Source organism: Isoptericola sp. NPDC060185, from assembly GCF_042728595.1.
Lineage (GTDB): Bacteria > Actinomycetota > Actinomycetes > Actinomycetales > Cellulomonadaceae > Isoptericola.
Genome location: NZ_JBHWYY010000031.1, coordinates 1 through 47,171 on the forward strand (window position 1 = coordinate 1; position 47,171 = coordinate 47,171).

Below are 47,171 nucleotides of genomic sequence, written 5' to 3' on the forward strand. Positions count from 1 at the left end.
ATTCGTGACCGAATCGGGGCCGAACGCCCGCTCACAGCACCCGGCTGGGTGGGTGGTTCGCTCAGCCGATGAGGTGCTGGAGCGCGAGCTGGTGCAGGCGCACCAGGCCGTAGTCGCGCTCGGCGACGGCGTCGACGTCCAGGTCCTCGTAGGCCGAGCGGTCGGCGAGGAACGCGTCGAACGACTCGCCCGCGCCGAGGGTCGGCTCGTTCAGCTCGAAGATGCCGGCGTGCTCGAACGCCTTCTGCACCTCGGGGTCCTCGCGGTAGGCCTTCGCCTTGGCCGCGAGCATGTCGTAGGTCGCCATGTTCGCCTTCGCCGACTCCCACACGCCGTCGAGGTACTCGGTGCGGCTGGGCTTGTAGTCGAAGTGGCGCGGGCCCTCGTAGCGCGGGCCGCCGTTGGGGAAGCCGTTCTCGAGCAGGTCCACCGTGAAGAACGCGCTCAGCAGGTCGCCGTGGCCGAAGACGAGGTCCTGGTCGTAGCGGGGCCCGTGCTGGCCGTTGAGGTCGATGTGGAACAGCTTGCCCGCGTACAGAGCCAGCGCGAGGCCGTGCGTGTAGTTGAGGCCCGCCATCTGCTCGTGGCCCGTCTCCGGGTTGAGGCCCACGATGTCGCCGTGCTCGAGCGTGTCGATGAGGGCGATCGCGTGGCCGATGGTCGGCACGAAGATGTCGCCGCGGGGCTCGTTGGGCTTGGGCTCCAGCGCGATGCGCAGGTCGTAGCCCTTCTCCTTGATGTAGGCGGCGACGGTGTCGATGCCCTCCGCGTAGCGGGCGTGCGCGGAGTGCAGGTCCTTGGAGTTGTCGTACTCCGTGCCCTCGCGACCGCCCCACATGACGAACGTCGAGGCGCCCATCTCGGCGGCCAGGTCGACGTTGGTGAGCACCTTGCGCAGGCCGTAGCGGCGCACCGCGCGGTTGTTCGAGGTGAACGCGCCGTCCTTGAAGATCGGGTGCGTGAAGGTGTTGGTGGTGACCATCTCGCAGACGAGGCCGGTCTCCTGGGACGCCTTCTTCACGGCGTCGATGTGCTTCTGGCGCTCCGCGCCCTCGCCGCCGAACGGGAAGACGTCGTTGTCGTGGAACGTGAAGCCCCAGGCGCCGAGGTCGGCCAGCTTGCGGATCGACTCCGCGGGGTCCAGGTCGGGGCGGGTGGCGGTGCCGAACGGGTCGGCGGCCGGCCAGCCCACGGTCCACAGGCCGAACGAGTACTTGATGTCGCTCACGGGGTTCTCCTCGTCGAGTCGTGTGTCGATGGTGGCCGGAACGTCGTGCCGGGCCTTCCGCCGCGTCCGTGCGGCGTTTTGTTGTACGGCTGAACTATTGCGCGTCGCTGGGCTAGAGTCAACACGTGCCAGCCACTTCGACGACGACGCCCGAGCGGGTCCCTCGCGTGCCCGACGGCGCCGCCGCCTCGCGCCAGCACACCCTGCGGGAGCGAAACCTCCGCCTCGTCGCCGGGGCCGTCTTCGGCGCCGACCGGCCGCCGTCGCGCGCCGACGTCGCCGCCGCCACCGGACTCACGCGGGCCACCGTCTCGACCCTCGTCGACCGGCTCGTGGCCGGCGGCCTGCTTGCCGAGCTGCCGCCCGTCGTCGCGCAGCGGGCCGGTCGTCCCGCCGTCCCGCTCGTGCCCGCCGGCCGCACCGTCGTCGGGCTCGGGCTCGAGGTGAACGTCGACTACCTCGGCGTCCGCGCGCTCGACCTCGTGGGCGACGTCGTGGCCGAGCGTGTCGTCACCGGCTCCCTGCACGACTCCGACCCGCGCGACGTGCTGGCGCGCCTGCGCGGGCTCGCCGTCGACGTCGTCACCGAGGTCGAGGCCGGCGGCATGCGCGTCGCCGGCGCGCGCCTCGCGCTGCCCGGCCTCGTCGACGTGCGCGGGGCGCGGCTGGAGGTGGCGCCCAACCTGGGCTGGTCGTCCGTCGAGCCCGTCCCCGAGCTGGACCTGCGTACCGGCAGCGGGGAGCCGCTCGACGTCGAGGTGGCCAACGAGGCCAAGCTCGCCGCCCTCGCCGAGCTCGCCGGCGAGGTGCCGCCGTCGTTCCTCTACGTCTCCGGCGACGTCGGGGTCGGCGCGGGGATCGTCGTGGACCGGCAGCTCTTCCTCGGCGAGCGCGGCTGGAACGGCGAGATCGGGCACGTCGTCGTCGACCCCGCCGGCCCGCGCTGCTCGTGCGGCGCCACCGGCTGCCTGGAGCAGTACGCCGGCAAGGAGGTGCTGCTGCGCGGCGCCGGCCTGCCGTCCTCGGCCCCCGTGCACGCGATCGTCGACCTGCTCCGCGCCGGCGACGCCGCCGCCCTCGACACCGTCCGCCGCGCCGGACGGGCGCTGGGCTCCGCGCTGGCCACCTTCGTCAACCTCGTCGACGTCTCCACCGTCGTGCTCGGCGGCGCGTACGCCGAGCTGTTCGGCTGGGTCGGGCACGTGGTCGCCGGCGTCGTCGAGGAGCGCGCGCTCGCCGCGCCGTTCGCGCCGGTGGACGTCCGCCCCGCCGCCGCCGGCCCGCACGCCGCCCTCACCGGCGGCGCGCGCGAGGTGCTGCGGTCGGTGGTCGCCGATCCGGCCGGTTGGGTCTGATTCAGGCCGACGGTCCACCGGCCGCTAGGCTTGTGCACGTCGAGGCCCCGGGTCTGGACGATCGGTCGCCTTCGGTGGCCGCGCCTGCGTAGCTCAGTGGATAGAGCAACCGCCTCCTAAGCGGTAGGTCGCGCGTTCGAGTCGCGCCGCGGGCACCTTGCTCGAAGAGCTCCGTCACGCTCCCGCTCTGTGTCGGTGGTGTGCGGGACAGTCGTTCGATGGCGCGGTTTGCGACGTTCCGATTCTGCCTCGACCCGACGGTCGAGCAGATCGCTGCGCTCGAGCGGCACGTCGGAGCCTCGCGGTTCGCCTACAACCAGTGCTTGCGGATGGTCTTCGACGCCCGCCGGGCCAAGGAGTCCGGCGCGCCGGTGAAGGTGCCGCGCACGGGCTACGACCTCGTCAACGGCTTCAACAGGTGGAAGAAGTCGGCGGCCGCCGGACGGGTCTTCGCCGTCGACGGCGCGGGTGTCGCTTCCGTGAGCGAGACGGGACTTCGCTGGCGCCACGAGGTCTTCCAGCAGGTCTTCGAGGAGGCGGCCGTCGACCTCGGGCGCGGGCTCGCGGCATGGTCGGAGTCGCGGCGGGGCGAGCGAGCCGGAGCCCCGGTCGCCCACCCCCGCTTCAAGAAGAAGGGGACGGCAAGGCCGTCGTTCCGCATCCGGAACCAGTTCCCCAAGGCCGGGAAGCCGGCGATCCGCGTGGGGGGCGACGACCACCCGAGGTCGGTGCGCGTCCCCGGCGTCGGGGTGATGCGTGTCCGCGAGGACACGCGCCGGCTCCGGCGCATGGTCGCCAGGGGACGGGCACGGATCCTCTTCGCGACCGTCACTCGGGGGCGCGGTCGATGGTGGGTGTCATTGAACGTCGAGGCAGCCGACCTGCACCCGGCCCGACAGCACGCGGAGCCCGAGGCCGCCACGCCGTGGGTGGGCGTCGACCTCGGTCTCGCGTCGCTCGTGGTCGCGGCGCGGAGCGACGGGACGGAGGTCGACCGCATCGACGAATGGCCGCGCACGCTCACCGTCACCGCGCGCCGCCAGCGTCACCTGCATCGTGCCGTGACCCGTAAGAAGCCCGGCTCCAGGAAGCGACGCAAGGCGGCCGACCGGCTCGGTCGCTACTACTTCCGGACGGCGGAGATCCGTCGCCGGCACGCACACGAGGTCTCGAACCGGTTGGTCAAGAACCACGCCCGGCTGGTCATCGAGCACCTTGACGTCCGCGGGATGCTCGTCCGCAACCCGAACCTCGCGAGGGCGATCCACGACGTCGGCTGGGGGCTCGTCCGGCGCCAGATCGCCTACAAGCAGGAGTGGCGCGGCGGGGAGCTGGCCGTCGCCGACCGGTGGTTCCCGTCCACGAAGACGTGCTCCGGATGCGGCGCGGTCCGGGACATGGGCGGAGTTGCCCTGCGGACCTACGTCTGCCGCGTCTGCGGCCTGATGATCGATCGCGACCGCAACGCCGCGATCAACCTCGCCGTCTGGGCCGAGCTGCACCACGGTGCGGATGCCCAGGCCCGGGACCTTCACGCAGAGGGCCCGGACATCAAAGCCCGCCGATGGGAACGCACTGGCCGCCGCCTCCGCAGCGGTGAAACGGACCCAGGTGACGTGGGAACCGACGCCTGGACCTTGCCGGTCTGAGCGAAGGACGCCCGAGAAGGGCGGTGCCAGCAGGAGTCGCACGCTGAAAGACCAAGGACGCTGGCTCGCGGCAAAGAGGGGGTCGTGGGGTCCCCGGGTGAAGTTCGTTCGTGTCGGGACGCTCCGTGATGCCCCGTTGAGAGCCCTGGGCTACGGTCCGGAAAAGTCCGTCGACAGCAACGGAGCTGGCGTCATGACCGAGGAACAACCCTGGCACGAGGCGCGACTGATCCCGACGTCGGGCATCAACGGAGCCGACGAGCAGGAGCGCCGGGCGACGTCGGCGCTGCTCGCCGTCATGGTCGCCGTGCGCGAGTTCGGCCGCGCCCTGACGAAGCCGTTCGGCGCCCCTGCGGGGCAGGTGGAGGCCTTCATCGAGGTCCCCTTCATGCTCGGCGAGAGGCGGCTGTATCCGGACGGGCTCGTCCGGGTGAGGCGTGGGCAGAAGTCCTGGACCGCCCTGATCGAGGTCAAGACGGGGCGCAACGAGCTCGCCCGCGACCAGATCGAGAACTACCTGGACATCGCGCGGCAGCAGGGGTTCGACGCGGTCGTCACCATCTCGAACGAGATCCCCCCGGTCGTCGGGCAGCACCCGACCAAGGTCGACAAGCGCCGCCTGCGGAAGGTCGAGCTCCATCACCTGTCGTGGACCAAGGTGCTGGCTGAGGCGGTCATGCAGAAGGAGTTCCGCGGCGTCGCGGATCCGGACCAGGCATGGATCCTCGGCGAGCTGGTGCGGTACCTGGAGCACCCACGGTCCGGCGCGTTGGAGTTCGAGGACATGGGTGAGAGCTGGGTCGCGGTCCGCGACGCGGTGCGCACCGGGACGTTGCGGCCGAACGACAGGGGCGTCGAGGGGGTCGCTGCCCGGTTCGACGCGCTGCTGCGCTTCGCGAGCCTCGAGCTGGGCCGCACTCTGGGCGCTGAGGTGGCCACCGTCGTGTCACGGAAGGAGCAGGCCGATCCCGCACTGCGGACCCAGGGGCTGGTGTCTTCCCTGGTGGACGGCGGTGTACTGAGCGGTTCGATCCGCATCCCCGACACCGTCGGGGACCTGGTCGTGACGGCGGACCTCCGGGCCCGGACGATCACCTGCCACGTGGACGTGGACGCGCCGCGCGAAGGTCGGCCGGCGACACGCGTGCGGTGGCTGGTGCGTCAGCTCAAGAACGCGCCGGACGCTGTGCGGGTCGAGACGTTCGTCGCTCACGCCCGAGGCTCGGCGGCAGCCGAGCTGCTCCGCGACGTGCGCGACGATCCGACGCGGCTCGTCGTCGACCCCAAGAAGGAACTGCGTTCGTTCCGCGTCGCGATGGCGGCGCCGATGGGGGCCAAGCGGGGGCGCGGACAGGGCGGCTTCATCGACTCCGCGCTCGACGTCGTCGACGCGTTCTATGCCGAGGTGATGCAGCATCTCAAGGCCTGGTCTGCGGCTCCTCCCAAGGTGCGGCCCGTTCCCGACGACGACGCCGAGGCACGTGCCGGGGAGCCGCTCGTGTCGACCTCGTTGTCCTCCCAGGACGGGATCGAGCACGACTGACCGAGGGTGTATCCACCCCGTCCTAGGCTCACCACATGCCACCACTCGACGTCGAACCGCGCCTGGACTCCGCGGACCCGGCGGCGCAGTTCGCCGCCTACCTCGACTACTACCGCGCCGTCGTGGCGCGCAAGGTCGAGGGGCTGACGGACGCGCAGCTGCGGAGCAGCCTGCTGCCGTCGGGGTGGACGCCGCTGGAGATGGTGTCCCACCTGGCGCACATGGAGCGCCGCTGGTTCGTGTGGGGCTTCCTGGGCGAGCAGGTGGACCGGCCGTGGGGCGACAACGCGGACGACGCCCCGGAGGGCCCGTGGTGCGTCCCCGACGGCGTCGGCCGCGACGACCTTGTCGCCGCACTTCACGCCGCCGGTGAGCGGACGCGTGCCGTCCTGGCGAGCCACGACGTCGCCGAGCGGGCCGCCGTCGGCGGGCGGTTCACGACCGACGACGGCACCCCGCCCACGCTGCTGTGGATCTGCTTCCACGTGCTGCAGGAGTACGCGCGGCACGCCGGTCACCTCGACATCGCACGGGAGCTCGCCGACGGCTCGACGGGGGAGTAGCCCGAACTACCTCGCGCGGAACCGGACTACCTCGCCAGGATCCGGACCACCTCGCGGTCAGTCGGCCTGGGCGTGCGCGATGTGCGCGAGCTGGCGCCACACGAGCGCGAGCGTCAGGCCTGCGCCGACGAAGCCGAACCACATCGGCGCGGTGAGGCCCCAGTGCTCGGCCAGGACGCCGCCGACGGCGTTGCCCACGACGATGCCGCCGAACACGCACATCATGTAGGCCGACCCGACGCGGCCCTGGAACCGGGTGGGGGTGGCGCGCTGGCGCACGGTGTTGGACACGGTGCCCCAGACGAACGAGTACGCGCCGAAGACGAACAGGATCACCATGGCGACCCAGCCGGTCGTCGCGAGGGCGAGCGCGAGGTGGAACAGCACCTCGAGCGTCAGGCACACCTTCATCAGGGTGGCGAGCGAGTACCGCCGCTCGAGCCTGCCGTAGGAGAACGTGCCGATCAGCCCGCCGACGGCGGCGGCCGTGGTGAGCAGCCCGTAGCCGACGGGGCCCATCTGCAGGTAGTCCAGCGAGTACTTCACGAGGATGCCCCAGGGGGCGGCCCACGTGGCGTTGAAGACGAGGATCACGAGGGCGAGCGTGCGGACCGGCGGGTTCGTCCAGATCCAGCGCAGCCCCTCGGCGATGTCGTGGCGCACCTTGCGGCGCTCGCCGTCGAGGCGCGCACCGGGAGCGGGTGGCACGGGCGTCAGGACCACCTTGCTCACGAGCAGCACGGCGAGCACCACGGTGAGGACCTGCACGGCGAAGGGCCACGCGGCGCCGGCGGCGAAGAGCGCGGCGCCCAGCGGCGGCCCGACCAGCTGGTTCGCGGTGAGGAACCCGGCCTGCAGGCGCGAGTTGCCGATGCCGAGGTCGGCGGGGCGCACCAGCATCGGCAGCAGGGTCTGGGAGGTGGTGTCCGCGAAGACCTCGGCCACGCCCATGAGGAGCATCGCGGCGAGGACGACGCCGATGTTCACGTGCCCGGTCACGATGACGACGCACAGGGCGGCGACGACGACGGCACGCAGCAGGTTGGCGACGATGACGAGCCGGCGGCGGTCGAGCCGGTCGGCGAGCACACCGGCCCAGAGGCCGAAGATCAACCAGGGCAGGCGCTGCAGCATGGCGGCGAGCGCGACGAGGATGGCGGAGCTGGTCTGCGACGCGACCAGCAGGGGGCCCGCCGCGAGCGCGACGCCGTCGCCGATGTTGCTCACCCAGGACGCGGACATCAGCCACCGGAACCCGGTGCCCATGCGCGCGGGCGCGACCGCCTCGACCACTCGTCTCACGGGCGACCAGCCTAGGTGCCCGGGGCCGGGCGTCCGCCTCAGATCTTCCTCACATGGGTTGCGAGGTTCGCCCTCCTCGCATATTGACGGCATCGGCGGCGGGCGGCACACTCTCGGTGACGGCGCGCATCGCCCGCCCCCTGCGCGGTGCGCGCTGTCCCTTGCCGGGCCGAGCCCGGCCCGACGCCCCTTCGGACCCCCCGCCGAGGGGGCGTCTACGTGCCCGCCGGTCGCGACCGACCAGTCGCGGCGGCCCGGCTCCGGCGCCTGCTCCCGCCGTTCCCCGGCGCGCCGAGCCCGGACCGAGGGGTCGGCCGTTCTACCGTGCTGGCGTGAGAGCCGCCCGACGATCCACCGCCACGACCGCGGTCGACCCCTCCGCCGGGGCCCCCGCCGCGCCGGCCACGTCCTCCGGGACGGGCCAGGACGGCGACGGTCCCCAGGGCGCAGGAGCCGACACCCCCGACGCCGCGCGCGGGGGCCACGACCAGCAGCACGACGCCGGCCCGGGGGACCGCCCGTCGGGCTCCGGGCCGCACGCGCGGCGGTCGGGCGAGAGCGCGTCGTCCGCGGCGGCCGCGGCCGTCGAGACGGCGACCCGCCGCTGGCGCGCCTCCCTCGTCGACATGGTCGGCGGCTCCTCCCTGTCGGACGTCGGCCTGCTCGGCGAGGCCATCGTCGACCTGTCCAAGGCGCACCCCAACGGCGTCGCGGGGCTGTTCGCCGGCCGCCCGACGCGCCTGTCGAACCTGGTGCGCGAGGGCGAGGCGCTCCCCGCGGCCCGTCGCCGCGCCCGCGCCGTCGCGGCCCGCGCCGCGGAGCACGCGTCGCGCTACGGCGTCGCGCCCACGTACCTCGCGATCGGTGTGGCCACGTGGGTGGAGCACGACGACGAGCCGGAGGTCCCCTTCGGGGGCGGTGGGCCGCAGCGGCACGACGTCGCCGCGCTCGCCCGGGTCGCGTCGTCGGGCGCGACGGCGGCCGTCACCGCCGAGGCGGGCGAGGCGCTCGACGACGACGCGACCGCGGACGACGGAGCCGGGGGAGCCGCGGAGGCAGGGGCCGACGCGTCCGGCGCCGCGGGCGCCGAGGAGACGACCGGCTTCGCCGACATCGACACCGGCGAGGGCCCCGCGCTGACGACGTCGATCCCGGTCGTGTCGATGGCGTCGCGGGAGCGGTCCGCCGCGCCGCGCGCCACGCCGCCGGACCCCGACGAGGCCCCGCCGGCCGGCCGCGTGGTGCACGCGCCCGTGGTGCTGCGGCCCGTCACGCTGACGCCGCGCGGGGACGGCGGCGCCGACTACGACCTCACGCTGGAGCCGACGGTCGAGATCAACCCCGTGGTGGCGCGCACGCTGCGCGCGCACGGGGCGCTGCTGGACCCGGCGGCCCTGGCCCGCGCGACCTTCACCCTGGCCGGGTTCGACCCGACCGACGTGCTGGCCCGCGTGGCCGCGCTCGGCGAGGCCGTGCTCGAGGACTTCCAGCTCGACCGACGGGTGCTGGTGGGCACCTTCGTGCACCCCGGGCAGGCGCTGGTCGACGACCTCGACCAGCTCTCGCCGTCGCTGCACCGGCACGAGGTCGTGGCCGCGCTCGCCGGGGTCGACGACGCCGCGCAGCGACTGGCCGCGCTGGACCTCCCGGCCGTGCGCCGCGGCGACGCCGACCCGACGCGCGAGCGGGGAGTCGGCGACCTGGACCCGCAGCAGCGTTCCGTGCTGGACGCGCTCGCCACGGGCGGGCACCTGTTCGTCGACGCGCCCGTCGGGTCGGACGTCGCGGGCACGCTCGCGGCCGTGGTCGGCGAGGCGACCGCCGCGGGCCGGTCCGTGCTCTACGTGACGGGGCACCGCCGGGCGGCCGACCGGCTGGCGCTGCAGCTCGACGGGCTGGGTCTGGAGAGCCTGCTGCTCGACGTGCCGCCGTACCCGACGTGGCGCGAGGACGTGACGCGGCGTCTGCTGTCCGCGATGGCGAGCGAGCCGGAGCAGGTGGACGTGGACGGCGCCGCGCGGGTGCGTGACGCGCTGATCGGCACCCGCTCCCAGCTCACGGGCTACATCGAGGCCCTGCACCAGCCTCGCTCGCCGTGGCAGGTCTCCGCCTACGACGCGCTGCAGGCGCTCGCGCGCCTCACGTCCGAGCGGCCGGCGCCGTCGACCACCGTGCGGCTCGCGTCGGAGTCGGTGCTGGCGCTCACCCCGGAGCGGCGCCGCGAGATCTCGGCCGGCCTGGAGCGCGCGGCCGCGCTCGGCGCGTTCACGCTGCGGCCGTCGTCGACCCCCTGGTACGGGGCGCACCTGCTCACGGACGACGACGCGCAGCAGGCGCTGGTGCGGGTGGAGCGGCTGCGCGACGTCACGCTGCCGCAGCTGCGCCGCCAGCTCGCGTACACGGGCGAGGTCACGGGCCTGACGACGCCGACGACGGTGCGCGGCTGGGGCGAGCAGCTCGCGATGCTCGGCGGCATGCGCAGCACCCTCGACCTGTTCCACCCGATGGTTTTCGAGCGCACGGCCGCCGACCTCGTGCAGGCGACGGCGTCCCGGCGCTGGCGGGCCGAGCACGGCATCGAGATGGGCTGGTTCGCGCGCCGGCGGCTGCGCAAGCGCGCCAAGGACATGGTGCGCCCCGGGGTGCGGGTGCCGAACCTGCACGAGGCGCTGGTGCAGGTGCAGGAGCAGCGCGACGTGTGGGCCGAGCACGCCCGCCGCGGCGGGTGGCCCACCCTCCCTGAGGGGCTCGCGTCGATCGAGGACACGTACGAGGCGGTGCGCATCGACCTCGAGGCGCTCGAGCCCGTGCTGGCCCCGACCACGCTGGGCGGCCACCTGTCCGAGCTCGACCTCGACGGGCTCGCCGAGCGGCTCCAGCGCCTCGCCGGTGCCGCGGACACGCTCGCGACGCTGCCGGAGCGCACCCGCCTGCTGCGCGAGTCCCGGACGGCGGGCGTCGGCGACCTGGTGGACGACCTCACCGACCGGCGGGTGCCGGGCGACCTCGTGGGGGCGGAGCTGGAGCTCGCCTGGTGGTCGTCCGTCTTCGAGCAGCTTCTCGCCGCCGACCCGGTCCTCGCCGGGCAGGACGGCGTGGGGCTCGACGCGCTCGCCCGCCGCTTCCGCGACCTCGACCGCGAGCACCTGGCGGCGCTGTCCCAGCCGGTGCGGGTCGCCGCACGGGCCCACCTCGGTGCCGCGATGCGGGAGGACCGCGACTCCGCGGAGGCGCTGTTCACCGAGCTCATGGAGGGCCGGATGACGACCCTGCGGGACGTCGCCGAACGGCACGGGGACGTGCTGCGGCGCCTGCGTCCGGCGCTGGTCGCCACGCCCACCCTGGTGCCGCACCTGCTGCCCGAGCACCGCACGGCGGACGTCGTCATCCTCGATGCGGTCCAGCACGTGCCCACGGAGGTCGTGGTGCCCGCGATCGCGCGCGGCCGTCAGATCGTGGTGGTCGGGGACCCGCGCTCGGCATCGGGCACCAGCGTGCACGAGCTGGCCGCCCTGCTGCCCACGGTCACGCTGCAGCCGCACGAGAACAGCCGCGACCCCGAGCTGACCCGGCTGCTCGCCGCGCACGGCTACGAGGGCCTGCTGCGGCCGGCACCGCTGCCGCGCGCGGAGGCGCTCGTGCACCTGGACGTGGTGGACGGCACGGGCATGCCCGACCCGGTCTCGGGCAGCGTCGAGAGCACGCAGGCCGAGGTGGACCGCGTGGTCGAGGTCGCCATCGAGCACGCCCTGACCCGCCCGGAGGAGACGTTCGCCGTCGTCACGGTGACGGCCGCGCACGCCGACCGGGTGCGCGAGGCGCTGCTCGCCGAGGTGCGCGCCAACCCCGCGCTCGCGCCGTTCTTCTCGGGCTCGCGGCCCGAGCCCGTCGTCGTCGCCGACATCACCGGCGTGGCCGGGCTGTCCCGGGACACCGTGCTGCTGTCCGTCGGCTTCGGCCGCACCCCGCACGGCCGCGTGCTGCACCGCTTCGGCGTGCTGGGCGAGGCCGGGGGAGAGGCCATGCTGGTCGGCGCACTGGGCGCCACCCGCAAGCGGCTGCACGTCGTGTCCTGCTTCCGGGCCGACGCCCTCGACCCCGAGCGGCTGCGCGGCGCCGGCCCGCGGCTGCTGGTCGAGACGCTGGACCTCGCCGAGCGGCGCTCCGGCGTCGCCGACCAGGTGCGCCTCGGCAACGGCGTCGACGTCGGCCGCGCCCCCGACCGGCTCCTGGTCGACCTGGGCGAGCGGCTCTGGAAGCTCGGCTACCTCGTCGAGACCGACTACGGCGCCCCGGACGGCGACCGCATCCCCCTCGTCGTGGGGCACCCGGACCTGCCGGGCGAGCTGCTCGTCGCCGTGCTGACCGACGACGCCGCGTACGTGGCCGAGCCGTCCGTGCGCGTGCGGGACCGGCAGCTCGCCGAACGGCTCGAGCGGCTGGGGTGGGTCGTGACGCAGGTCTGGTCCGCCGCCGCGTTCCTCGACCCGGACGGCGAGGCCGACCGCGTGCGCCGGCTCGTCCAGCGGGTGCGCGACGAGCGCATCGGCACCGCCGGCGGCGTCGTGCCGCCGCGGGAGGTCGTCGTGCCGGTGCTGCCGGACGAGGACGAGCCGGCGGTCGACGTCGCCCCGGCCGTCGAGGTCGTCGACGTCGCGCCGGAAGACGACGCCGAGGCCGTCGACGCAGCGATCGTCGATGCCGCGGCCGTCGATGCCGCGGCCGTCGACGCCGTGGGCTCTGCCGCCGTCGAAGCGGCGGCCGAGGAGGCCGGGCTGGTGACGGACGACGCCGCGGGCGACGTCACGGTCGACGAGGTCGAGGCCACGACGGAGGGCGCCGGGGTCGCGCCGGACGACGCCGCGGTGGCTCAGGACGGCGCCGAGGCAGGCCCGGAGGACATCGGGGTGGCCACGGACAAGGAGACTGCGAAGGACGACGGGTCGCCCGAGGCCTGACCGTGCGGGGCGCGGCGGCCCGCTGCACGGCGTGACGGACAATGGCCGGGTGAACGATTCCCCCGAGCGGGCCGCCACGCCGTCCGGCGCCGAGCCGGACGAGACCGCGCCGAGCACGGCCGCCCCGCGCCGCAGGCGTCGCCGCGTGGTGCGTCAGGGCACGGAGCGGGAGACGGTCATGGGCCAGACCTCCGACGACCGCGGCGGGCACGACGACAACGACGACCGGCTGCTGCGGGACGTCCCACCGCACTGGGGTCGCCGCTGACGCCGGCACCGACGCCGGCGCCGACGCCACCGACGCTGACGCCGCCGACGCTGACGCCGCCGCCGCTGACGCTGACGCCGCTGACGCTGACGCCGCCGACGCTGACGCCGCCGACGCTGACGCCGCCGTGTGTGGCGTCCCGGGACGTCAGTGCCGCGCGGGCCCGGCCTGCGCGGCGAGGAGGTCGCGGATCTCCTGCAGCAGCACGGTGTCCTGGGCCAGCGGCTCCGGCTCCTCCACCTGGCCGCGGGCGCGGCGCTCGGCGAGCTTGTTCAGCGGCAGGACGATCGCGAAGTACAGCGCGGCCGCGATGATGAGGAAGTTGAGGACGGCGTCGAGGAAGCCTCCGATGGACATCACGGACGCCGCGACGTCGCCGTGCTCGGGTCGGAGCGTGATGTCCCACAGGTTCGTCAGGTCGGGCTTGCCGAAGATCGCGCCGATGATCGGGTTGAGGATGTTGTCGACCATGGCGGTGACGACGGCTGTGAACGCCCCGCCGATGATGATGCCGACGGCGAGGTCGACCACGCTGCCGCGCATGATGAATTCCTTGAAGCCTGCAAGCATGCTCTTCATGTGATGCCCCCTGGTGGTGCGGACGCGCCGGGAGAACCCGGCGGCTGACGGTCGCCGATTCTCGCGGGCGAGTCCCGGCGCCGCAACGGCGGGGCGGGTGTGTCACGGCGACGGCGCACGTGACAGGGCTCACCTCGCCCGGCTCACTCACCCGGCTCAGCGCACCCGACTCACCTCACCAGGACGGCGCCGACGGTGCCCCCGCCCGACGCGGCGGACAGCCCCGGCGCCTCGTCCTCGGACACGGCCACGAGCGTGACGTCGATGCCGTCGGACGCCCCCACGGGGCCGCCGAGGAGGCCACCGCCGGCGTCGGTCGCAGCTCCCGCAGCGGGGCGGGGGAGCACGAGGGCCCGCCGTGCGAGATACGGCGCGGGATCGCCATCTGCGTCGCTATTGAGGTCGGTGCGCGACCCGCCGCCGGCCTCGCCCGCCCGCACGAGGTCGACCCGGTCGCCGGGGCGCAGCCAGCCGGCGGCGGTGGCGTCGAGGCGGACCGGCACGACGACCGTGCCGACCGGCGCCTGGGCCACGACACCGCCGCCGGGAAGCAGCTCGGCGCGCAGCGGGAGCCCGGCGGGCAGGGCGGTGGCGGGCGCGCGGCCGACGAGGTCGGCGGGGGAGGCGACGGCGCCCTCGGGGGCGAGGGCTGCGGCCACGGGGACGGTGGTGAGGTCGGCCGCGGACACCGGCTCGCCGGCGGGCAGCTCGCGCACGGGGACCACGACGTCGACGGAGGGCGGCGGCGCGGGACGCACCGCCTGGACGACGGCGACGGCCGCGAACCCGCAGCACACGGCGGCCAGGACGAAGCGGGATCGCCAGAGGGCGGCGCGCAGGCGGCGCAGGGCGCGGCGGCCGGGCGGGGAGCCGCGGTCACGGGGACCGGCGGGCTCGTCGGAGCGGCGTCGGGAGGGGCGGGTCAGCATGTCGGGCAGCGGCATGGCGGCGACGCTAGGTCCCCGTCGTGCGCCCGCCCTGACCCGTCGGCGCGCCTGTGGACGACCGACCCCTGGGGGCAGCGCTCAGGCCAGCGCCCCGGTGCCGGCGTCCTCGCGACGGGTCAGGAGGACGCGGCCTTGGAGGCGCCCGACGACGACGAGCTCGACGAGGAGCCGCTCGACGACGAGCTGCCGGACGACGAGGACGACGACGACCCGGACGACTCCTTGCCCGCCGACACGGTGCTGGAGGAGGTGCCGGTGCTCTTGCCCGACCCGGAGCGCGAGTCCGTGCGGTAGAACCCCGACCCCTTGAAGGTGACGCCGACGGAGCCGTACTGCTTGCGCAGCGCGCCGCCGCACTCGGGGCAGACGGTGAGCGAGTCGTCGGTGAACGCCTGGTGGACGTCGAAGGCGTGGCCGCAGTCGGCACACCGGTACGCGTAGGTGGGCACGTGATCTCCTCGGGGCGGACGCCGGCACCTGCCGCGGGACGCGGGATGCTGGCACTCAGGTGATGCGAGTGCCAATCATACGCCGGACGGTAGTCTCGCCTGCGTGTCAGCGACCGCCACCCCTGCAGCACCCGGAAGCCCGTCCGAGCCGGACCCCTCGTCGGACGGTACGGAGAACGAGGAGACGGGGCCCCGTCCGGCCCGGCGCTCGCGGCTCCGCAGCGCCGTCGCCGGTGTCGCGGTCGTCGTCGTGCTGGCGCTCGTGGCCACCACCGTCTTCACCGTCGTGACGCTGCGGCGCCCCCTGCCGGACCACGAGGGCACGCAGCAGGTGCCGGGCCTCACCTCCGCCGTCGAGGTGCGCCGCGACGCGCAGGACGTGCCGCAGGTCTACGCGGACACCCCGGAGGACCTGTTCCAGGCGCAGGGCTACCTGCAGGCGCAGGACCGCTTCTTCGAGATGGACTACCGCCGGCACGTGACGGCCGGGCGGCTGGCGGAGCTCGTCGGCGACGTCCCGGAGGCGATCGAGGCCGACAAGGTGACGCGCACCTTCGGCTGGCGCCGGGTGGCGGAGCAGGAGTGGCACGACATCTCCGACGAGTCCCGGGAGTACCTCCAGGCGTACGCGCAGGGCGTGAACGCCTACCTCGACGGGCGCGACGCGGAGGAGCTCGGCGTCGAGTACACCGTGCTGGGCGCGACGGTGGACGTGCAGGAGCCGGAGCCGTGGGACCCGGTGGACTCGCTCGCCTGGCTCAAGGCGATGGCCTGGGACCTGCGCGGCAACTACGACAGCGAGCTCGACCGCGCCCTCGCCTACAGCACCCTCGGCGAGACGGACCTGGTCGACGAGCTGTTCCCGGACTACGACGCCAGCGGCAACCACCCCGTGCTGCGCAACCGCGACCTGGCGAACCGGGTCACCGGCGACGCCTCGCAGGAGGGCGGCCCGGCGTCGGACGCCGAGCTCACGTCCGCCCTCACCGGGCGCACCACGGGCGCCGGTGCGGCGACGGACGCGCTGGGCTCCGCCGTCGACTCCGCCCGCAGCGCGCTCGACGCGGTCCCGGTGCTGGTGGGCCGCGGCGACGCGGCGGGCTCCAACTCGTGGGTCGTCTCGGGCGACCACACGGCGTCCGGCAAGCCGATGCTCGCCAACGACCCGCACCTGGCGCTCTCCGCGCCGGGCATCTGGTCGCAGGTGGGCCTGCACTGCAACCAGGTGAGCGACGCGTGCCCCTTCGACGTCGCGGGCTTCTCGTTCGCGGGCTTCCCCGGCGTGATCATCGGCCACAACGGCGACCTCGCCTGGGGCCTGACCAACATGGGCGCCGACGTCACCGACTTCTTCATCGAGCGGGTGCGCGGCGACACCTGGCTCAAGGACGGCGATGCCGAGGACTGGGAGCAGCTCGACGTCCGCAAGGAGACCATCCGCGTGGCGGGCGGCAAGCCCGTCGACCTCACCGTGCGCAGCACCGAGCACGGCCCGATCGTCTCGGACGTGCTCGACGTCGGCGACGTCGTGGGCGCGCCCACGCAGGAGGGCACCGAGTTCGGGGAGTACGCCGTCGCGCTGCAGTGGACGGCGCTGCAGCCGGGCCGCACCGCCGACGCCGTCTTCGCGTTCGACACGGCCAAGGACGCCAAGGACATCCGCGCCGCCGCCGCGCTGTTCGAGGTGCCGGCGCAGAGCATCGTCTTCGCCACCACCGACGGGCACATCGGCTACCAGGCGCCCGGCCGCATCCCCGTGCGCGCCAAGGTCAAGGGCCCGGTGCCGTCCGGCGGCACGTGGCCCCGGCCCGGCTGGGACCCGCGCTACGACTGGAAGGGTTGGGTGGACCCGGACGACATGCCCCGCGCCCTCGACCCGCAGGAGGGCTTCGTCGTCGCGGCCAACCAGGCCGTGCTGCGCAGCGGCACCCAGCCGTACCTCGCGGACGACTGGGACTACGGCTACCGCTCCGAGCGCATCCGCACCCTGCTGACGGAGCAGATCGCGACGGGCCGCCCCTTCACCGTCGAGGACATGAACCGCATCCAGAACGACGACTGGTCGGCGTTCGCGGAGGCCCTCGTGCCGGCGCTGCTGGACATCGACCTCGACGACTCGTACGTCGCGGCCGGGCAGGACCTGCTCGCCGACTGGGACTACCGGATGGACGCCGACTCGCCCGCCGCCGCGTACTTCGCCGCCGTGTGGCGCAACCTTCTGCAGGAGGCGTTCTGGGACGACCTGCCCACGAGCATGCGGCCCGACGGCGGCTCGCAGTGGCTCGTCGTCGTGACGTCGATGCTGGACCGCTCCGACGACAAGTTCTGGGACGACCGCACCACCGCGAACGTGGTCGAGTCCCGTGACGAGATCCTCACGCGCGCCCTCATCAGCGCGCGGCGCGACCTCACGGTCGAGCTGTCCAAGGAGCCGTCCGACTGGGACTGGGGCACGCTGCACACCCTGCGCCTCGAGCACCCGGTGCTCGGCGGCGCGGGCGTGCCGAGCCTCGTGCGCGACCTCGTGAACCCGGACCCGGTGAAGATGCCGGGCGGCTCGTCCATCGTCAACGCGACGGGGTGGGACGCCGGCACCGGCAGCTTCGCGGTGACGACCGGGCCGTCCATGCGGATGGTCGTGGACATGGCCGACCTGGACGCCTCCACGTGGGTCACCGTCACCGGCACCTCGGGGCACCCGGCGTCGTCGCACTACGACGACCAGCTCGACGAGTGGGCCGCCGGCGAGACGTTCGACTGGCCGTTCTCCCGCGAGGCGGTCGAGGAGTCCGCGGAGACGCGCGCCACGCTCGTGCCCTGACTCCGCGAGGTAGCTCGAGCGTCGGCGAGGTAGTTCGTCGAAACTCGAGCTACCTCGCGGTACGGGCGACCTCCAGCCAGCCCTCGGGGGTGACGACGGCGTGCACGGGCACGTCGTGCTCCTCGGCGGGCAGCGGCTGCTCGGCCGAGTCGTAGACCTCCTCGGGGAAGACGAGCGCGACGACGGGCACGCCCGGGCGGCGCATCTTCAGGAGGCGGTCGTACCAGCCGCCGCCCTGCCCCAGCCGCACCCCGCGGTCGTCGACGGCGAGCGCGGGGGCGACGACGACGTCGGCCCGGGCGATGGCCTCGGCGCCCAGCGTGGGACCGCTCGGCTCCGGCGGGCGCCCGGGGGCGCGCTCCAGCAGGTCCTCGGGGCCGGCGTACCAGGCCCAGTCGCGCGCGAGGCCCGCCCCGAGGACGGGCAGCAGCACCTGGGCGCCCCGGGCGGCGAGCTGCTCCAGCAGGGGCTGCGTGCCGGGCTCGGTGGGGCGGGAGACGTAGGTGGCGACCACGCCGGCGTCGCGCACGGCGGGCACGGTGGCGAGGACGTCGGCGAGGGCCCGCGCGGCCTCGTCGCGGAGGCGGGGGGAGCGCTCGGCGCGGTGGGCGCGGATGGCCCGCCGGAGCTCCTCCTTGGCGTCCTCGACCTCCATCCCGGCGACGACGGGGTACGGCCGGTGTGCTCTCGATCCCTTGCGGTCGCCGTGCATGGGGCCATTGTGGCAGGGTCCCGTCGGGGGAGTCCCGGCGCGCGCCGGTGACGCCGAGAACGGCACGGGCGATCGGGCGCGGGCCGGAGCGTCGGGACGGAACGAGGTGGCATGACGCACAAGCTCGCCCGCGGCTGGACGGTGTCGCGGCCGTGGCCCGTGACGCTGCGCGAGGACGGCCCGACGGGCGCCGTCGTGCTGCGCCCGCTGCGCCGCAAGGACGGCCCGGAGTGGTTGCGCCTGCGCGCCCGCAACGCGGGCTGGCTCGAGCCGTGGGAGGCGACGTCGCCGGGGGAGCGGCCCGCCGCGTCGACGTTCGGCGACTACCTGCGCGTGCTGTCCGCCCAGGCCCGCGCGGGCACGACGCTGCCCTTCGCCGTCGAGCTGGACGGCGCGCTCGTCGGTCAGCTCACCGTCTCCCAGATCGTCTACGGCTCGCTGTGCTCCGCGAGCATCGGGTACTGGGTGTCGCAGGACGTCGCGGGCCGGGGCGTCATCCCGACGGCCGTCGCGATGGCGGGGGACTACTGCCTCGCCGTGCTCGGCCTGCACCGCCTCGAGATCAACATCCGGCCCGAGAACGCGCCCAGCCTGCGGGTGGTGGCGAAGCTCGGCTTCCGCGACGAGGGGCTGCGCGAGCGGTACCTGCACATCCAGGGCACCTGGCGCGACCACCGCACGTTCGCCATCACCACCGAGGACGTCCCCGAGGGGCTCCTCGCCCGCTGGCAGCGCACCCGCGACGGCGACTGACGGGTCCCGACGAGTCCCGACCACGGACACGCCGCGGCGGCGTGCGTCCCCGGCGTCGCCACGTCCCCTACCGTCGCGTGTGTGGAAACGTCGGCGGCAGGACTCGCGGTGCTCGCGCTGTTCGTCCTGTGGCTGGGCTTCTGGGTGCCGCACCGGCTGCGGCACCGTCAGCAGCTGCTCGACGCGCGGATGGACGACCGGTTCTCCGGCGGGCTCCGGGTGCTGGCGGTGGCGGAGGCGGGCGGACCGCGCGGGGTGACGGCCCCGGCCGGCGGGTCGGTGCCGCTGCTGATGTCCGGCACGCCGTCGGACGGCGGACGAGGGGAGCGACCGATGGGTCTGGACGACGACGGGGGCGCGTCGCGCGCCCTGACGGACCCGCGCGCCGAGGCCCTGGCGCCGAGCCGGCCGCGCGAGTCGCGCCTCGCGATGCTCGAGCAGCGTGCCGCGCGGGCGCGCCGTCGGCTGCTGCTCACCGTCCTCCTGCTGCTGGTGACGGTCGCCGGGTGGGTCGTGGTGGGTCTCGGCCTGGTGACCTGGGTCGCCGGCGCGGTCCCGACGGCGCTGCTGCTCGGCGTCCTCGTGCTGGGCCGCGTCGCGGTGCTGCAGGCGCGGCGCGCCGACGCCCGCTGGGCGGCGGAGCGCAAGGCCGCGCGGCAGCAGGCGACGCAGGCGCGCGCCCTCGCGAACGGCGGCCCGCACGCCCCCCGCAACCGGCCCCGCGTCACCGGCCACGCCGTGCGCCCGTCGGCCACCCACACGCAGATGATCCCGCGCGTCGCGGCCCCGGCCGCGGCGTCCCCGCCCCGCCCCGCCCCGCGTGCCTCGTCTCGTGTCGCCGCCGGTGCGGTGGGCGCGCGCGACGAGGAGACCGCGGAGCCCGAGCCGGTCGTCTCCCGGGCCGCGCCGTCGTCCGGCCGGGTCGTCTTCGACGTGCGCGCCGACGAGGAGCCCGCGGAGCCCGAGCCCCTGGTGGTCGTGGACCCGGAGCCCGGCCCGGCGCCGCTGCCCGGCCCGCCGCCCGTCGGCAGCGAGCCGTGGGAGCCGGTCCCCGTGCCCCTGCCCACCTACGTCACGAAGCCCGCGGCGCCCCGCCGGGAGCCGCGCCCGCTCGTCGCGTCGTCCTCGACGGCGACCGGGCGGGCCGTGCCCGTCTCCGACCCCGCCCGCGTCGCCGCGCTCGCCGCGACCATGCAGGCGGCGCTCGGCCCGACGGCGACGCCCGCGGGCGCCGACGGGGCCCCCTCGACCGCCTCGCCGGCCGCCGACGCGGCCGCGCCCGAGGAGCCACGGCCCCGCACCGAGACCCTCGGCCTGCCGCTCGACGAGATCCTCGCGCGCCGTCGCGCCGCCGGCTGAGCCGATTTGGCGACCTGCGGTGACGGGGTGCTAATGTTGGCACCGCTCTCGGGGCTATGGCGCAGTTGGTAGCGCGTCTCGTTCGCAATGAGAAGGTCGGGGGTTCGAATCCCCCTAGCTCCACCGGCTGAGGACCGCTGACCACCAGGTCAGCGGTCCTCTTGTTTTCCCCGGGGCGCCCTGACGAAGGGCGAGAACGATGGAAATGCCACGCCTTGTGCCACGCGAAGGGCGCGGTTCGGAGACTGCGTCCGAGGACGATCCGGCGGTGAGGTACACCGGATCACACCTACGGGGCATGGAAGCCAACGATCCCGGGACCAACTTGTCCCATACCCCGATGTGGACGCTCGACGAGCTGTGCGAGAAGTTGCACACGACGCCGCGCGTCGTCCACGCCTGGCGCCGTCGCGGGACGGCGCCGAAGGCGTACAAGGTCGGCCGGCACCTGCTGTTCGACGAGAACGACATCGCGACCTGGCTGTCCGACCACGCGTCGGAGCGTCCTGGGAACCGAGCCGCCGCCGACGGCGTCGACGACGGCGACGGGTCGGGATGGTGATCGCGATGTCGGCGAGAAGGCTCAAGCCCGGCGAGCACGGGGAGATCTTCGTCTATCGGACCGGCGCCAAGTGGCGCGCCAAGGTGCGGGTGCGGCTGCTGGACGGCGACGACACACAGGTGTCGCGCAGCCGCGACTCTGCGGTCGAGGCGAGACTGGCGGTCCAGGCCGCGATCGTCGAACGGCTCGGCGCGGCACGGGGATCATCGGAGCTGCGTCCGGACTCCAAGGTGGGGCTGGCGTGCCGGCAGTGGGTGAACGAGATGCGGGCGCGTACCGCGTGGCCGAACCCGCCGGTGCTACCCCAGACCGTCGACGAGTACGAGCGGGTCCTGGGGAACCACGTCGTGCCGCACCTGGGCAAGCGGCGGCTGAATGAGCTGACCCCGGCGGCGTGCCAGCAGTGGCTGGACGGGGTCCTGGCTCGCGGCCGGGCCGGTGGGAAGCACGACATGCTCGCCACGGCCATCCAGGCGCGGGCCGCGCTGGTCGCCGTGCTCGACCGTGCGGTGATCCACGACGCGCTCCGGGACAACCCGGCCCGCAAGACGATCGCGCCGGCGAAGAAGAGGCCGGAGCCGGTGGCCATGTCCGCGCTCGACGTGGCGCGCCTGCGCAGGGCGACGCGCGACTGGCAGGCCTCGAGGCAGAGCCAGCCGGGCCCGAAGCCGACAGGGCACCTTCCGGCCGTGGTCGACGTCATGTTGGGCACCGGCCTACGGATCGGTGAGGTGATGGCGCTGCGATGGGGCGAGGTGAATCTGTCGCCGGACGGGCTGCCGACGATCGCGGTGACGGCCACCATGGTCGACATCAAGGGGCAGGGCACCGTGCGGCAGGAGCGGCCGAAGACCGACGCCGGCCAGCGTTCGATGATCGTGCCGCGGTTCACCGCCGAGGCCCTGGAGTCGATCCGCCCGGCGGTCACCAGCGCGGACATGCCGGTGTTCCCCTCACGGACGTTCCGCGACGGCCGCAACGTCGGCAGGCCGCAGACCCCGTCGAACCTGCGCCGGTCGCTGCGCGCGGCGCTGGCGGCGGCGCAGCTCAGCGGGGTGTACCCGCACCTGCTGCGCAAGACGGTGGCGACGGTCGTGGCTCGCAGGATGGGCGTCGCCGAGGCCGCGGCGCTGCTCGGTCACAAGATCGACGCCGGGGTGACCGGGCGTCACTACATCGAGCGGCTCCGTCTGGCGCCGGACACCTCCGCCGCGCTGCAGGAGATGGTCGAGATCGGCGAGGCGGAGCTGATGCGCCAGGAAGTCGGGGACGCGAGCGGCCTCGGTGGGGGACCTGTCGACGAGGTGCGGCGCTCGGCCGTCGCTGTGCCGGGGGCGCCCGTCGCCGCACCGGCCGGATGGGTCCAGCCGACGCTGCCTGACGACGCGGGGTGGAGGGTGGTAGTCCGCGACGTGCGGATGCGCGACCAGGCTCAACGCCCGTCGTGATCAGGCGCTCTTCGGCGCCGTTCCGCGACGTGTCTCGGTGGCGACCTCGAGGAAGACTCGGAGGGACTCGACCGTGCGATGGAGCGTCGCCCACGTGTCCTCGTCGAGGTGCGGGCCGACGACGGCGGGATCGAACCGGAGGATCGCCGAGGCGGCATCCAGCACCGACGAGAACTCGAGCGCGGACCTGCGTCCCTGGGCTGCTGTGACTGCTGGGTGGTGGGAGGCGCGGGTCGGTTTCTGCGCGTACTCCAGTTGTCCGCGCTGGTCGCTCTCGACGAGGGTTAGGTGCTCCGCCTCGTCGACGTCCGCGGGAGTGGCGTCGACGAGCGTGGAGGCCCACGACCGGTGCTTGCGCTCCGCGTCCTCCTCCGCCTGGCGGATCGCTGCCCTGATCCGGTTGACGGCCGGCGCGACCCCGGCGCCCTGTCGTAGCTCCTCGACCTCAGTGGAAGCGAGCTCGCGCACCGGCTTGGGAAGGTCGAAGTCCTTGGAGACGCCAAGCATCCAGTTGATCCGCTCCAGGCGGGTGTAGGACGCCGCGCCGGTGACCGTGTGAGCCGCGATACGCCGCACGTCTCCGGCGCCGCGCGGTGCCGCCGCGTGGGCGGCACCATCCGACCCACCGAACCGCGACGACTCCTGCCGCGCCCGGGCCTCCTCCGCGAGGACGTCCTTCAGCTCTGCGTAGAGGGCTGCCGCCTCGACCTGGTTCAGCGGCTCGCGCAGCGCGTTCTCGTCGCGCTCGGCCATCAGGATCGTCAGCCGGTCGGACAGTCCCGTGCGGATCCAGACCGGCACCGACCGCCACTTCAGCTGCCTCGCGGCCATGAGTCGGCGGTACCCGCACAGGAGCACGTTGCCGTCGGTGATCGTGATCGGCTGCAGCATCCCCACCTCGGAGATCGATGCTGCGAGGGCGTCCAGGTCGCCGAGGTCCTTGCGTTGCCGGTGCCCGACGACGATCCCGTGAATCGCGCACTTGGAGTGGAGATAGTTGTCGGACGGCCGGTTCATGGCGACGCCCCCGTGGTGGATCGGGACTGACGAACCTGAGGCTGTACGCGCCCCGGCCGGGCCGAACAGCGGATCCCGCACCAGCGGCGGGTGAGTCACAGCGTTGTGCTTTCCCACGATCGTGCGCTCGGCTCGTCCGCAACGTCAAGGGCCGGATGCCGCGCCGCGGCGACCGCACGCCCGGTCCGCGAGTCCCTCGGGTACAGGCGATCACACCTGTCCATCGGAGGTGATCGTCGTGTCCACCGATCGCAGAGATCTCACACCTCAGGCAGTTGTGGCCTTGGGCCGTGGGACGGCTTCTGATTCGCGCTCGACGCTCGGGCGTGTCCGCGGCGGTGTTCGATGACGGTGTCGGTGCGCAAGATGAGCGCGGGCAATGGGTATGAGTACCTGACGCGCTCGATCCGCAACGCTGACCTGGACGCCGCGCCGGCACGGGGCGCCGCGGCGGGATCGTGGGTGGATCCGGTGGCTGCCTACTACGCGGAGGCGGGCACTCCGCCGGGCTTCTGGCTCGGGGCAGGCCTGCCGGACCTGGGCGGTGGCCGCGCGTTGCGCCCGGACGATCCGGTGACCACGACGCACCTGCAGCGGCTGTTGGGTGAGGGCGTCGATCCCGTGACTGGTGAGCCGTTGGGGCGTCGGTATCCGAGATTCGTCCCGGTGCGGGAGCGGATCGCAGCGCGCGTCGCGCAGCTGGAAGCGGATCTGTCGGACGAGGCGCGACAGGCAGCGGTGGGGGCGATCACGGCTGAGGAGGTGAGGACGGGGGACCGGACCGCGACGGCGGGGTTCGATCTGACCTTCTCCGTGCCGAAGTCGGTGTCGGTGGTGTGGGGGTTGGCCGACCGCCGGACCCAGGGCCTGATCTTGGCGGCGCACCATCGGGCGGTGGCCGAGACGATCGGGTTCATCGAGCGGCAGGTGGCGGCGACGCGGGTGGGCGCGGATGCGGGGGACGGGTCGGTCGTGCAGGTGGACGTCACGGGGTTGGTGGCGATGGCCTTCGATCACTGGGACTCGCGGGCCCACGACCCGCAGCTGCATACCCATGTGGTGGTCGCGAACAAGGTCCGCGCCGTCGTGGACGGGAAGTGGCGCACCCTGGATTCGCGGGCGCTGTTCAACGCGAACGTGGCGTTCTCGGAGTTCTACAACGCGGTCCTGGCCGACAGGCTCACCGGCACCCTCGGGGTGACGTGGTCGCGCCGGGCGCGCGGCCGTGACCGCAGCCCGGCGCTGGAGATCGACGGGGTCCCGGACGACCTGATCCGGGAGTTCTCCTCGCGGTCGGTGGAGATCGAGCACTGCGCCGACGACCTGATCCGCGAGTACCGGCGGGAACACGGCCGGCACCCGTCGCGGCGGACGATCGTGCGGCTGCGGGCGCAGGCGACGCTGGCGACACGGCCGCCGAAGACGCTCGAGTCGCTGGGCGAGCTGACCGAGACGTGGCACGACCGGGCGTCGCGCGTCCTGGGGCGGGACTCGAGGGAGTGGTCGCAGGGGCTGATCGCCAGGGTGGTCGACGGCCTCGGAGCGGGGCGGTCCTTCACTGCCGGCGAGGTGCCGGACGACGCCGTCTCTTCCGCGGCGGGCGTGGTGCTGTCGGTGGTGGGGAGCAAACGCGCGACGTGGCGGCACTGGAACCTGTGGGCCGAGGCCGAGCGGCAGACGAACACGTGGCGCTTCCAGACCGCGCAGGACCGGCTCAAGGTCGTGGGCCGCATCGTCGCCGCAGCGGAGGCCGGGTCGGTGCGGCTGACGCCGCCCGAGCTGGCGCCGACGCCGGAGTTCCTGCGCCGCGCCGACGGCACCTCCAGCCTGCGGCCGCGGCACGCCACCGTCTACACCTCCGAAGCCGTGATCGCCGCCGAGGAGAGGCTGTTGGCGTCGAGTGCCGACACCACCGGTCCCGGCCTCGCGGGAGCCTTCTCGGGAGTGGTGGCGGACGACGCCGTCGCCCAGGGCGTGGTGTCCAGGTCCCAAGCCGATGCCGTCGTGTCCGTCGCGACGTCGGGGCGGGTGCTCGATGTGCTGGTCGGTCCGGCGGGCACCGGAAAGACCACGACCATGCGTCTTCTGCGCACCCTGTGGGAGACCACCCACGGCACCGGGTCCGTCGTCGGGCTGGCACCGTCCGCGGCCGCGGCACAAGTCCTTGCCGGAGACCTGCGGATCGGGTGCGAGAACACCGCCAAGTGGTTGTACGACCACGCGGCCGGTACGAGGGCCCTCCGGCCGGGGCAGCTCGTCATCGTCGACGAGGCATCCCTCGCGGGCACTCAGACCCTCGATCGACTTGCCCGGCATGCCGCCGACGTCGGGGCGAAGGTGCTGCTCGTCGGGGACCCCGCCCAGCTCTCCGCGGTCGAGACCGGCGGCGCCTTCAAACTTCTTGTCGGAGAACGACGGCGTGTCACTGGCGCCGTGCCCGAGCTCGTCGAGGTCCAAAGGTTCGCCCACGACTGGGAGAAGTCCGGGAGCCTGCGCCTGCGCGACGGCGACGTGGACGTCCTGCCTGTCTACGAGCGCCACGGCCGCGTCATAGCTGGCACGACGGACGAGGTAGTCGATGCCGCGTACACCGCCTGGCTGGCCGACCATGCCTCGGGGAAGAACTCCATCCTGATCGCCGCCGACACCTCCACGGTCACCGATCTCAACCGCCGCGCCCGCGCCGAACGCCTCCTCGCCGGGACCATCGACGACCGACGCGCCGTCATGCTGGCCGGGGACGTCGAAGCCTCAGCCGGCGACACGATCCTCACCCGCCGCAACGACCGTCACCTGCGCTACGGCCGCGACGGATGGGTGCGCAACGGCACCCGGTGCCAGGTACTCCACGTGCACCGCGACGGCTCCGTCACCGCGCAACCCGTTGGAGCTGGACAGGGGACCGACGCGGCTTCTCCGCGAAGCGCGTCGCCGAGGCTTCCGACCGTGCGTCTGCCCGCCGCCTATGTCGCCGAGCACGTCGACCTCGGCTACGCCACCACCGTCCACCGCGCCGAGGGCATCACCACCGACACCGCTCACCTGATCGCCACCCCGAGCATGACCCGCGAGCTGACCTACGTCGGGATGACGCGAGGTCGAGCCACCAACACCGCCTACGTCCCGCTCGACCACCCCGACCGGGAGGACAACCACTGCAGCCCCACAGGGAAGACGACGGACGACGGACTCTCGGAGCGGGCGCATGCCCGAGCGATCCTCGCCGGGATCCTGTCCAGGACTGGTGCCGAGCTCTCCGCCCACGAGTCGGTGCGGACCGAGCACGACCGACACCTGTCGATCGCCAGGCTGGCCGCCGAGTACGACACCATCGCCAACCACGCCCAGCGCCCCCGCTGGACGCACCTGGTCACGCACAGCCTCCGCGACCAAGGACTCGACGAGAACGCGATCGCTCGGGCGTTCGAGTCCGAAACGTTCGGACCGCTGTGCGCCGAGCTACGTCGCGCCGAGGCCGACGGACACGACGTCGACCGAATTCGTCCCCGCCTCACCGCGAACCGGCCGCTGCGCGACGCCGACGACGTCGTGGCCGTCCTGCATCACCGCCTCGCGACCGCCACGGCCGGCCTCAGGACCCGCCGGCCCGCTCGAATCGCGGGCTTCATCCCCGAAGCCCGCGGACCACTCCCCGACGACGTCGCCGAAGCACTGGCTGTCCGAGCAGAACTCATCGAACGTCGTGCGAGAGCCATCGCAACCGGGCATTGCGCGGCGAGGAACCATGGACGCGTCGACTGCCCCGGCCCCCGCTCGCGAACGACGCAGATCGGCGCCGCCTGGTCGTTGCCATTGGTGCCTACCGGGATCGATACGGCGTCACCGGCGATCAGCCTCTGGGAAGCCCGTCGAGCAGTCTGAGCCAGCGCGATGATGCTGGGCGTCTGGCCGCCCAGCTGAGACTCGTCGTCAGCCGACTCCAACGCGGGCCTCACCCTGAGGCCCGACAGCTTGGCCGGCGCAACCCCAGGCTCCAGGGGATGAAATCCCGGCGACACGATTCAACATCTCAGGCTGACGTGTCGAGGAGCGTGTGAAACGAATCTGCCAAGCGGTGCACGTCCTCACCGGCTCCGTGGTGCGTCGTCGTCGAGAAGGTCCACGAGTCATCGTCGTACGGTCTGTTCGTCACCTCCTACGGGATCGCAACCCGCCGAAGATCGCTGTCCGCAACGTCGTTGGGCTGCGGAGCTGTCTCGTCGGATCGTCCTCAACGCCACTCTTCCCACTTCTCGATTGCCTCAGAGGCTGCCGCCGCGTCTCCGAGACGGATCGACTTCGGGCGCGGGGTTCGCTCGGCGCGGCTCGTCCACGTGGGATGCACCATTGCAAACGTGCCGTCAACCAAGCTGACGATGACGTCGTCGGAGGGCCAGTATCGGGCCTCCACACGCACGATCTTGCCCGCCAACTCGTGATCGGGACTCAGTTCCAGCTCGATCTCGTCGAGCACAGCAGCGAAGTTGCTCTCAGCAGGCGGACCGGAGCCTTCACGGCTCCACCACTCGCCCGAGAGCCTCAGCACAGTCACACGCCGATCGTGCCACTTAGGCCATGTCTCCTGATGGCCGGCGGGGCAGGATGTGCCCGTGGAGCACCTCGTTGACCTGGATGTCCTTGCGGACCGGCTGCGGCCGGTCGTTGAGGGGTGGAGACGTGAGGTCGATGTCGGCCCGTTGACCTGGCGCGACTACGAGGCGGGTTGGCCGAAGCCGATCACGCCCGATCGGGCCAGCGTTCGGGTCCCCGAGTCGCTGGGGCTGACCCTTCGGAAGCGCGCCGTCGGCGACGTGCTCGAGATCGTCGTCTACACAGGCGGCTGGGCTGATGTCGAGTACCTGGTCGGCCTCGAGGTCTACACCTTCTGTCACGAGTTCCGGGACGCAGACGGTGCGTACTCGGCGGTGATGTCGGGGGTCACCGACTTCCTTGCTTAGGCCCACCGCAGCCAGGTGATGATTGCCGCGACGACGACCCCTGCGCGGTCGTCCTGGCCGCAATCATCGTCTGGTTGTGTTGCTGAGCCACGAACCGTCAGTAGAGCTCAACTTCCCAGTGCTCAAGTGCTGGTTCGCCGGGCGGAAGGCTCCCAGTGCAGTACTGGTAGATCCACGTTGCGGCCCGCCGCTCGGCGTACTTCTCGTTCACGGGTTCGCCATCGTCGTCGAGTTCCAGAACGTTGGCGAACACCGCGAAAAGGGTCTCCATCTGGCTCGGCGAGTCCCGCAAGTCGTCCCAGTATTCGATCCCATCCAGGAGCGGGCGACCGACCGAGCCGCGAGCAACCCAGCCCGCGAAACGCCGCAGCGCGCCAGACGCCCCGTGGGGCAGGTTCGTGGTCACACCCGGACTCTAGAGCTACCGGTGATGGCTGAGCCGGATGTCAAGAGACACGGCCTAGAGGCGTCCGTCGATGGTCACGGCCCGCTCGGACGGCTCGAGCCCGAAAAGCGTGCGCAGCTCATCCGTGATCACGGCGACCTCTTGCGGGTCCGTCGTGCTCCCGAATCCCGTGGTGACGGCGCAGGCCAGAAGCCCACGAGGCACGGCACCGGCGTCGAGCAAGGCCCGCCACTCGGCGGGCCCGGTTTCCAGGTACTCGAGCGAGCCGAGCCCTCCGAGCTCGAGGGGGTCCTTGATCGAGCCGGGGACCGAGACGAGCGTACGCAGCCGCGGCAGTCCGGCGGCTTCCGCCACGGTCGCCGGGTCCTCGGGGCGCTTGACGATGTACAGGACCTCGAGCTCGGGGGAGGCGACGTCCGACACGGCACGGCCGTTGGCCACGGTCACCTCGCCGTACTCCGGCAGGTCCTCGGTCCACCCGGTCACCATTCCGTCGCCCTCGTGTCGCTCGCCCCGGACGAAGGCGAGGAGCGAGTCCGCCAGGACCCTGGCGCCGAAGGGCTGGTCACCGCGTGACTCGTCGCTCCAGCCGATCACCTGGCCGACCTTGCCCGCCGGTCCGGGGACCGTGTCGATGGCGATCGTCACGGTGTCCGCGTTCCCCAGTACGAACCATTCGGGCGGCTGCGACAGGGCCTGGATCGCGTCGTCCGACGCCGTGTTGCCCGCGGTACGGGCCAGGGTCGACCAGCCGTGGTAACGGGTACGCGGCTCCGCGCGCCACGGCTCGTCGAGGGCCCATACGTCGAACGGGACGGGAGCGTTCCAGTCGAATTCCGCCCAGTCTGCGTACTGCTGACGCCCTCGCGTTGCGCTGTACAGGACGCGGGCCTCGGGCGGCAATGCCAGTCCCGAAGCCGTCTCGTACGCGTCGAGCTCGGCGTCCGACATCCCGGTCTCGTTCGGCCACAGGGCACGCAGGATCTGCTCGAGCGCCGGCAGGTCGACGGGGCCGCGGGGTTGCCCGGGAGCCGGCGGTGCGGGTCGGCGTCGGTACGGCTCTGGCATGGCGCCCTCGACGAGCGTGAGGTGCCCGAGTCGCTCGGTGCGTTCCTGCCCGGCAAGCACCGCGCGAACCGTGACGGCACCGTCCGCGCGGTAGTTCACCTTGAAGTCGACCCCCATCAGGCCGTCGGCCCGCAGTGCCTCGCGGACCGTCTCGAACGGGGCGTGCTGCTCGGCGTAGTCCTCGACCTGCATCGCGCGCCCGGGGACGAAGGGCGGCTGGGGGAACTGGACTCCGGAGACGCCGTGCCCGCCGTTCACGCCGACCGACCCGCTGAACCCGCTTGCCTCACGCAGATACGGCCGTGCGTATGCCACCAGTGGTTGCCAGGCCGCGAACTCCTCGGTCGCCACGCGGTGCTCCCCATCGTCTCGGGCGTTGTCAATCGGGCGAACTGGCCCTCGATGCGTAGATCGCGACGCTTGAGGCCGGTGAAAGTGCTGTGGGCAGTGCGCTCACGCAGCCGTGTTGGTGCAGGTGCACTGAGTGGTGGCCGGGTGATGGCGGGCGGCGCGCTGACGTGGACCGCGGGCCGCACGTCGGGCTCCGGCGGTGCGCATGCGGTCGACCTCGTTCAGCACGATGTCGCAGGAGGCGAGGACGGTGCGGCCGCTGTCGGTAAGGGTATAGCTGCCGTCGTCGACGCGGCGGACGAGCGTGACGCCCAGCTCCTCGCTGAGCGCGCTCATGCGCGTGCTGACGGAGCTGACGGCGACGCCGAGCTCGGCGGCAGCGCCCTTCATCGAGCGGTGCTCGACGACGGCCTGGAAGGTCCTGAGCTGAGCGAGTGATACCACTGAAGCCTCCTCGGGGCCGCACTGCCTGGCGGCGAGAAGGTACCTGCGACCGTTGCGGTCGTCAACTGTGCCGCTGTGAGCGGCTTGTCCGGTTTCAGGTTTTCCGAAGCCGAGTACCTGGCCAGGAATTTCACCCGCTACGTTCAGCCCGCTTGGATCGGCCTGTGCTAGGGGGCCGGCCGGCGTCTTTCCACAACCGGTGCACCGCATGGTCGCGTGTGCCCGAGGCCAGGAGTGTTGACGTGAGTTCATCGGTTCGCCGCCGCAGCATGCGGGCGCTTGTCGCCTCTGCGCTGAGCGCATCCCTCGTCGCGACGATCGTGGTGGGTGGTCCAGCATCCGCGATCGCGGCCGAGGAGCCGGACGCGTCGTCACCGGGCGAGCAGCTGCCGGCCGGTACGGACAGTGGTGGCTTCTGGGGCAAGCTGTTCGGCGGCGAGAAGGCGCCGGAGAAGGCGCCGACGTCTGCGGAGGGTGTGCCCGCGCGTGAGCATCTGCCGAAGGGTGAGGTTGCCCCGAAGGCGGAGCGGGTGCGGGAGCTGAAGGGTCGTCGTACGACGAACTCGCGCTCGTTCCTGATGAGCAACGGTCAGGTGCAGGTCGAGGTGTCGGGGGAGCCGACGTCGTTCGAGGCGGCGGACGGTTCCCTGCAGGACATCGACACGACGGTCGAGCCGACGGCGAAGGGCTCGAAGGTGCGCGGTCACGGCTGGGCGGCGTCGAACCGGAGCAACGTGGCGAAGTCGTTCTTCGGGACGTCGTCGGACTCCGTGCTGCGTGTGGAGGCCGACGGCGGCAACGGGGTGACCCTGGGCCTGGCCTCCGACAAGGAGGACGCGCTGGAGCCGGTCGTCGAGGGCTCCCGGGTGACCTATCCGGACGTGGACGCGCTGGCCGGCGGTGACCTGGTCTATGACGCGGAGCCGGGCCGGGTGAAGGAGTCGATCGTCCTGGACGAGGCGCCGACGGACCCGGTGAGCTTCGAGTTCACGCTGTCGGGCCTCGACGGGCTGGAGCCGCGTGCGGCGAAGGACGGGTCGATCGGGTTCTACGGCCAGGGCACCGACCCGGTGCTGACGATGCCGGCGGGGGTGATGTTCGACTCCGCGAAGGGTGCGTCGTCCGAGGGCGGCAAGGTGGCGCCGGCCGACGACCAGGGGCGTGCGGTCTCGACGGGGGTCGACTTCGACCTCGCCCAGGGCGCGGACGGCGGCTGGGCCTTGACGGTGACGCCGGACCACGAGTGGCTGGCGGCGAAGGAGCGCGTCTTCCCGGTGACGGTGGACCCGACGATCATCGTCGCGCCGACGCCGACGACCAGCAAGGACACGTTCGTCCACTCGCTGAACCCGACGACGAACTACGGGACGTCGGAGCGGCTCTCGGTCGGGCGTACCGACGGCGGCGGCATCGTGCGCGGCCTGGTGACGTTCCCGCTGCCGACCGTCCCGGCCGGGACGAAGCTGACGGCGGCGTCGCTGCAGATGTACTACTCCCAGACGCACACGAGCTACACGACGGACGTGGCGCTGGAGGCGCACCGCGCGAAGGCGTCGTGGGACTCGCTGTCCGCGACGTGGAACTCGACCAAGGACCTGGTGGGCGAGCTGTCGGGCACGCAGATCGTGGTCGACAACGGGGATGCGGGTTCGGCCGCGACGGGGTCGTGGACGGCGTCGGGCAACCCGGACCTCACGCAGTACGCGATCGGCGGGGACTACCAGTTCGCGACGGGCGCCCCGGCGGGCGACTCCTACACGTGGCGTCCGACGCTGCCGGCCGCGGGCAACTGGCGCGTGGACGTGCACCACGTCCCGGCCAATGACCGGATGACGAACGCCCCGTACACGGTGGCGTACTCCGGCGGGTCGAAGACGTACTCGGTGGACCAGCTGCGCGGCACGGGTGGCGTGTGGACGACGCTCGGCTCGCACCCGTTCAAGGCGGGCACGACCGGCACGGTGGTCCTGAAGGACACGACGTCGACGACGGCGACCGCGGTGATCGCGGACGCGGTGCGGTTCACCAAGGGCTCGACGGTGATCAAGCCGTCCGGCGAGCTGCAGAAGTGGCACTCCTACGACGTGACCGACACGGTGCAGGGGTGGCTGGACGGCACGTTCCCGAACTACGGGTTCGTGCTGAAGGCGGCGGACGAGTCCGCGAACGGACCGCTGGGCGGTCCGCGGTACGACGCGAGCGAGTACACCTACGGCGGCGAGACGCGCAACCGGCCGAAGCTGGTGCTGACGTACGGGCGCCCGGGTGTGGTGCTGGACATCCCGGACACGATCCACGCGACGGGCGCGGAGCTGGCCTGGTCGACGTACGCGGACCCGTCGACGTCGACGGCGGACGACCTGGTGGAGTACCAGGTGCACCGCAGCATCTATCAGACGTTCACGCCGTCGGCGGCGACGCTGGTGTCGCCGGTCGCGCCGGGGACGACGACGTTTACGGACACGACCGCGGTACCCACTCCCGCGGACAGCACGGACCCGTTGGGCCGGGCGTACTACTACCAGGTCGCGGTGAAGACGAAGGACGGCACGGTGGTGCCGTCCAGCACGCAGCTGGTGCGGCTGCCGAAGGCGGGGCACACCACCAAGGAGATCCTGGCCACGGGTGACACGTCGCTGTCCTCGGGCAAGCCGACGACGAACCTCAACGTGATCCAGGATGCGGGCCCGCAGAGCTGGGACATGGTCGGCAACGACTCGTCGTACTACGGCGACGTGCGGATGGTCGCGGAGTTCGACGACTGGGGCATCCCGGCCGGCGCGCGGATCACGGACGCGTCGTTGCGGATGTGGAAGACGGTCTCGGAGATCACCACCGCCGGTGGCGTGTACGAGGCGCGTCAGCTGACGACCGACTTCGACGAGACCACCGCGACGTGGAACGCCCCGAAGACCGGGGCGACGTGGACGAAGGCCGGCGGTGACTTCGGTACGACCGCGCTGGGCACCAACGCCGACTTCCCCGACGGGTCCGAGCGGGTGGGCTGGGACGTGAAGTCCCTGGTCCAGAAGTGGGCGGACGCCCCCACCGCCTACCGCGGCGTGATGCTGAAGATGGCGAACGAGACGCTCGCGCAGGAGCACACCCTGTTCGCGTCGCGGGAGCTGGAGTCCAAGGGCGGGCTCGAGCATTCGGGGCCCCGTCTGGCGATCACGTACCTGGACACGACGCCGGAGGGCACGTTCTACGCACCCGAGACGCCGTCGCGCATGGAGTCAGGCGCGTCCTACAGCGCGGACGTCACGGTGACCAACACGACGACGGGCACGTGGACGACCGCCGCCCAGCAGCTGCGCGCAACGTGGACGCTGCCCGACGGGTCCGCGGTCGCGGGGGCGCAGCCGACGACGGCGGCGCTGCCGCAGGACATGTCGCCGGGGGAGTCGCGCACGATCACCGCGCAGGTGAGCCCGCCGCCGGTGAGCGAGGGGAACAAGCGCAACGACGTGACCCTGAGCTGGCAGGTCGTCGCGGCCGGGACCTCGACGCCCGCGCCGGGGCTGCCCTCGGGTGGTCTGAAGCAGAACGTCGCGGTCGAGGACCCGACGTCCGACGAGCTGGGCCTGGAGTCGTTCTACACGTACGCGGGGAAGAACACCGGTGCGGGGTCGTCGGTGATGACGAACGTCGCGTCCGGGAACGCGGTGTGGTCGTACGACGCGTTCACGAACCCGGGCCGCGGGCTGACGTCGTTCGCCAGGTTCGCGTACAACTCGATGGACACGTCCGACACAGTGACCGGGTACGGCTGGTCGGCACAGCTGGCCGGCCCGGTCCGCCTGGGCGCGCCGCTGGACTTCCACCCCAACCCGCACCCGACCGAGGTGTTCCTGCCCGACGGTGACGGCACCACGCACGTGTTCCGCCTCGACGACACGACCGGCGAGTGGGTCGCACCGGCCGGGGTCAACTACAAGCTGTCGGCGAAGCCGGGCCTGGACTGCACGCCGGGCAAGGGCACGGACGAGGTCACCGACGCGTGGACGATGCTGCGCCCGGACGGGACCCGGTTCCTGTTCGACTGCGACGGGTACCTGACGTCCACGGTGGACAAGAACGGCAACACGCAGACGTTCACGTACGCGCAGCGCCAGTCGAACAACAAGCCGACGAAGTTCCTCACCTACGTCACCGATCCCGCCGGCCGGCAGGCCCTGAGCGTCGAGTACTGGGAGAAGGGGCAGACGGGGTACAAGTACGTCGACGCCTCCGGCGCGGTGGTCTCGGCCACGGGCAAGCTGTCGAACTCCAAGATCTACGACCACGTCAAGGCGATCACGGACGTCTCCGGCCGCCGCGTCGAGCTGTACTACACGGACAAGGGTCTGCTGGGGCAGCTGGTCGACGGCGCCGGGTCCGGCAAGGCGAAGACGTTCGGCTTCGCCTACGACGCCACGCAGGGCAACAAGAACGTCAAGCTGGTGAAGATCACCGACCCGCGCGGCAACGCGACCGCGATGGACTACTTCGCGCCGTCGGAGGGCGACGACCAGGCCGACCACTGGAAGGCCCAGACGATCACCGACCGTCTCGGCGGTGACACCACGTTCGCGTACGCGCCGAACGCGACCGACGCGACGCTGCGGGACGCGACGATCACGGACGACAAGGGCAAGGTCACGTCCTACACCTCGGACGTGCGCGGCCGCGCGCTGTCGGTGACGAACGCGAAGGCCGAGAAGGTCGCGCTGACCTGGGACGCGGACAACAACGTGCGCACCCTGACCGAGGCGAACGGCGCGGTCACGGCGTACTGCTACGACCCGAAGACCGGGTACCCGACCTGGCAGCGTGACGCCGAGCAGAACAAGGCGAACGGCGGTGCGCCGGCCGCGAGCGAGTGCGTGCGCGGGATGACCGCGGCCCAGGCGCCGAAGGGCGCGGCGGTGTACGAGTACGCCACCCGCGCCGACGGATACGCGGCGGACCTGTTCCGCACCACCTCGCCGGCCGGGCGGGTCAACCAGTTCGGGTACGACGCGTTCGGCAACCTGACGTCGGTGACGGACGGTCTCGGTCTGGCGACGTCGACCGCGGGCGACTACACCACCACCTACACCTACGACGCGTACGGGCAGCTCAAGACCGCGACGGACGCGAACGGCAACGCCACGACCTACTCGAGCTTCACCCCGACCGGGTACCCCGAGAAGATCGCCGACGCGCTGAGCAAGGTCACGACCAGCTCGTACGACGTACGCGGCCAGGTCCTGAAGGTCACGGATGCCACGGGCGGGTGGACCACGCAGGCGTACGACGTGTTCGGGCGCCCGCTGGAGTCCGCCACGCTCAAGTCGGGCAGCGGGACGAGCGCGGTGACGATCACGACGCCCGCTCCGGTGTACGACGCGAACGACAACGTCACCACGTCGATCGCACCGAACGGCGCGACCAGCACCGCGACCTACGACAAGGCGGACCAGGTCACCAGGACCACGGCGCCGAAGGACACCGACACCTCCGGTGAGCGGGCCACGACGTACGTGTACGACACGGTCGGGAACCTGACGGCGGTGACCGAGCCGAAGGGTGTGGCCACCACCACCGTCGCGGACGACTACACCACGACGTACACCTACGACGACTTGTACCAGCTGACCGCGGTGACGAACGCGGCCGGGGACCGGATCGAGTACGACTACGACAAGGTCGGCAACACCGTCGAGGTGCGGGACCCGAAGAAGGTCGCCTCCACGTCGACCACGGACTTCACCTCGCGCACCGGGTACGACCTGAACCACCGCCCGATCACGGCCACGGACGCCGACGGCAACGTCACGCGGACGGGGTATGACGCGGACTCGCTGGTCACCTCGGCGACCGACGCGGACGGCAACGTCACGACCACGAAGTACGACGCGCGTGGGGCGCAGGTCGAGGTCAAGGTGCCGCACTCGGGCACGGGTGACGCGATCGTGTACCGCACCACCAAGTACGAGTACGACGAGGTCGGCAACACCACCCGGGTGATCACCCCGCGGGGTGTGGACACCGCGGCGGCGGACGACTTTGCGCTGCGGACCGAGTACGACAAGCTGAACCGCCCGGTCAAGCAGTTCCAGCCGTACGACCCCGCCGACACCCGGTACAACAAGGCGGACGTGTTCACGGCTACGACGTACGACGCCGTCGGGCGTGTGGCGTCGACGTCGATGCCGGCCTCGGACGGGCAGACGAAGCGCAACACGACCACGTTCGAGTACTTCGCGAACGGGTGGGTGAAGAAGTCCACCGACCCGTTCGGGATCGCCACGACGTACGACTACGACGAGCTCGGCCAGCAGACGGCGCGCACGCTGACGTCCGCGGGTGGTTCGGCGAACCGCACGATGACGTGGTCGTACTTCCCGGACGGGAAGCTGAAGTCGATGGCGGACGACGGTGTCCCGGTGGGGTCGAACGAGGTCCTCGCGGACAACTCCGACCGCCAGTCGACGACGGTCAAGGGCACCTGGGCGACCGGTGACGTCACCGGTCAGCAGGGCATCGACCACCGCACGCACGCGGCGACGGCGACGCCGGGCGCGGACGCGTTCACGTGGAGCCTGGACGTGCCCGCGAACGGGACCTACGACCTGTACGTCGCGTACCCGAACGTGACGGGTGCGGCGAAGGACGCCGCGTTCACCCTCGCGCACGGCGACCCGGAGGTTGCCGCGGGCAGCGACGGCGCGCAGGTCGTGGAGCCGAAGGTCACGGTGGACCAGTCCGCCGGGGCGGGGGCGTGGAAGAAGGTCGGGTCGTACGAGCTCGACAAGAACGAGACGACGTCCCTGTCGCTGGTGCCGTCGGCCACGGGAGTGGTGGTCGCGGACGCGGTGAAGCTGGTGCGCGACAACAGCGCTGACGCCGACACCGAGCGCAAGACGTTCACCTACGGGTACGACCTGAACGGCAACCTGGAGACCATCGACGACACGTCCAAGGACGCGGGCGGCGCGGGTGCGGGGATCGACGCGTACAAGGTGGTCTACGACCAGCTGAACCAGGTGTCGTCGGTGACCGAGAACCCGGCCGCGACGTCGAAGGTCGTCACGTCGTACGTGTATGACGTGAACGGGCAGCCGACGAAGGTCACGCACCCGGACCAGGTCAGCGAGTACACCTATGACACGCGCGAGCTGCTGGCGACGGTCGGGGTGACCGACACGACCGGCGAGACGCCGGGGTCGGTGAAGACCACGACGTACGGGTACACGGCCCGGTCGCAGAAGGCGTCCGAGACGAAGCCGAACGGGAACGTGACCTCGTACGCGTACTTCCTGGACGGGGCGCTGAAGTCCACCAAGGAGTTGAAGAAGGACGGCAGCACGCTGGTCGCGTCGCACGCGTACACGTATGACGCGAACGGCAACCAGGCCACGGACGCGGCGTCGAAGATGAACGCGGACGACCATGGCGCGTACCTGGACTCGTCGACGACGTACACGTACGACCCGGTCGACCGGCTCGCGAAGAAGGTCAAGACCGGCAACGGGGCCTCGGACGAGGTGTACGTGCACGACGCGAACGCGAACGTCATCTCCCAGACGCTTAAGGGCGCGACGACGACCTACGCGTATGACCGCAACCGGCTGCAGACCGCCACGACCGGCGGGCAGACGGCGAACTACACCTATGACCCGTTCGGGCGCCAGCAGTCGGTCACGTCGGCGGGGAAGGTGATCTCCCGCAGCACGTATGACGGGTTCGACCACGTGGTGAAGTCCGAGAAGATGGACGACACCGGAGCCCTGGTCGCCACGACCTATCGGTTCGATCCGCTGGACCGCACCACCTCGTCCACCTCGGGTGGCAAGACGACCGACTACACCTACCTGGGTCTGTCGTCCGAGGTCCTCACCGAGGAGGTCGCGGGCGAGCTGTCGAAGTCGTACCAGTACTCCCCGTGGGGCGGGCGGCTGTCGCAGATCTCCCACCAGGCCGACGCCGAGGCCGGCGTCGAGGTGGGAGAGACGGCGTACTACGGGTACAACGCGCGCACCGACGTCGAGACCCTGACCGACGAGACCGGCAACACCACGGCGACCTACGGGTACACCGCCTACGGGTCCGACGACACCACCGAGTTCTCCGGGATCGACAAGCCCGAGGCCGGCGACCCCGCCGCGGCGGAGCCGTACAACGCATACAGGTACAACTCCAAGCGCCTCAACGCCGGCTCCGGCACCTATGACATGGGGTTCCGCGACTACGACCCCGGCCTCAACCGGTTCACGACGCGGGACATGTACAACGGGGCGCTCGCGGACATGGGTCTCGGAGGCGACCCGTACACCGGCAACCGCTACGCGTTCACGAGCGGAGACCCGATCAACCTAGTTGAGATGGATGGCCATCGTCCCGACGACTGCGCGACGTACTCGTGTTCAAAGTCTGGTGGCGAATGGCAGTATGGCGAGAAGTTCGAGAACACCGGAACGGTGGTCTCCATTGGAGAAGCCGAGACCGGTGGAGGGTTCGACGCAGCCGCTTGCGCGGACGTGGCACCCATGTACACAGGGACCTGGGTCTCAGGGGCACTTGCTTGCGACTTCGCAGCGGCGGGCGAGGAGGACCCTCACCTGACACTCGATATTGCTGGCCAATTGCCGGGGGCAGGCGTCCTTGCCGATACTGGAAACTGTGCGTGGTATTGGGCTGAAGGTAGCACCGTCGATGCGAGCATTTCCTGTGGTGCCGCAGTTCCCGGTCCTTATGGAATGGCCGCTTCGGCGGGAAGGATCTCCAAGCGAATCGGTGAGATCGCTGAGGCTGCCGACGATGCATCTGACCTAGCCCGAGTCTTCGGACGATTCACGCCGGCTGACATTCGTGCCGCCGCGGGCGCACCAGACAAGGCGGGCCTGACCAGGGTCGGGCGCGCTTTGCAGAAGCACTCCGACCGTCCTGGTAGCGTCTTCCGCGGGATGTCGACCGGAAACCCCGCCGCACGCAACCAGCAGGGCATGGACCTGCTGGATGAGATGCTTGGGGATCCCGGAGTGCGGACGGAGGTGCTGGACAACGTGACGAATATTTGGGATTCAAGTGGGCGCGGAATGCGTCTTAACAACAACGGTACGTTTATGGGGCTTCTGGAGCCGAGATCATGATTGCCGGATACCGATTACTTTTGGTGAGTTCGGTCGGTGAGCGAGATGGGATGGCGTTAGAAGTCACACACGACACTGGCGCGAGGGTGGCCGAAGTGTTCGAAGATGATGAAACCGGAATGAGGACGGTCAGCCTCTTCGAAGACGATGTTCCGTTGGGCGTAGTCGAGTGGTTGCTCTCCGAAGCGCGCGAACAGTTGTGATCGCTCTTCGCATACCGCAGGTTGGTGTCAATCGGCCGTAGCAACGGATTGCGGGCACTGTCGAGGACGCAGTTGATTCCGTCCGCGTCTCCGCAGAGTACTGAATAGCCCCGGGCTCGGTGGAGGCTCGGTTACCTGGCTCCGGCTGCGAGTTCGACCGGGTTGTCTGGAGCGTAGTGGTGCTGCCAGAACTTGTCCTCGAACTCGGCCGGCGGGACGAGCCCGGTCTCGCCGTGCAGGCGTCGGTGGTTGAACCAGTCGGTGTACTCTGCAATGGCGACTCCACGTCCGTGACGGACTTCGAGCCCTCGGCCGGGCGCATGACGGGATTCGGATGGACTCGGCCTTGAACAGCGAGTTCAACGCCTCGGCCATCGCGTTGTCGTACGAGGTCGCCCTTGGAGTCGACCGAGACCAGGGCGTCGGCGAGCCGCTCGGTGTACTGAATTGCCCGATATTGGACTCCGCGGTCGCTGTGGTGCGACGCTCCTTTGGTTCGTCAAGCGGTGATCGGGGCTGCCTCGAGTAGGCGGTAGAGGTCTCGGGCTATGTAGCGCTTGAGACAGCGTCGGATCTCACGGTCGGTCTTACCTTCGCTGGTGCGGCGGGCGACGTAGTCGCGGGTGCGGTCGTCGTAGCGGATCCGGGACAGCGCGATGGTGAAGCGCCCAGGTCCTCTGCCGCTCCTACGCGGGCTGAACCCTGGGGTGCTTCAGGCTGCGCGGTTGAGTAGGTCGTGGCGCCGGGTCGTGTAGACCTCACCTGCTCGGCCGTGACCGCGAATTGGGCTGAGTTCGGCCGCGCGCGAGGCGGTCCACTCTTGCCAGTGCGTCGGGGATCCGGTTCGGCCCTGTCATCGCCTTGACGATCCGCGCTGCCTCGGCAACGTCGAGCCCGGTGGCGGTGACGTAGAGGGGGCGCGTCGCGATGCCGCGGAGCACCTCGGCGGCGTGCGTTGCGGTGCGGAACGGAGTCTTGGCGACGCCGATGACCGGGACTCCGATTGTCTCGGAGGCGTGCGCTCCGAGCCCGGCGCGGCCGTGGGGGTCGAGGGTGGCGTATCCGTCGATGACGAGCAGGTCGAGGTGGGGGCCGAGGTCGAGGACGGCGTGGATGCATGGGAGTTCCCGCTTGAACAGTGCCCCGGGCTCGTAGGGCTCGACCTCGGCGATGTCGGTGACGTGCTCGGACTTTGTTGTAGAGAGTGTCAGGTCGCGGCACACGACGAGGGCCGACCTGGCTCCGCCCTGGTCGTCGTAGTGGACGTCGACCGCGCCGACCGTCGTGGTCGTGGTGTGCTCCATTCCGGGCTCAGCTGGCGTCGGTGATGAGGGCGGCGAGGAGTGCGTTAGGGGTAGCAGGTCGGCGTTCCGTCGGTCTCGGTGAGCTGGCCAAGGTCATCGCTCTTGCGGTTCACATCGTGCCACGCGTCGTGCCACGGATTGGGGCTCGTGCCACGCGATTGCCGCGCTCCGGCGGTGCATGCGCGAGCACGGTTGCCCCTGGTCTTGCCCCGCCTGAGGGTGGCAGAATCGGGGTACGCGATCCGCGAGATTTCAGCGTTTCTGCGGCTCCGCGAGTCATGAACAGAACAAGACCACACGCGCCTCGGTCGGCTGGAGTCGGGCCCGAGCTTCTTGGAGAAGGTCGGGGGTTCGAATCCCCCTAGCTCCACCGAAAGCCGAAGGCCGTCGCACATCGTGCGGCGGCCTTCGGCGTGTCCGGAGCGCGGCGCACGCGCACGGCCTCGGGGCGGGGCGCCGTCCGCGGCCCGTCTCAGCGCAGGCGCGGATCGTCCAGGTCGACGTGCTCGACGGACCGCGCGATCGTCCGCATCGCGTCGAGGGTGTCGACCTGCGCGACCAGCCGGTACCGCACGCCCGACCGCACCCACCGCAGCTCGGCACCTCCCTGCCCCTGGGGCGTCCAGACGGCGCGCACCCCGTTGAGGTCGACGAGCTGGAGCCCGAACTCGGCCACCTCCGCCTCGACGGGCGCGATCGCCGGGGTCGTCACCTCGAGGAGCGCGGACGACGGCCCGGGGACCTCGACGTGCCCACCGTCCGCGTCGCGGGTGACGACGCGGTCGTCCGGCCCGTACTCGACGGACCAGCGGTACGTCGACCGTTCCCCGACCTCCGGGTCGATCACGGGCGCGCTCTCGAAGCCGGCCGGGACGCTGGCCGGGTCCAGGATGCCGTCGGCGTCGAACTCCAGGGCGTCGAGCAGGGTCACGGTCTCCTTCTCCGCCATGCCCTCGGCGACGGCGTACCAGCGGACGCCGCTCCCGTCGATCCACGTGAGGCGCTGACGGGGGACGTCCGGGTCGTTGACCCACGCGAGCACCCAGCCGTCCGCGCCGCGGAGCGTGACCTGGTCGGCCGAGCCGAGGTCCTCGATCCGGGTGAGGGGCCCGGCCGCGACGTCGCGATAGACGTTGAGCCCCTGCACGGCGCCGGGGGCGTAGACCACGGCCGACGCGACCGCGACCGGGCAGTGCCGGAAGTTCTCGAAGGCCGTGACCCGGCCCGCGCGCCCCTGCCCCACCACTGCCGCGACGTCCGCGACGGGGCTGTCGGCCCAGGTGTCGCGCGGCATCGGCGTCGACAGGTCGGCGTCCACCTCCGCCGCGCTGCAGGACGGGTCCGCCGCCGCGGCGGCGGGGACCAGACCGAGCGGGCCGGACGGCGCCTTCCCGGGGTCCGCACCAGGGGTCGCCACGACGGCGACGGCCAGGACCGCCGCGGCCGCCGCGGTCGCCAGGCCGGCGGTGAGCGCGAGCCGGGACCAGGGGACCGACGCGCGACGACGGCCGTCGCGGTGCGGTGCGGGCCGACGCCGGGCGTGATCGGCGCGACCGGCCTCGGCGCCGCGCCGAGCGGCGGCCAACCCCTCGGGGTCGACCGGAAGGTTCGGCGCGAGAGCCGCCACACGGTCGAGTGGGTCGCGAGTCATCGGTGACCTCCGGCGGGACGATCGGGAAGGGGGTGGGTGGCGAGAAGATCCGGCGCAGGGGGACGGCGTGGTGGCGCGGCCGGGCTCGGGACGGCCGAGCCCAGGTCGTCGGCGTCGAGCAGCTCGGTGAGCCTGCGGCGGGCCCGGGAGAGGCGGACGTCGAACGTGCCCAGCCGGCAGCCCGCGACACGGGCGGCCTGCTCCCGCGACAACCCGTCCCACGCGACGAGGAGGAGCGCCTCGCGATCCTTCTCCGTCAGCCGCGCCAGCGCGAGGAGCACGTGCGCGCGCTCCGCCACCGCGGAGTCGGGGGCGGGGGCCGCGGCGTCGCGCCCGGCAACGGTGCCGAGCCGGGCGACGAGGGCGGCGGACCGCCGCGTGGACCGGTGAGCGTTGCGGATGACGTTGCGGGCCACGCCGACGAGCCACGGCAGCACCTCGTCGTCGGGAATCTCGTCCGTCCCGGCGCCGTGCCGGCGCCACGCGACGAGGAACGTCTCGGACACGACCTCCTGCGCGGCGTGGGCGTCGACGTGCCGCATCGCGTACGCCTGGACGCGCGGCGCGTGACGGCGCCACCAGTCGGCGACCCGGGCCTCGTCCGGGGGCACGCCGTCGCGCGGCGGCGACGGCGCCCGAGGAGAACTGTTCATGCCGGGAGATGTCCGTCCATCCCGAGGAACTTACCGGCGGGTCTCGCGCCGACGCCGTCGCCGCGGGGCGCGACGCCCGCGGCGCCGTCGCAGGTGACGACGCCGCGTGGCAAGGCCCGGGCGCGGGGGCCGCACGCCGACGGCCCGGGACGCCGGACGGGACGACGTCGACCCCGGCCGCAGGATGCGCAAAGATGAGGGAGTGCCCCTCCGGAACGTCCGATTCGTCCTGCCCGTCGTCGTCCTGACCGGTGCACTCGCCCTCGCAGGCTGCACGGCGTCGCCCCCCGACGGTTCGTCGGCCTCCCCGGCGGCGGCGTCGTCGGTCGCGGTGCGCGACCTGCCGGACCACACCGTGCTGCTGGACTCCGCGGACCCGGTCGAGCTGGCGCTGACCACGAGCCAGACGGTCTACGCGCGATCGGAGATCGTGGTGCTGGCGGACGCCGACGACCAGGACGCGCTGCCCGCCCTCGCGGCCACGGCCGTGGCCGTGCACGCTCCCGCGCTGCTGACCGACGGCACCGGCGCGGGCGTGACGGAGGAGCTCGGGCGGCTCGGCGCGCGCGTGGCCGTGGTCGTCACCGGTGACGACGTCCGCGGCGGCGAGGACGGCACCACCCGGGACGAGGACGACGCGGCGTCGCGCCAGGCCGCGGAGGCGGCCGGCGTGCAGGTGCTCGACATCGCTCCCGACGTGCTCGACGGCGTCGACGGCGCGGGCCCCACGCTCGAGGACGACGACCTGGACGACCTCGCCGACCAGCTCGACGGGATGCTGGGGGGCGACGTGACGTCGTCGCCGTCCGCGTCCGACGGCGAGGGCGGTTCCGAGCCTGGCGGGCCGCGGCTCCTGCGGGAGGTGCTGGCGCTCATCGACCCGGCGGAGGGGCAGGAGGCCGCGATCGCGTCCCTGCGCGCGGCCGGCGCCGTGACGACCCGGGTGCCCGGCGGGGATCTCGGCTCGCGCGACGTGGTGCAGACCGTCGACCGGGCGCAGGCCCTCACCGTCGTGGGGGTGGGCCGGTCGTTCGGGGACGCGGCCACGTTCGCCTGGCGTGTCGCGGCCGCCGAGCGGGCCGCGCTGCTGCCCACCGGCAGCCAGCACCTGCTGCCCGCGCGGTACGTCACCGTCCCCGCGACGGTCTGGGACGACCCGGCGACGGCGGTCGCGCGGGCGCAGGCCGCGGCCGCCGCGTACACGCCCGCCGACGGGACCGACACCGGGACCGACGGGGGCGACGACGTGGGCCCGGTCGTGCCGACGCTCGTGCTCCCCGTGAGCACGACGGCGACCAGCCCCGGCGACGACGGCGACTGGGTCACGCAGGAGGACGTCGAGGCGCTGCGCCCCCTCGTCTCCGCGGCCCGCGACGCCGGGGTCTACGTGCTGCTCGACATCGGGGCCGGCCCCGCGCCGGTCGCGGACCAAGTGCGCGCGGCGGAGCCTCTGCTGGGTTCGTCCGGCGTCGGCGTGTCCGTGCGGCCGGAGAAGCGGGTGGGGGACGGAGCCTCCACCACCTCGCACGAGATGACCGCCGACGAGCTCGACGAGGTCACCGCCTACCTGGCCGACCTCGTCTCCCGCGAGGGGCTGCCGCCGGCGCTGCTCGTCGTGCACCAGACGCGGCCGGAGTCGGTGCCCGACCGCGAGCTGCTGCACTCGCTGCCGCAGGTCGAGGTCGCGGTCGTCGCCGACCGGACCGGCGGCGTCACGACGGGCGAGTGGGTGTGGAACCAGGTGAGCGCCGACGTCCCGAAGGGGGTCCGGCTGGGCTGGTCCGGTCCGGCCGTGGGCGTGCTCGACTCGGTGCTGCCCGCCGACCCGGCGCCGGTCGTGATCGACACCTACTGAGCGCGCCCACGCCCGGGCGCCGGTGGTGCGGCGTTGTTGGAGCGCGCCTCGGACAGCGTCGTTGACACGGGTTCCTCCTATTCGGCAGGATCGTTAACGTAACGATTCGACCCGCGTCTGGAGACTGATCCCCGTGCTGCCTCTCATCCCGTGGCCCACCGTCGTCGAGGGCGCTGCCGTCGAAGGCCACGACGCGCCGTCGCTCGCCCTGGACGCGGCCGTCGTCGTCGCCCCGGACGACTCCCTCTCCGCCCTGGCGGCCGAGCAGCTCGCGGCCGCCGGCGTCCGCGTCGTCACCGACGGTGCCGGCGAGGACGGGGCCACCCCGGTGGTGCTGCGGCTCGACGACGCGGCCGGGCCCGAGGGCTCCGACAACCCCGAGCGCTACACGCTGCGCGTCACGACCGCGGGGGTCGAGGCGACCGCGGCGGAGCCCGTCGGGCTGCTGCACGCCGCGCGCACGCTCCGTCAGCTCGTCACGACCACGGCCGAGGGCGCCCGCGAGGTGCCCGCCGTCGTCGTGCACGACGCGCCGCGCTACCGCTGGCGGGGCCTGTCGTTCGACGTCGTGCGGCACTGGTTCGCCCCCGAGGACATCCGCGCCGTCGTCGACCTGGTCGCGGCGTTCAAGCTGCGGGTGCTGCACCTGCACCTCACCGACGACCAGGGCTGGCGGATCGAGACGCCGTCGCGCCCCGAGCTGGAGAAGGCGTCGGACAACCAGGTGGGCGGCGGCACCGCCGGCTTCCTCACCACCGACGACTACCGCGAGCTGCAGGAGTACGCCGCGGCGCGGTTCGTCACGATCGTGCCGGAGTTCGACATGCCGGGGCACATCAACGCCGCGCTGCAGGTCTACGGCTCCCTCACCCAGGACGGTCTGGCGACCGAGAAGTACGACGGCATCGAGGTCGGCTTCTCGCGCCTGTGGTTCGACAACCCCGCGACGGAGCCGTTCCTGCGCGACGTCATCGGCGACATCGCCGCCATGACCGACGGCGACTGGGTGCACGTGGGCGGCGACGAGGTGCACACGATGGAGGTCGAGGAGTTCGCGAAGTTCGTCGAGCTCGCGGGCCGCATCGTGCGCGAGCACGGCAAGACGCCGATCTTCTGGCAGGAGGGCGCCCGCGGACCCGTGGAGCCCGGCACGCTGTTGCAGTACTGGGAGCCGAAGGGCGAGGAGTTCGCCAGGTTCGTCGCCGCGGCCGAGGCCGGCGCGCGGTTCATCATGTCGCCCGGCAACCACGCCTACCTGGACATGAAGTACACCCCCGAGCACGAGCTGGGCCTGCACTGGGCCGGCTACGTCGAGCTGCGCGACTCCTACGAGTGGGAGCCCACCGCCGTCATCGACGGGCTGCCCGCCGACTCCGTCGAGGGCGTCGAGGCCGCCGTCTGGACCGAGACGATCACCACCCGCGACGAGCTGTTCTCCATGCTGCTGCCGCGCCTGGGCGCCGTCGCCGAGGTCGCCTGGACCGCTCCGGAGCGCAAGGACTGGGACGCGTTCCGCGCCCGCGTCGCCGCGCAGGCGCCGGGGTGGCGCGAGACCGGCTGGGCGTTCCACGAGACCCCGCAGGTGGACTGGCCCACCGCCTGAGCGTTGTGAGCGGGCGTTTGGCCCTGTTTCGTCGACGAAACAGGGC

30 protein-coding genes and 2 tRNA genes are annotated in these 47,171 nt (G+C 72.3%); 18 read left to right on the top strand and 14 right to left on the bottom strand.

Going from position 1 to position 47,171, the window contains the following annotated elements; genetic code table 11:
• Nucleotides 1-61: 61 nt before the first annotated feature.
• Entirely contained in the window at nt 62-1,228 is a 1,167-nt protein-coding gene (gene xylA, locus ACFWDO_RS11870; RefSeq protein ID WP_380317014.1) for a xylose isomerase, read from the bottom strand.
• 125 nt (nt 1,229-1,353) lie between these two features.
• Here xylA and ACFWDO_RS11875 point away from each other — a divergent pair, with 125 nt between their 5' ends.
• The 5 genes from ACFWDO_RS11875 (at nt 1,354) to ACFWDO_RS11895 (ending at nt 6,338) form a co-directional block, all read left to right on the top strand.
• Nucleotides 1,354-2,583: an ROK family protein gene (locus ACFWDO_RS11875; RefSeq protein WP_380317017.1), complete on the top strand. Its 1,230-nt coding sequence runs from the start codon at nt 1,354-1,356 to the stop codon at nt 2,581-2,583.
• 82 nt (nt 2,584-2,665) lie between these two features.
• Nucleotides 2,666-2,738: transfer RNA gene (locus ACFWDO_RS11880), tRNA-Arg, on the top strand.
• A 63-nt stretch (nt 2,739-2,801) separates the two neighbouring features.
• The gene (locus tag ACFWDO_RS11885) at nt 2,802-4,232 is read left to right on the top strand and encodes an RNA-guided endonuclease TnpB family protein (protein WP_380317020.1); all 1,431 of its coding nucleotides are present in this window, start codon (nt 2,802-2,804) and stop codon (nt 4,230-4,232) included.
• On the top strand, nt 4,195-5,775 hold the full coding sequence (locus ACFWDO_RS11890) for a hypothetical protein (RefSeq protein ID WP_380317023.1): 1,581 nt from the start codon (nt 4,195-4,197) through the stop codon (nt 5,773-5,775). The genes ACFWDO_RS11885 and ACFWDO_RS11890 overlap by 38 nt, the downstream gene beginning before the upstream one ends.
• Before the next feature lie 35 nt (nt 5,776-5,810).
• Nucleotides 5,811-6,338, top strand: coding sequence for a DinB family protein (locus ACFWDO_RS11895; RefSeq protein ID WP_380317026.1), 528 nt, complete (start codon nt 5,811-5,813; stop codon nt 6,336-6,338).
• A 57-nt stretch (nt 6,339-6,395) separates the two neighbouring features.
• Here the strand turns inward: ACFWDO_RS11895 and ACFWDO_RS11900 are convergent, their stop codons facing one another.
• Nucleotides 6,396-7,640 carry an MFS transporter gene (locus ACFWDO_RS11900; RefSeq protein ID WP_380317029.1) on the bottom strand — a complete coding sequence of 415 codons (1,245 nt, stop codon included), beginning with the start codon at nt 7,638-7,640 and terminating at the stop codon, nt 6,396-6,398.
• Between the two features lie 626 nt (nt 7,641-8,266).
• Here ACFWDO_RS11900 and ACFWDO_RS11905 point away from each other — a divergent pair.
• Both ACFWDO_RS11905 and ACFWDO_RS11910 read left to right on the top strand, forming a co-directional pair.
• Entirely contained in the window at nt 8,267-12,598 is a 4,332-nt protein-coding gene (locus tag ACFWDO_RS11905; protein ID WP_380317087.1) for a hypothetical protein, read from the top strand.
• A 49-nt stretch (nt 12,599-12,647) separates the two neighbouring features.
• On the top strand, nt 12,648-12,866 hold the full coding sequence (locus tag ACFWDO_RS11910; protein WP_380317032.1) for a hypothetical protein: 219 nt from the start codon (nt 12,648-12,650) through the stop codon (nt 12,864-12,866).
• 147 nt (nt 12,867-13,013) lie between these two features.
• Here ACFWDO_RS11910 and mscL read toward each other — a convergent pair whose 3' ends face one another.
• From mscL to ACFWDO_RS11925, 3 genes are all read right to left on the bottom strand, one after another.
• Entirely contained in the window at nt 13,014-13,445 is a 432-nt protein-coding gene (gene mscL / locus ACFWDO_RS11915) for a large conductance mechanosensitive channel protein MscL (protein WP_380317035.1), read from the bottom strand.
• Nucleotides 13,446-13,615: 170 nt separating this feature from the next.
• Nucleotides 13,616-14,389 carry an SAF domain-containing protein gene (locus ACFWDO_RS11920; RefSeq protein WP_380317038.1) on the bottom strand — a complete coding sequence of 258 codons (774 nt, stop codon included), beginning with the start codon at nt 14,387-14,389 and terminating at the stop codon, nt 13,616-13,618.
• Between the two features lie 119 nt (nt 14,390-14,508).
• Nucleotides 14,509-14,841, bottom strand: coding sequence for an FmdB family zinc ribbon protein (locus tag ACFWDO_RS11925; RefSeq protein ID WP_380317041.1), 333 nt, complete (start codon nt 14,839-14,841; stop codon nt 14,509-14,511).
• Between the two features lie 103 nt (nt 14,842-14,944).
• On the opposite strand from ACFWDO_RS11925, the gene ACFWDO_RS11930 reads away from it, so the two are divergent.
• Nucleotides 14,945-17,662, top strand: a complete 2,718-nt coding sequence (locus ACFWDO_RS11930; RefSeq protein ID WP_380317044.1) for a penicillin acylase family protein — start codon at nt 14,945-14,947, stop codon at nt 17,660-17,662.
• A gap of 49 nt (nt 17,663-17,711) precedes the next feature.
• On the opposite strand, the gene ACFWDO_RS11935 is transcribed toward ACFWDO_RS11930, so the two are convergent.
• A complete protein-coding gene (locus ACFWDO_RS11935) occupies nt 17,712-18,374 on the bottom strand; it encodes a 5-formyltetrahydrofolate cyclo-ligase (protein ID WP_380317047.1) in 663 nt (220 codons plus the stop codon).
• A gap of 111 nt (nt 18,375-18,485) precedes the next feature.
• On the opposite strand from ACFWDO_RS11935, the gene ACFWDO_RS11940 reads away from it, so the two are divergent.
• The 5 genes from ACFWDO_RS11940 (at nt 18,486) to xerC (ending at nt 22,496) form a co-directional block, all read left to right on the top strand.
• Nucleotides 18,486-19,127: a GNAT family N-acetyltransferase gene (locus ACFWDO_RS11940; protein WP_380317050.1), complete on the top strand. Its 642-nt coding sequence runs from the start codon at nt 18,486-18,488 to the stop codon at nt 19,125-19,127.
• An 81-nt stretch (nt 19,128-19,208) separates the two neighbouring features.
• A complete protein-coding gene (locus tag ACFWDO_RS11945; protein ID WP_380317053.1) occupies nt 19,209-20,486 on the top strand; it encodes a hypothetical protein in 1,278 nt (425 codons plus the stop codon).
• 50 nt (nt 20,487-20,536) lie between these two features.
• Nucleotides 20,537-20,609 (top strand) — tRNA-Ala (locus tag ACFWDO_RS11950).
• Between the two features lie 217 nt (nt 20,610-20,826).
• The gene (locus ACFWDO_RS11955) at nt 20,827-21,048 is read left to right on the top strand and encodes a helix-turn-helix transcriptional regulator (RefSeq protein ID WP_380317056.1); all 222 of its coding nucleotides are present in this window, start codon (nt 20,827-20,829) and stop codon (nt 21,046-21,048) included.
• Between the two features lie 5 nt (nt 21,049-21,053).
• A complete protein-coding gene (gene xerC / locus ACFWDO_RS11960; RefSeq protein WP_380317059.1) occupies nt 21,054-22,496 on the top strand; it encodes a tyrosine recombinase XerC in 1,443 nt (480 codons plus the stop codon).
• On the opposite strand, the gene ACFWDO_RS11965 is transcribed toward xerC, so the two are convergent.
• Nucleotides 22,497-23,513: a ParB N-terminal domain-containing protein gene (locus ACFWDO_RS11965; RefSeq protein WP_380317061.1), complete on the bottom strand. Its 1,017-nt coding sequence runs from the start codon at nt 23,511-23,513 to the stop codon at nt 22,497-22,499.
• Between the two features lie 345 nt (nt 23,514-23,858).
• On the opposite strand from ACFWDO_RS11965, the gene mobF reads away from it, so the two are divergent.
• Nucleotides 23,859-27,395 carry a MobF family relaxase gene (mobF, locus tag ACFWDO_RS11970; RefSeq protein ID WP_380317063.1) on the top strand — a complete coding sequence of 1,179 codons (3,537 nt, stop codon included), beginning with the start codon at nt 23,859-23,861 and terminating at the stop codon, nt 27,393-27,395.
• Between the two features lie 349 nt (nt 27,396-27,744).
• On the opposite strand, the gene ACFWDO_RS11975 is transcribed toward mobF, so the two are convergent.
• Nucleotides 27,745-28,065, bottom strand: coding sequence for a hypothetical protein (locus tag ACFWDO_RS11975; RefSeq protein ID WP_380317066.1), 321 nt, complete (start codon nt 28,063-28,065; stop codon nt 27,745-27,747).
• Nucleotides 28,066-28,123: 58 nt separating this feature from the next.
• Here ACFWDO_RS11975 and ACFWDO_RS11980 point away from each other — a divergent pair, with 58 nt between their 5' ends.
• The gene (locus tag ACFWDO_RS11980) at nt 28,124-28,471 is read left to right on the top strand and encodes a hypothetical protein (RefSeq protein WP_380317069.1); all 348 of its coding nucleotides are present in this window, start codon (nt 28,124-28,126) and stop codon (nt 28,469-28,471) included.
• A gap of 97 nt (nt 28,472-28,568) precedes the next feature.
• On the opposite strand, the gene ACFWDO_RS11985 is transcribed toward ACFWDO_RS11980, so the two are convergent.
• From ACFWDO_RS11985 to ACFWDO_RS11995, 3 genes are all read right to left on the bottom strand, one after another.
• Entirely contained in the window at nt 28,569-28,877 is a 309-nt protein-coding gene (locus ACFWDO_RS11985; RefSeq protein WP_380317072.1) for a hypothetical protein, read from the bottom strand.
• Nucleotides 28,878-28,931: 54 nt separating this feature from the next.
• Nucleotides 28,932-30,296, bottom strand: a complete 1,365-nt coding sequence (locus ACFWDO_RS11990) for a hypothetical protein (RefSeq protein WP_380317075.1) — start codon at nt 30,294-30,296, stop codon at nt 28,932-28,934.
• 102 nt (nt 30,297-30,398) lie between these two features.
• On the bottom strand, nt 30,399-30,740 hold the full coding sequence (locus ACFWDO_RS11995) for a LysR family transcriptional regulator (protein WP_380317078.1): 342 nt from the start codon (nt 30,738-30,740) through the stop codon (nt 30,399-30,401).
• 242 nt (nt 30,741-30,982) lie between these two features.
• On the opposite strand from ACFWDO_RS11995, the gene ACFWDO_RS12000 reads away from it, so the two are divergent.
• Nucleotides 30,983-39,856 (top strand): DNRLRE domain-containing protein, encoded by an 8,874-nt coding sequence (locus tag ACFWDO_RS12000; RefSeq protein WP_380317081.1) that lies wholly within the window; start codon nt 30,983-30,985, stop codon nt 39,854-39,856.
• A 961-nt stretch (nt 39,857-40,817) separates the two neighbouring features.
• Here the strand turns inward: ACFWDO_RS12000 and ACFWDO_RS12005 are convergent.
• The 3 genes from ACFWDO_RS12005 to ACFWDO_RS12015 all read right to left on the bottom strand — a co-directional run bounded on the left by ACFWDO_RS12005 (nt 40,818) and on the right by ACFWDO_RS12015 (nt 43,667).
• Nucleotides 40,818-41,363, bottom strand: a complete 546-nt coding sequence (locus ACFWDO_RS12005; RefSeq protein WP_380317084.1) for an endonuclease V — start codon at nt 41,361-41,363, stop codon at nt 40,818-40,820.
• A 472-nt stretch (nt 41,364-41,835) separates the two neighbouring features.
• A complete protein-coding gene (locus ACFWDO_RS12010) occupies nt 41,836-43,014 on the bottom strand; it encodes a hypothetical protein (RefSeq protein ID WP_380326458.1) in 1,179 nt (392 codons plus the stop codon).
• Nucleotides 43,011-43,667: an RNA polymerase sigma factor gene (locus ACFWDO_RS12015; RefSeq protein ID WP_380326456.1), complete on the bottom strand. Its 657-nt coding sequence runs from the start codon at nt 43,665-43,667 to the stop codon at nt 43,011-43,013. Before ACFWDO_RS12015 ends, ACFWDO_RS12010 begins: the two co-directional genes overlap by 4 nt.
• A gap of 202 nt (nt 43,668-43,869) precedes the next feature.
• On the opposite strand from ACFWDO_RS12015, the gene ACFWDO_RS12020 reads away from it, so the two are divergent.
• Together ACFWDO_RS12020 and ACFWDO_RS12025 are read left to right on the top strand one after the other, a co-directional pair.
• Complete coding sequence (locus ACFWDO_RS12020) at nt 43,870-45,522, top strand: hypothetical protein (protein WP_380326453.1); 1,653 nt, start codon at nt 43,870-43,872, stop codon at nt 45,520-45,522.
• Nucleotides 45,523-45,655: 133 nt separating this feature from the next.
• On the top strand, nt 45,656-47,125 hold the full coding sequence (locus ACFWDO_RS12025) for a family 20 glycosylhydrolase (RefSeq protein ID WP_380326450.1): 1,470 nt from the start codon (nt 45,656-45,658) through the stop codon (nt 47,123-47,125).
• The last annotated feature ends 46 nt before the right edge of the window (nt 47,126-47,171 follow it).

Coding starts and splice junctions, on each gene's coding strand:
- ACFWDO_RS11955 (WP_380317056.1), top strand. CDS start 20,827: ATGTGGACGCTCGACGAGCTGTGCGAGAAGTTGCACACGACGCCGCGC.
- ACFWDO_RS11940 (WP_380317050.1), top strand. CDS start 18,486: ATGACGCACAAGCTCGCCCGCGGCTGGACGGTGTCGCGGCCGTGGCCC.
- ACFWDO_RS12015 (WP_380326456.1), bottom strand. CDS start 43,667: ATGAACAGTTCTCCTCGGGCGCCGTCGCCGCCGCGCGACGGCGTGCCC.
- ACFWDO_RS11965 (WP_380317061.1), bottom strand. CDS start 23,513: ATGAACCGGCCGTCCGACAACTATCTCCACTCCAAGTGCGCGATTCAC.
- ACFWDO_RS11885 (WP_380317020.1), top strand. CDS start 2,802: ATGGCGCGGTTTGCGACGTTCCGATTCTGCCTCGACCCGACGGTCGAG.
- ACFWDO_RS11905 (WP_380317087.1), top strand. CDS start 8,267: ATGGTCGGCGGCTCCTCCCTGTCGGACGTCGGCCTGCTCGGCGAGGCC.
- ACFWDO_RS11895 (WP_380317026.1), top strand. CDS start 5,811: ATGCCACCACTCGACGTCGAACCGCGCCTGGACTCCGCGGACCCGGCG.
- ACFWDO_RS12010 (WP_380326458.1), bottom strand. CDS start 43,014: ATGACTCGCGACCCACTCGACCGTGTGGCGGCTCTCGCGCCGAACCTT.
- ACFWDO_RS12005 (WP_380317084.1), bottom strand. CDS start 41,363: ATGGAGCACACCACGACCACGACGGTCGGCGCGGTCGACGTCCACTAC.
- mobF (WP_380317063.1), top strand. CDS start 23,859: ATGACGGTGTCGGTGCGCAAGATGAGCGCGGGCAATGGGTATGAGTAC.
- mscL (WP_380317035.1), bottom strand. CDS start 13,445: ATGAAGAGCATGCTTGCAGGCTTCAAGGAATTCATCATGCGCGGCAGC.
- ACFWDO_RS11920 (WP_380317038.1), bottom strand. CDS start 14,389: ATGCCGCTGCCCGACATGCTGACCCGCCCCTCCCGACGCCGCTCCGAC.
- xerC (WP_380317059.1), top strand. CDS start 21,054: ATGTCGGCGAGAAGGCTCAAGCCCGGCGAGCACGGGGAGATCTTCGTC.
- ACFWDO_RS11935 (WP_380317047.1), bottom strand. CDS start 18,374: ATGCACGGCGACCGCAAGGGATCGAGAGCACACCGGCCGTACCCCGTC.